Here is a 53,018-nt window from a genome sequence, read left to right as displayed (position 1 = left end):
CCGGGGGGGGGGGGCGGCGGGGGGGGGGGGGGGGGGGGGGGGGGGGGGGGGCGCGTACCGGGGGGGGGGGGCGGCTCCTCTCCCCGGCCCCCCCCCCCCACGGGGGTCGTACTCGTTGATCAGACCGCCGGAGCGGGGAAGGTCGGGAACTCCACGCCGGAGACGTACTGGACGACCCGGATGACCTGGCAGGAGTAGCCGAACTCGTTGTCGTACCACAGGTAGAGGATCGCGTTGTCGCCCTCGACCTTGGTGGCGCCGGCGTCGACGATCGAGGCGTGACGCGAGCCGATGAAGTCGTTCGACACCGCGTCGGGCGCGGTGGTGAAGTCGATCTGGCGCTTCAGCGACGAGGTCAGCGACACCTCGCGGAGGTACTCCAGGACCTCCTCGCGGCTGGTCTCGCGCGCCAGCTGCAGGTTGAGGATCGCGATCGAGACGTCCGGCACCGGCACGCGGATCGAGCTGCCGGTGATCTTCGCCTTGAGGTCCGGCAGCGCCTTGGCGACGGCGGAGGCGGCACCGGTCTCGGTGATCACCATGTTCAGCGGCGCCGAGCGGCCGCGGCGGTCGGCCTTGTGGTAGTTGTCCAGCAGGTTCTGGTCGTTGGTGAACGAGTGGACCGTCTCCACGTGGCCGCGCAGCACGCCGTACTCGTCGTCCATCGCCTTCAGCGGCGGCACGATCGCGTTGGTGGTGCAGGACGCGCAGGAGATGATCTGCTCGTCCGGCTTGACCGTGTCGTGGTTCACGCCGTGCACGATGTTGGGCACGTCGCCCTTGCCCGGGGCGGTCAGCACGACCTTGTCGATGCCGGGGCGGAGGTGCTTCGACAGGCCCTCGCGGTCGCGCCACTTGCCGGTGTTGTCGATCAGGATCGCGTCGTTGATCCCGTACGCCGTGTAGTCGACCTGGGACGGGTCGTCGGCGTAGATCACCTTGATCGCGTTGCCGTTGGCGACGATCGTGTCGTTCGCCTCGTCGACGGTGATGGTGCCCTGGAACTGGCCGTGGATCGAGTCGCGCCGCAGCAGCGAGGCGCGCTTCACGATGTCCTGGTCACCGCCCCGGCGGACGACGATCGCCTTCAGCCGCAGGCCGTTGCCGGAGGCCTTCTCGATCAGCAGGCGCGCCACCAGGCGGCCGATGCGGCCGAAGCCGTAGAGCACGACGTCGCGCGAGCCGAAGCGCTCGATCTTGTTGTCGCCGGTGGCACCGGCGACCGCCTCCGCGGTGAACTGCTCCACCGAGAGGCCGCGGCCGTCGGCGCGGTGGGTGGCGGCGAGCATACCGATGTCGATCTGGGAGGGGCCGAGATCGAGCGCGGTGAGCGCCTGGAGGAAGGGCAGCGTCTCGGTGACCGAGAGCTCCTCGCCGGCTATCTGGCGGGCGAACCGGTGGGTCTTGAGGATGCTGACCACCGACTTGTTCACCAGGGAGCGGCTGTGCAGCAGGACTGTGACGTCCCGCTCCCGGTGCAGTCGGCCGATGATCGGAATCATCGACTCCGCGATCTCCTCGCGGTTTTTCCAGTCCGTGAACACGTCGTCGTTGACAGTCACAAGTCCATCTTTCGAGCTAGGAGGGTGTTCACATGCTAGCTCCGGCCCCGCCCGGTCAACGAAACGGGCCCCGGGGCGCCCTTCCGCCCCACCCTCCCCACCCGCCCCCGGAGCCCCCCGAAACCCACCCGCGGCACCGGCCGCAACACCCGCGGCGCCACCCCCGGGAGCGACTTCCGGGCACCGTCCGGGCGCCTCCCGGAGCGCACCTCCGGAGCCGCCCCCGGCGGTCGACCGGACTAGCCGGACGGCACAATCGCTGTCATGCAGCACATCTTCGTCATCGGCATCGGTGCGGGCGACCCCGACCACCTGACCCTCCAGGCCGCCAAGGCCCTGGCCCGCACCGACGTCTTCTTCATCCTCGACAAGAACGAGGAACGGCAGGACATGATCCGGCTGCGCCGGCAGATCCTCGCCGAGCACGGCCGGCCCGGCCACCGCGTGGTCGGCGTCTCGGACGCGGAGCGGGACCGCACCACCCCCGCGTACGCGGCGGCCGTGGAGGACTGGCGCAGCCGCCGGGCCGACCTGGTCGAGCGGCTGGTCGCCGAGCACCTCGGCCCGGACGAGACCGGCGCGTTCCTGGTCTGGGGCGATCCGAGCCTCTACGACAGCGTCATCGCCGTGATCGACGAGGTCCTCGCCCGCGGCGGCGCGGCGTTCGGCTACGAGGTGGTCCCGGGGATCAGCAGCGTCTCGGCACTCGCCGCCCGGCACCGCACCACGCTGACCCGGGTCGGCCGACCGGTGCAGATCACCACCGGCCGCCGGCTCGCCGAGGGCTTCCCGGAGGGCGTGGACGACGTGGTGGTGATGCTCGACGGGCGCGCCGCCTTCGCCGCGATCGACCCCGAGGGGCTGGAGGTCTTCTACGGCGCCTACCTCGGCACGCCCGACGAGATCCTCGCCGCCGGTCCGCTCGCGGAGACCGCCCCGCGGATCAGCGAGCTGCGCGAGGAGGCCCGGGCGCGCAAGGGATGGATCATGGACACCTACCTGCTCCGCCGCTCGGAGGGCTGACGCCCGGGAGAGCTGACGTTCGGTCATGCGCCGTCCCCGCCAAGGCGGGGGCGGCGCATTCGTGTGTGCGAAGGATCCTTCGGCACGGGTCGGACGGGAAACTCTTGACGTTTGTTGACCGCGAGTAGGTAAGGTTAGCCTCACTTCATAGACAGCGTCCAACAGGAGCTGCAGATGGCCCACCGACCATGCCGTCCGGGCCTCCCTGTCCAGCCCTGTCCGGACCAGGCCCACCCCCGTCGTGCCGGCCCGGACGGTCCCGGCCCCCACCGCAGCGGCTCAGCCCGTCGCGGTGGCACCACCCGTCACGGCCGCGAGGCCCGTCGCTGCGGAACCACCCGTCGCGACGGCACAGCGCGGACCGGTCCCGCCCCCGGGCGGCACGGTCCGGCTCGGGCGGGTGTGGGCGGCACCCGCCACCGCCGCCGCCACCCTCCCGGAGGGACCGCTCCCTTGACGATCCCGCAGACAGCCCCGCACGCCGCACCGGTCGGACGCACCGCGCCGACCCCGACGCGCACCGGGCCACGCACCTCCGCCCCGACCCCGACGCGGGACTCCTCGCCGACCGCACCGCCCGCCACCGCCGGAAGCGCGCGGCGATGACCCGGACCGCCCAACGGCTGCTCCGTCTCATCACCGGCCCCACGCCGCCGCCGTTCGCCCTGGTGCACCGCCCCGCAACCACCGGCCCGGGCATCCTCGACGTGCTGACCGGCACGGTGAGCCGCCCGGCCCGGATCGGCGACCTGCCGGTGCCGGACGCCGACGCGCCCGGCCGCCACCAGGTCCTCGCGCTCCTCCCCCACCGGCTTCCCGCCGGCCCCGGCGGGACGGCCTCCGACGACGGCGACGCCCTGACCGCGCTCCGCGTCACCGAGCAGGCCCTCGCACCGGTCGCCGAGGTGCTCGGACTGCTGCCCGGCACGCCGGTCGGCCTCACCGGAGCGGGCGCCGAGCCCGACGACGAGGACCCGGCGACCCTGCGACGGACCGACGCCGGGCGATCCTTCTCGGTCACCGTCACCGACTGGTCGCCCTCCACCGCGCTCGCCCTCTTCCGGCGCCTGCTCGGTCAACAGCCCGGCGCGTACTGGACGTTCGTCCTGCACACCGGCGACCGCGTCCTCCTCGGCGCCTCGCCCCGGCGCCATGTCGGCCTCGACCGCGGCACCATCGCGCTGAACCCGGCCGGCGGTACCTACCGCTACCCGCCCGGCGGGCCGACCACCGAAGGCGTCGTCGCCTTCCTGACCGGCGCGAAGGAGGCCGCCCGGCTCTACCGCGCGGTCGACGAGGGTCTCGGAACGGCGGGCCGGCTCTGTGCGGCCGGCGGCCGGATCACCGGCCCCCGGCTGCGGACCATGCCCCACCTCGCCCACACCGAGTACCAGGTCGAGGGCCGGACCACCCGCGACGTGCGGACGATCCTGCACGAGACCCGGCCGCCCGCGCCCGCCGTCCGCACCTTCCCGGACGACGCGGGCGGCCCGAGCGGACCGGGCGGGCTCGGCGGCCCGGGCCACCACCCCGGCGTGATCGCGCTGATCGGCCGGGACGGACGCGGCCGCCAGGCCCTGGACTCCGCCGTCCTCGCCCGGACCGCCGAGGTCGACGCGACCGGGCGGCTGCGGATCCGCGTCGATCCGGCCCCGGTCCGCGGGTCGGCCCCGGCAGCGGCGTCCGCCTGGACGCGGATCGAGGCCGCCGACCTGCTCTCGGCCCTGCGGACCGTCGCGCCCGCTCCGGGGGCGCGCGCTCCGGAACCCTCCGACCTCGGCTCGCAAACGGCGGTCCGCCGGGCCCTCGCCGCCCGGCACGAACCGGTCGCCGCGTTCTGGCAGGCGGAACCGGAGGAACGGGCGCAGCCGATGCCCGCGCTCGAAGGGCGCCGGGTCCTCGTCCTGGACCCCGGGGACACCTTCACCGCCCTGGGCCGGCAGATGCTCACGGCCCTCGGCGCCACCGTCGAGGTCAGCCGGTTCGGCGATCCGCACGGCTCCGACGCACACCCCCGCCACCCGTTCCGCCCCGACGGGCCCCGCCTGCCCGGACCCGGTCTCCCGGGCCGCGGGCCGGAAGGGCTCGGGCCCCAGGAGCACGGACCGCAGGAGCACGCGGCGAGGAGGCACCACCCGGAGCGGCACCAGCCGGACCGGTTCGGGCTGCCCGGGTCCGGCTTCGACGGGTACGACCTGGTCATGATCGGCCCGGGCCCCGGCGACCCCCGGCAGAGCAGCAACCCCGGGATCGCCCACCTCCGCGGCGCCGTCGCCATGCTCCTCTCGAACGGCACCCCGTTCCTGGCGGTCGGGCTCGGCCACCAGGTGCTCTGCACCCTGCTCGGCCTGGCGGTCGTCCGCAGACCCGCGCCGCAGCGGGGCGTGCGGCGCACCATCGACCTGTTCGGCCGGACCAGGACGGTGGGTTTCCACAACACCTTCGCCGCCCGCTGCGACAACGAGGACTTCCCCTCCATCTGGCGGCCCGGCACCGTCCTGGTCTCCCGCGACGACGTCGACGGCGAGGTCCACGCCCTGCGCGGACCGGACTTCGCCTCCGTGCAGTTCCACCCGGCGTCCGTCCTCACCCGCAACGGCCCCGCGCTCCTCGGCGGCCTCCTCGCCGATCTGCTGACGGCTCCGGTCGGGACGTCCTGAGGCGGGCCGGGAGGCGACCGGCGGCGGCCGAAGCGTGTCCCCCGGACCGGTCGCGGTCCACCTTCCGCAGCGGTCACGGTCCGCCTGCCGGGACGGCCCGGCAGGCACCCGCGGCGCTCCCCCGGGCGCGCCCACGGCCCGTGGTGGACCGGGCCGGGGAACCGCCCCGGAGACCGAGAACGCCAGGTCGCGGGGGCGCGGCGGGCGGTGCGGCGAGCCCCCGCGCGCACCGTGCGACCACTCGCCAGACTCTCCGGGGCTGAACTAGGGTCGCCGTATGATCCGGTCCCCCCGCAGACGCTCCCGCATGGCCGAGGGCCTCCCGCCCATCACCGCGGAGAAGATCGTCGCCGCGGCTCTGGAGCTGACCAGGGCGCACGGGCTGGACACCTGGTCGATCCGCCGGCTGTCGGGGGCCCTCGACGTCTGGCCGGGCGTGATCTACCACCACGTCGGCGACCGGGACGCCGTGGTGGCGGAGGTCACCGGCGCCGTGGTCGCCGCCCTGCCCGTCCCGGACCCGAGCCTCCCCTGGCGGCAGTGGTTCACCGAGCTCCTGCTCGACGGACGGACGGTGATGCGGCAGTATCCGGGCGTCGCCCGACGGATGTGCCTCGTCGGCCCGACCGTGCCGGCCGCCCTGCCCGTCGTCGAGACCGGCGTGCAGATCCTGGAGCGCGCCGGGTTCGGCGCGGACGCCGCCCTGGTCTACCGCTACCTGTTCAACAGCGCCTTCCTGCTGGTCGCCGCCGAGGACGACCGCGCCGCGGCCCCCGCCGCCCGGGACGCCCCCGCCGCCCGGGAACGCGCGCCCCACCAGCAGACTTCCGACGAGGCCGCGACCGCGTTCTACGTGTTCACGGTCGCCCGGGCCCTCGACGGCGCCGAGGCCCTCCTCGGCCGCGGCACGCACCGGACGCGCTGAACGCTCCGAACACACCGAACGCGCCGAACGCACCGGGGGCCGATCCGGGCCCCTCGACAAGCCGCCCGGTAAGCCGAGTCGCCGCCCCGGACCGGTTCGCGCCGACGCTCAGTCCAGACCGCCCGGCCCCTGCGCCGCCGAGGTGTCGGCGACCGGATGGCGAACGTCCTCGACGTACTGCCGCGCCCGCGCCCGGACGCCCTCGGGAAGCTGCCCCCGGGCCAGGTCCTCCAGCGTGACGTGCTCCAGGACCTGCCGCAGGCTGACCCGCACCGCCCGCCAGACGTCCGGCAGTTGAGCCGCCGCGCCCGGGTAGTCGAGGCCCGTGAGGCTGAGGTCCCGGACATTGGCGAGCGAGCCGTCCACGGCCCTGATGACGTCCGCGAGGGTGATCTCCGCGGCGGGTCGGGCCAGGGCGTAGCCGCCCTCGGGGCCCCGCACGCTGCGCACCAGCCGGTGCTGACGCAGCTCGCGCAGGATCGAGAGGAGGAACCGCAGCGGAATGTCCTGGGCACCCGACAGGTACTCCGCCTTCGTCGGGCCGGCGGGCCGGAGGGCCAGCTCCGCCATGGCCCGTACCGCGTAGTCCGCCCTGGCCGAGATCCGCATGGGTCCAATCTCTCACGCCGCCCCCTCGGTCACACCACCGCTCCGGGCACGATCCGATCACCACGCGACCCACACACCTCGGACACCTGATCAGACGTCCCCGTCACTCCACTTCCATATAGTGCATCGAGTTAGTGGACAACATCGCTCGCTGGAGAAACCGATGTCCCTGCCGACACACCAGTCCCACCCGACCCGGCACACCGTGGCGGTCGTCGGGGCCGGCGCCGCCGGCGCGCTCGTGGCGATCCACCTGTGCGAGGCCGCCCTCCGCCGGAACACCCCCTTAACCCTCCTCCTCGTCGACCCCGCCCTCGCTCCCGGCTCGGGCTCGGCCCCGGGAGCGGGCACCGCGTACGCCACCCGGGACCGCCGACACCGGCTGAACGTCCCTGCGGGGGGAATGAGTTGCTACCCCGAGGACGACACCCACTTCGTCCGCTGGCTGGTCCGCCACGCGGACGCCCGCACCACCGCCGCCGACTTCGTCCCCCGCGGGCTCTTCGGCTCCTACCTCGCCGACGCCCTGACCGACGCCTCGGCCCGGGCCCGCGCCCTGGTCACGGTGCACCGGGTCGCGGCCACCGTGACCGGCCTCGCCCGGCAGCGCGGCCGGACGGCGCTCACCTTCGCCGACGGCGCCGAACTCACGGCCGACAGCTGCGTCCTGGCCACCGGTCCGCTCCGCTCGCGGCAGTCCTGGGCACCGCCCGGGCTCCGCGACTCCGCCCGGTTCGTCCCGGATCCCTGGGCGCCGGACGCCCTCGCCGGGCCGCTCGCGTCCGACGGCGACGTCCTGCTCGTCGGCACCGGGCTGACCGCCGTCGACGTGGCGCTCACCCTCGACCGTCCGGGCCGCACCCTCCACGCCGTGTCCCGCGGCGGCGACCTGCCCAGCCCGCACGCCGTGGCCCCCCTCGCCGCCGTCCCGCCTGCCGTGCCGCTGGACGGGCTCGCCCTCGCCGACCTGCGGCGTGCCGTCCAGCGGCACGTCCGCCGCACCGTCCGCACGCACGGGGACTGGCGGCCGGCCCTCGACGGTCTGCGCCCGCTGACCGCGCGGCTCTGGTCGGCCCTTTCCGTCGAGGAGCGCGCCGAGTTCCTCGCCCGCGACCGCTCCCGGTGGAACACCCGCCGGCACCGGATGGCACCCGCGACCGCAGAGGCCCTCGCCCGGCTCCGGGAGGCCGGCCGGTTCCGGCCCGCCGCCGGGCAGGTGGCAGCCGTCCGGGAGGACGAGCCCGGGGGCACCGGGCTCGTCGTCACCCTGGTCGACGGCCGCACCCTGCGGGTCCGCTGGGTGGTGGACTGTACCGGGCCGGCGACCGATCCGGCCCGCTCCCCCGACCCCCTGCACACCGGCCTCCTGGACGCCGGCCTCGCCCGCACCGGCCCACTGGGCATGGGGTACGCGACGGACCCGGACGGACGGCTCCTCGGCGCCGACGCCTCGGCGCCCGCGCCCCTGTGGACGCTCGGCGCCCACCGCCGCGGCGAACTCTGGGAGACCACGGCGGTACCCGAGATCCGGGCGCAGGCCGCGCGCATCGCGGACGTCCTGCTGACCCGGGCCGCCGCTCCCCGGACCCGCCCCGCAGGCGTCCGGCCCACGGACCCGATGGGGCTTCCGCTCAGCACCGACCCGGCGGCGGCCGAGGCCTACCGCACGGCCCTGGACCTCCTCATGGCGGTCCGGGCCGGCGCCGACGAGGCACTGCACCGGGCCCTCGAACTCGACCCGGGCTTCGCCCTCGCGCACGCCGCGCTGGCCGCGCTCGGCCATGAGGGCGGTGCCACCGCGGACGTCCCCCGCGCGCTCGCCGACGCCCGCAGCGCGGTCCGCGAGCGCGGCGACGAACGGGAACGCTCACTGGTCGAGGTCGTGGCCCACCGGGTCCGCGGCACCGGCGGGGACGCCGCGCTGCTGCGCCACCTCGCCGACCACCCCCGGGACGTGCTCGCACTCGGCATGGCCGTCCCCACCATCGCGTTCTCGGGCGTGACGGACCTTCAGGACTACGCGTACCGGCTGGTCGGGCGCATCGCTCCGGAGCACGACGGCCACTGGTTCCACACCTCGCTGCTCGCCTTCATCCGGCAGGAGCAGGGCGACTTCGCGGCCGCCGAACAGCTCGCCGACCGGGCCCTCGGCGTCGAACCGGCCGCCGGCCACGCCGTGCACGCCCTCACCCACGTCCACTACGAACGCGGGAACCACGAGGAGGGGCGCCGCTGGCTCGACGCGTGGATCGACCGCCACGGCCTGGGCACCGCGCACCACGCCCACTTCTCCTGGCACGCGGGCCTGCACGAACTGGCCCTCGACGACGCGTCCGCCGTCCGGGAGCGCTGGTACTCCCAGCTGTCGCCGTCCCGGGTGAACGGCGTCCGGGCTCTCGTCGACTCCGCCTCGTTCCTGTGGCGGGCCCGACTGGCCGACCGGTGGCACGGCGCGACGCCCGTCACCGCGGTGCTGGACTCGATCGGCCGCGAGTCCCTGGAACGGCCCGCGACGGCCTTCGTCGCCCTGCACAGCGCGATGGCTCTCGCGTCCGCGGGCGACCTGGTCGGGCTGCACCGCCTCCGGCGGCACGCGGCGTGGCACACCGACCCCGTGCAGCACGAGGTCATCGCGCCGCTCTGCGACGCCATGACGGCCGTCGTCGAGGAGCGCTGGGGCGACGCCGCGGACACGCTGACCGCCCTGCGGCCGACGCTGCGCCGGGCCGGCGGGAGCGCCGCCCAGCGCGAGGTGGTCGAGGAGACGCTGATCCACGCGCTGACCGCCGCCGGCCGCTACGCCGACGCGGAGCGGCTGCTGCGGACCCGACTTGACCGCCGCCCCTCCCCGCTCGACCGGCGCCGGGTCCGGTCGCTGCCCCGGCACCTCCCGACGGCCTGACCGCCGCGGGCCCGACCAGGGCCACCGGCCACCGGCCAGCGCCGATCGCCACCGGCCACCGGCCACCGGCCACCGCCGGCCTGTCCCCCGTGCCGACCTCACGCGCCCGGGGACAGGCCGGCGGTGGTCGTCAACCGGCCTCGGGTGCGGGGGATTTCACGGAACCCGGGCCGGTGTCGTCGCGGCACTTCCGGTGGCGTTTCCCCCACCGCGAACGGCATTCCGTGGGCGCCTCCGCACGACGGGACCGCGGTCCCCCCAATTCACCGCCGGTGAACGGGCGTCAGTAATTCCGCTCATCATCGTCACCCCCCGTGATCGCAATTCGGGTCGGCCTCCGACCGCGTCAAGAAGGGGCGTTCGGCGCCGAACCGGCTCGGAGCCTATGCGGCCGACCGCAAGATCGTCAACGGCCTTTCCGGGAGCCCGAATCCCGCGAATCGGACCAATGGGTGGAACCTTCGCAAGAGCGTGGACAGCGGGACAGCTTCCCAGGTCAGGAGGGCTGGGATAGGGTGCGGCCGACGGGCCGGTCCAGGGGGGCCGGAGCCCGTCGGGCCGCTGCGCCCAGGGGGTTCCGGGCCGCGCCACGTCTCCGCGCCACGCCTGATCCGACGTCATCCGGTCCGGTGCGGACCGGGATCGCCGATGCGCACCGACTGTCACTCCAGTCACATTCCGCAGGCCAGCGCTCTATGCCGTGTACCTGACATGCTTATACTGGCGCTGCCTCACCAAGGGACTGCTTCCACGCGCCCCGAGGTCCACCACCGCCGCCGCGGCATCCGGCCCGCGAGGCGGCAGCGCGCTCCCCCCACCCGTGTGCGGGGGACACCGACCGGTGGCCGTCCTCCGCACGGCCGCCCGGAGAATCTGCACGTCCGTTTCGTCGTGACGAAGTTTGGAGAAATCACCATGACCTCACGTCAGGAGATCACGGATTCCGTGGTACTTCGTCTTCGCCAGACCCTCCCCGCCCTCGGCGAGGACGGCGTGAACGAGGACAAGGACCTGCGCGACTACCCGGAGTTCGACTCGCTCGGAATTCTGGAGGTTCTGGTCTGGCTGGAGGGCGAATTCGCCGTCTCCATTCCCGACGAGGAACTGAGCGTGGACAACTTCAACACCATCGGGAAGATCGTCGACTACGTCGTCGCCCAGGGCTAGGGCTCTCGTCACCGGAGTCGGACGATGGAGATCTTCACCCTGCCGGACCTGCTCACGGTCCGCGCGGCGACCCATGGCGCCAACCCGGCCGTGAGCCGGCACGGCGACGTGCTGAGCTACCGCGAACTGCTGTCCCTGGCCGAGGGGTTCGCCGACGCCCTGGCCGCGAACGCGGTCGGGCCGGGCGACCGGGTCGCCGTCCTCCTGCCCAACTCGGTGCAGTGCCTCGGGTGGTTCTTCGGGGCACTGCGGCTGGGCGCGGTCGCGGTGGTCGTCAACGAGTCGCTGAAGCCGCAGCAGGCCGAGCACATCGTCCGGCACAGCGGTGCGGCCGTGGTGGTGACCGACCGGCGGCACCGCCCGCTGGTGGGCGACCTCGGCGTGCCCGTGCTCGACGCGGCGGACGCCGCCCCGCGCGGCGGCACCGGCGACCCGGCCAGGACACCCGGCACCGCCGCGGGGACCGTCGGCACGGGGACAGCCGGCGCGGGGACAGCCGGCGCGGGGGCGGGCCGCACGGGGCCGATCAGCGGGGACCTCGCCGCCCTGATCTACACCTCCGGCTCCACCGGCCGGCCCAAGGGCGTCATGGTCACCCACGCCAACCTGGTCGCGGGGGCCCGGATCGTCGCGACGTACCTGCGCCTCACGGAGGCGGACCGCACCCTCTCCCTCCTGCCGTGGAGCTTCGACGCCGGCCTCAACCAGGTGCTGGCGACGTTCTGGGCCGGTGGCACGCTGGTCATCGGCGGCCCGGCCTTCGCACCCAGGGTCTGCCGGGAGCTGGCCGCCGAGCGGATCACCGGCCTCGCCGGGGTTCCGCCGCTCTGGGAGCTGCTGGTCAACCGGCCGTCACCGTTCCTCGGCCTCGACCTGCCCGAACTGCGCTACGTCACCAACACCGGCGGCGCGCTGCGGGCCGACACCGTCGCCCGGATCAGGGACGCCCACCCCGGCACCGAGGTCTACCTGATGTACGGGCTCACCGAGGCGTTCCGCTCCACCTACCTGCCGCCCGACCTGGTCGACAGCCGCCCGGGGTCGATGGGCCGGGCGATCCCGGACACCGAGATCCTGGTGCTCGACGAGCACGGGCGCCGCTGCGCGCCCGGCCAGGTGGGCGAACTCGTCCACCGGGGGCCGACCGTCGCCGCGGGCTACTGGCGCGACCCGGACGCGACCGCGCGGGTGTTCCGGCCGTACCCGTTCGCCCCGGGCGGGGCGGTCGCGGAGCGGGTGGTCCACTCGGGCGACTACGTCCGCTGCGACGAGCAGGGGTTCCTCAGCTACCTCGGGCGGCGCGACGAGCAGTTCAAGTCCCGTGGCTTCCGGGTCAATCCGACCGAGATCGAGGCCGGACTGCTCGCCTCCGGCCTGCTCACGGAGGCGGTCGTCTTCGCGGACCGCCCCGGCCTGTCCGCCGACCCGGCCGACGGGACGGACGCCGATCCCGTCGTCGTCGCCGTCGTGGTGCCCGCCGACCCGGCCGGCTTCGCCCTCGACCTGCTGGAGGAGCACATCGCCGCACACCTGCCGCTCTACCAGCGGCCCGGTCGCCTCCGGGTGCTGCCGACGCTGCCCCGCACCTCCTCGGGCAAGGCGGACCGTGCCCGGGTCAAGGCCGAGTACGGCGCCCGGCCCGCCGCCGAGGCGCCGCAGGAGGCCGCCCGTGCGACCCGCTGACACCACGGCGTCGACCGGCGCCACGGCACCCACCGAGCCGACCGAGCCGATCGGCGTCACGGCACCCGCCGGGCCCGTCGGCGTCACGGGGCCCGCCGACGAGGAGGCCCGGCTCGCCGCTCCGCTGGAGCGGTTCGCCGCCCTGCACGCGGCGACGCTGCGCGGATCACGCGGCGGTGTCGTCGACCTCTCCTACCCCAACCCCCTGGTCCACCGCGACCCGCGCGGATTCGACCTGCTGCGCACGCTGACCGCCTCGGTCGGGCAGAGCGAGCTCCAGTACACGCCGTTCGGCGGCGGCACGCTCGCCCGGCGCCGAACGGCCGCCGCGCTCTCGCGACGGCTGGGCCTGCGGCTGGGTCACCGCGACCTCCTGCTGACCCCGGGCGCGACCGCCGCGCTGAATACCGCCCTGGCCGCCCTCTTCGAACCCGGGGAGGAGGTACTGGTCGTCACGCCGTGCTGGATGGACTACTTCCTCTACGCGCACCGGCTGGGCCTGCGGGCCCGCCCGGTGCCCTCGGGCGCCGGCAAGCGGCTGGACCTGACGGCGCTCGCCGCGGCGATCGGTCCCGACACTGCGGGCGTGATCATCAGTCAGCCGGTCTGCCCGACCGGGGTGCTGCACGAGGCGGACGAGCTGACCGGACTGGCGGGCACCCTGCGCGCCGCCGCCACCCGTTTCGGCCGCGCGCCCGTGCTGATCAGCGACGAGGTGCACCGCGACCAGAACTGGGGCGGGGCACCCTTCACCAGCCCGATGCAGGTGTACCCGGACACGGTCAGCGTGTACTCGTACGGCAAGGCGTGGTCCCTCCAGGGGCAGCGCACCGGCTACCTCGCCCTCGGGCCGGGCCTGCGCCGGCGGGAGGAGACGAGGGTGCGCGCCGAGCGGGCCCTGCGCTCGATGGGCCACTGCGCCCCGACCGCCCTGATGCAGCGGCTCGTGCTGGAGCTGGCCGATCTCGACCCCGACTGCGGGGACCTGCGCGCCGACCAGGTGCGGCTGCGCGCGCTGATGACCGACCTCGGCTACCGCGTGGTCGGCGGCGGGGCCACCGGCTTCCTGTACGCCGAGTGCCCGTACGGGCTGGGCGGCTGGGAGTTCGTGGAACTGCTCGCCGCGCACGGCCTGATCGCCATGCCGTCGGAGCTCTTCCACGAGGAGGGCCACTTCCGGGTGGCCCTCAACACGGGGCCGGACCGGTTCGAGGACATCGGGCGGCGGTTGCGCACGGCCTTCGAGGAGGCTCGCGAGCGGGGCCGGCCGCACACGAATTCCAGCTGAGCAGAAGGGTGGAGACCATGGAGAACACCATGTCCGGCATTTCGGCCGGCGGTGTCGCGGACATCACGGAAATCACGGGGACCGCGGCGATCGCGGAAATCCTGGAGCGTTTCGTCCGGACCGAGGGGCGGGTCGACGACGGTGACCCGGAATTCACCCGGCAGATCGACCTCTTCGATTCCGGATACCTGGATTCGCTGGGGACCCTGCACCTCATCCAGCACATCGAGGAGCGGTTCCGATTCGAGCTCGGCGACGACGCCCTCGGTGACCCGTCGTTCGGCAGCATCGACGGGATCAGCTCGATCGTCGCCGCCGCGCTGGCGGCGGCCGGCTCGCGGGAGCGCTGAGCGGTGGACCTCGGCCTCTTCTACTTCGCGGACGACGCCGCCGCCCCGGACACCGCGGCCCCGAACGCCGCCGCCCCGGACGGCACCGCCCCCCGCGGCGGCGTCACGGACCGCTACCGCCTGCTCCTGGAGGGCGCCCGGTTCGCGGACCGCGCCGGTTTCGCCGCCGTCTGGACGCCCGAACGGCACTTCCACCGCTTCGGCGGCCTCTACCCCAACCCCGCGGTCACCGGCGCCGCCATCGCCGCGTGCACCGAGCGGATCGCGATCCGCGCGGGCAGTGTCGTCGCCCCGCTGCACCACGTGCTGCGCATCGCCGAGGAGTGGGCGGTGGTGGACGGCCTGTCCGGCGGACGGGCCGGCCTCTCGCTGGCCTCCGGCTGGAACCCGGCCGACTTCGTCCTGCGCCCCGAGGGGTTCGAGGGGCGCGACCGCGCAGCGGTCGAGGCCGTCGAGACGCTGCGCCGGCTCTGGCGCGGCGAGCCGCTGCCGGCCGCCACCGCCGACGGGCCCGAGGGCCCGCGGATCTTCCCCCTGCCCGTCAACGGCCCGCTGCCGATGTGGCTGACCAGCGCGGGGAACCCCGGGACCTTCCGGGCCGCCGGACGCACGGGCGTCGGTGTGCTGACCCACCTGGCCAACCAGGACCTCGCCGAGCTCGCCCTGCGGACGGCCGAGTACCGGCACGAGTACGCCGCCGCCGGGCACCCGGGGCGGGGCAGGGTGGTGTTGATGGTCCACACCCTCCTGGGCGAGGACCAGGCCGAGGTCGAGGCGCGGGCCCGCGGGCCGCTGGAGGAGTACCTGGTCAGCGCCATGACCCTGTTCGGCCCCCAGGAGAGCGCCGGGTGGAGCCCGGCCCGCACCCGGGCCGTCGTCCGGCCCGCCCTGAGGCGCTACCTGCACCAGGGGTGCGGTCTGTTCGGGACGGTCGCCCGGGCCGAGGAGCTGGTCGAGGAGTACCGGCGGGCCGGTGTCGACGAGCTCGCCTGCCTGGTCGACTTCGGGGTGCCCGCGGCGGAGGTGCTGGACGGCCTGGAGCACCTCGCCGAGCTCGGCCGCCGGGTGGCCCGCCCGGCTCCCGGACGGGGCGCCACGGTCCCGGACGCCGGGCCGCGCCCCGCTCCGGGAGCGGTACCGGCGCATTCTTCGAGCCCGCCCCCGGAAAAGGCTGTTCAGAGCCCCTGATCTCTTGTACCGTACATGATCAACGGCATTGCGCCGACCCTTCTCGTGAATGCGCGAATTCTCCGGCCGGCGCCATCCACCCGGCCCCGCGGGATTGCGGCCGACAACCACGGGCGAAGACCTTCCTGACCACATCATCACGCCGGGGGAAAACGTGGGAACCGATTCTGCGCGCTATCCGCTGTGGGAGCTCCTGGAGCGCCCCAGCACATTCGGGAGGGCGTCCCACACGGCGGTCCGCGCCGAGGGCACCCGGGTGCTCTTCGCCGACGGGCAGTGGCGCCAGTGCGCCACCAGCGGCCTGTGGAACGTCAACCTCGGCTACGGCAACCCCCGGATCGCCGACGCCGTCCGGACCGCGTTGATCGAGACGTCGTACTTCTCGCTGTTCCGCGCCGGGCACGAGCCCGCCGTCGCCGCCTCCCGGGCCCTGCTCGACGTCTGCGGCCCCGAGCACTTCGGCCGGGTGCTCCACTCCACCTCGGGCAGCGCCGCCAACGACCTGACCATGAAGCTGGCGCGCCAGTACTGGTCGCTGCACCGGCAGTTCCGCCGCCGGGTCGTCGTCGGCCTCAAGGGCAGCTACCACGGCCTCACCTACGGCAGTCACGCCCTGACCGGCATGTCGCTCGGCCAGAGCTACTACAGCGTCGACCAGCGGCTCATCCGGCACGTCAGCCACGAGGACCCGGCCGAGCTGGAGGAGCTGCTTCGCACGGAGGGCGACAGCATCGCCGCCGTCGTGGTCGAGCCGGTCCTCGGCACCGGCGCGCTCCCGCTGCCCGACACCATGCTCGCCGCCCTCGCCCGGCTGCGCCGCGAGTACGGCTTCCTGCTGGTGGCCGACGAGGTCGCCACCGGGTTCGGCCGCACCGGCTCCTACTTCGCCTCGCAGAACTGGCCCGAGCCGCCCGACGTCCTGCTCGCCTCCAAGGGCCTCACCAACGGCACCTGCGCCGCCGCCGCGGTCGTCGTCTCGCACGCGATCTGCGACGTCTTCGACCGGGCCGACTCCGCCCTCACCCACGCCGAGACGCAGGCCGGGGCTCCCCCGACCTGCGCCGCGATGCTGGCGACCATCGACGAGATGGCACGCCTCGACGCGGTCGGCCGGGCCGGCCGGGTCTCCGCGAAGCTCGACGGCCTCCTCGCCGAACTGACCGCGCACCCGCTCGTCGCCGACGACAACGGCCTCGGCTGCTTCCGGGCCCTGCGGCTGAGTGCCGACGGCGCCGACCTGTCCGAGTCGGTCCTCGGCCGGGTCGTCGACGAGATCCGGCAGGCCGGCGCGCTGGTGTCGGCCGGCCCGAGCCGGATCCAGCTGGCCCCGGCCCTGGTGTACCGGGACGAGGACGTGGAGTCGCTGGCCGCGGCCCTGCGCACCGGTCTCGACCGGGCCGCCGAGTGGCTGCTCGCCCCGGCGGCGGGCCGCCCGTGACCGCCGAGACGATCGACGCCGCCACCGCCGTCGGCTGGTCCTTCCCCGTACCGCGCAGCGACCCCCGCGACCCGCCGGCCGCGTACCGCACCGCCGAGGGCGAGCCGGTCCGGCGGGTGCCGCTCAGCTACGGCGGCGAGGCCTGGCTGGTGACCGACTTCCGGACGGCCCGCGCCGTCCTCGCCGACCACCGGGGCTTCAGCTCGGACTCCACCCTGCCCGGCTACCCGGCCTTCCCGCTCTCCTCCAAGCGGCCGATCCCCGGCCACTTCCTGTCCATGGACCCGCCGCAGCACACCCGGCTGCGGCAGCTGGTCGCGGCGGAGTTCAGCGGCTCCCGGGTCAGGGCGATGCGCCCCGCCCTGACCGCCTCCGCCGACGAGCTGATCGACCGGATGGTCGCGGCCGGCGGCCCGCAGGACCTCGTCACCTCGCTCGCCGTCCCGCTGCCCGCCCTCAGCGCCTCGCAGATGCTGGGCACCCCGCTCGCCGACCGGGACTTCTTCCTGGACTGCACCCGGGACCTGCAGACGCACGACGCCACGGCGGTGCAGCGCGTCCTGGCGGCCGGGAGGATGAACCAGTACCTGGAGCGGCTCTTCACCGCCAAGCGGACCGGCTCCGACGACGACCTGTTCAGCCGTCTCGCGCGGAGCCTCGACGACGGCGACCTGACCATGACCGAGCTGGTCAACCTGGCCAACCTGATCGTCGTCGCGGGCCTGGAGACCACCGCCGGGCTGTTCTCGCTGACCATGCTGTCGCTTCTCGGCGACCCCCGCCAGGCCGAGCTGGTCCGGGCGGACCCGGAACGCCGGGCCGGACACGCGGTCGCCGAGGCGCTGCGCTACTGGACCCTCGTGCAGCACGGCGTCGCCCGGGTCGCCCTGCGCGACACCGAACTCGGCGGGCGCACGGTCCGCGCCGGGGACGGCGTGGTGGTCCACCTGGCCACCGCCAACCGGGACCCCGCCGTGTTCGAGGAGCCCGACCGCTTCGACCTGACCCGTACGGTGCGCAGCCAGCTGGCCTTCGGGCACGGCATCCACCGCTGCCTCGGGAGCGCGCTCGCCCAGACCCAGACCGAGCTGGCCGTGGCCGCCCTGCTGCGCCGCCTGCCCGGTCTGCGGCTCGCCGAACCGCAGGCCGAGCCGCCGTTCCTGGCGGAGATGCTCATCTACGGTCTGCGGTCGCTGCACGTCACCTGGTGACCCGTCACCGGAAGTCACCATCGCTAGGAGGGGGAGGCCCGATGCCCGGCACACCGACCACACCGACCGCACCACCGGCACCGACCGCACCACCGGCACCGGCACCGGCACCGAACGCACCCGTCGCACCCGTCGCACCCGTCGCGCCGGACGCGCCGGACGCGCCCGCCGCGCAGTCCGCGCCCGGCGAGGGCGGCGACGGCACCACCCTGCTGCACGGCTACGTGCCCGTCATCGACCTGGGGCTCGACGCGCCGCCGGACGCGCGACGCCGGGCCGGCGTGGCCGAGGCCGTCCGCAAGGCGTGCGAGACCAGCGGCTTCCTCGTCGTGGTCGGCCACGGGGTGCCCGAAGCGACCGTCGCCGCGCTGTACGAGGCGGCCGGCGCGTTCTTCCGCGGGCCCGCCGAGGTGCGCGACGGCGCCGCCAACGACCCCGACGACCCGCTCCAGCACGGCTACGGCGCCAACGACCGGCTGCACCTGTTCGGCGGGAGCCTGCTCGGCGAGCGGACCGGGAACCGCTTCCCCGGGCTGGACAGCCCCAACCGCTGGCCCGACCAGCCGGGCTTCCGGGACGCGTTCCTGGAGTACTACCGCGCCGCGACCGTCCTGTCGGCGGAGCTGATGCGGCTGTTCGCCCTCGGGCTGGGCCTTCCCGAGACCTGGTTCGACGACAAGTTCGAGCGGCACATGACCCCGATGATGGTCAACTACTACCCGCCCCGCACCGGCGTCGCCCACGACAAGCTGCGCAACAGCCCGCACACCGACTTCGGCAGTCTCACCGTCCTCTACCAGGACGAGGCGCCCGGCGGCCTCCAGGTGCGCGACCAGGAGGGCCGGTGGCTGGACGTACCGCCGCTGCCCGGCTCCTTCGTCGTCAACCTCGGCCGGCTGATGACCCGGTGGACCAACGACCGCTGGGCGAGCACCGTGCACCGGGTGGTCAACCCGCCGAAGGAGCAGGAGCACCTCGACCGGATCTCCATCGCCTTCTTCTACCAGGCGGACCCGGAGACCGAGATCGCCTGCATCCCCACCTGCACCACGCCCGACGACCCGCCGCACCACCCGCCGGTCCGCTCCGGCGACTACTTCCTGTCGAAGTCCCGGCGGGCGTACGTCCTGCGCAGCATGGGCCGGCTGGACGCGGCGCCGTGACCTACGGGATCAGCGCCGTCGACTACGCGCTCGGTGAACCCTGCGACGTCGCCGAGCAGGCACCCCGCTACACCCGCGACCTCAAGCGGGTGGAGGACTGGGGCTACCGCCGGTTCCACCGCGCGCCGGACGGCGTCGGGCTGACCGACCTGGCCGCGCAGGCGGGCCGACGGGCGCTCGACCGCGCCGGGATCGCGGCGGACGAGGTCGACCTGGTGGTGCTGGCGATGGCGGACATCCCCGAGTACCTCTACTGGGACCCGGCCGCGGCGACCCAGGCCAAACTGGGCACCCGCCGCGCGGAGGCCCTGCTGGTCAACCAGGCGTGCAGCAGCGGCGTCAGCGGATTCGACGCCGCCGCGGGCAAGTTCGCCACCCACCCCGGTTACCGGACCGCCCTGCTGATCACCGTCAACCGGGTCTGCGAGGCGTACTGGAACCGGATGGAGTCCAGCACGGCGATCACCTCGGACGGCGCGGTGGCGGCGGTGCTGCGGCGCGACGAGGAGCGGTGCCGCTGGCTGGCGACCGAGATCATCACCGACGGGACGTTCGCCGACGTCGCGTACCTGCCCGGCGGCGGTGCGGCCCGGCCGGTCACCGCCGAATCCCCGGACCCCGGCGCCGTCGGCAACCCGGTGACGCTGATGGAGGAGTTCCTCGGCCACGACCTGCGGGCGAAGATCCGCTTCATGCGGCGGACGAGGACCAACGGCCTGGCCGTCCTGGAGGCCGCCTGCCGCCGGGTGCCCGTCCCGGTGGGGGAGGTCCGGCACGTCCTGCACATGAACGGCACCGCGGACGGCCTGGCGGAGGCGGCGCGCGACTACGGCGTGCCGCTGGAGAACACCAACGCGGCCATCGCCCTCGACCACGGCCACTTCGGCTGCGCCGACCAACTGCTCGCGCTCGGCAAGAAGCTGGAGGCCGGCGAGCTCCCGCGGGGCGGGATCGTCGCCCTCACCAGCACCGGGAACGGCATGCACTGGGCCTGCACGCTGCTGCGGGTCTGACGAGCGGCCGGCGTCCGGCGGACACGCGTCCGCCGGCCGTCCGACGACCGTCCGACGAACCTCCGCCGAGCCATCCGGGCCCGACAAGCAAGAAGGAGAACAACCCCCGTGCGAATACTCGGACTCGGAGGGTCCCACCACGACTTCGGCGCCTGCCTGGTCGAGGACGGTCGCGTCGTCTCCGCCGTCGAGGAGGAACGCCTCGTCCGGAAGAAGATCGCGTTCGGCCTCGGACCGCGCCTGCAGCAGTGCCGGGCCGGCGACTACGTCCTCGCCGAGGGCGGCCTCGGTCCGCAGGACGTGGACCTGATCGTCGCCAACGACTTCGTCAACCCGGTCTACACGCTGCGCCACCGCGACCGGATCGAATGGATCGGCCACCACCTCTCCCACGCCGCCAGCACCTTCTACACCTCGCCCTTCCAGGAGGCGGCGGTCCTGGTGATGGACGGCCGCGGCTCCACCGTCGAGCGCGACGGCGAGCAGCACGGCGAGACCGTCACCTTCTACCGGGGCGACGCCGACGGACTCACCCCCGTACGCAGCCTGACCGGCCGGGTCGCGGCCGCCGAGCACCGGCTCGACGACACGTACGAGAACTCCATCGGCTGGATGTACGAGGCCGTGTCCAAGGAGATCGGCTTCCGCACCGTCGGCGGCATGGGCGCGCCCGGCAAGACCATGGGCCTCGCCCCGTACGGCACCCCGCGCCACGTCGAGGCGCTCGCCGCGCTGTACGACCTGCACGACGGGACCTTCCGCCAGTCGCTGGCCCAGCAGGACGCGGTGCGCGCCCTCGTCGCCGGCGAGCTGGCGAAGGCCGCCGACGAGGAGGCCGCGGACGCGGTCCGCGCGGACTTCGCGTACGCCGTGCAGGCCAACACCGAGCGGATCGTCGTCGAACTCGCCCGCTGGCTGCACCGGGAGACCGGCGCCACGGACCTCTGCCTGGCCGGCGGGGTCGCCCTCAACAGCGTCGCCAACTACCTGATCCTGCGGGACACCCCGTTCGAGCGGCTGCACATCGTGCCGGCCGCGGGCGACGGCGGCACCGCGATCGGCGCGGCCCTGTACGGGCACCACGTGCTCGGCGGGCACCCGTGGGCCCCCTCCCCCGAGCTGTTCTCCCCCTACCTGGGCCGGCTGCACACCGAGGCCGAGATCGAGGCGGCCGTCGCCGCCCAGGGCGGGCGGCTGCGGGTGGAGCGCCCCGACGACCTGTACGCGACGGTGGCCCGCGAACTGGCGGACGGCGCCGTCGTCGGCTGGTTCCAGGGCCGCTCCGAGATCGGGCCGCGCGCGCTGGGCAACCGCAGCATCCTCGCCGACCCGCGCGACCCCGGCATGAAGGACCGCATCAACGCCAAGGTCAAGCACCGGGAGGCGTTCCGGCCGTTCGCCCCGGTGGTCCTGGAGAACCGGCAGACCGAGTACTTCGACACCGCCGTCCCCGCCCACTACATGCTGCTCGTCCCGCAGGTGCGGGAGGACCGGCGGGCGGACATCCCCTCGGTCACGCACGTCGACGGCTCGGCGCGGCTGCAGACCGCGACGCCCGCGCTCAACCCCGAACTGTGCGCGCTGATCACCGCCTTCGACCGGATCACCGGGGTGCCGGTGCTGCTCAACACGTCCTTCAACGACAACGAGGAGCCCATCGTGGAGTCGCCCGAGGACGCGGTGCGCTGCTTCCTCACCACCGAGCTGGACGTGCTGGTCCTGCACGGCCTGGTCGTCCGCAAGGCGGACGGCACGTGACCGGGCGCCCCACCGTCGTCCTGCTCTGCGGCGGCCTCGGCCTGCGCCAGCGCAGCGACGGCGACGACCTCGCCAAGCCGCTGCGCCCGCTCCCGGACGGCCGGGCGCTGATCCTCCACGTGCTCGACTACTACCGCTCGTTCGGCCTGGACGACTTCGTGCTGTGCACCGGCTACGGCGCGCGGGCGATGGAGCGGCTGCTGCTCGACGCGTTCCCGGTCTCCCCGGCGGACGTCGAGACCGGCCCCGGCCTGGTCCGCTTCTCCGCCGGCGGCACCCGGATCACCCTCGTCGACAACGGCCCGTCCGCCGAGAAGTCCGTCCGCCTGCTGGCGGCGGCCCCGCTGCTGCGGCCCGGCACGTTCCTGCTCGGCTACGGCGACGTGCTCTCCGACTTCGACCTGCACCGGCTCCTCGCGCACCACCGGGAGAGCGGCAGCGCCGTCACCATGACCGCCACCCGGGTGCGCTCCCGGTACGGCGAGATCGTGGTCGGCGCCGGCATGTCGGTCACCGCGTTCGTCGAGAAGCCGCTGCAGCCCGCGCTGATCTCGGCCGGCTACTTCGCCTGCTCGCCCCGCCTGCTCACCACCCTCTCGCCCGAACTCGGCCTGGAGGAGGACGTGTTGCCGATGCTGGCCGAGGCCGGCGAGGTCGACGCGGTGGTGCACGACGGGCGGTGGCTGCCGTTCGACACCTACAAGGACTTCGTCGACGCCGAGGCGCTGGCGCAGGAGGAGGGACTCCCATGGCCGACCCCGGTCCGGGCCTGAACCGGACCGCGCCGCACTGGCGCGGCCGGCAGGTCCTCGTCACCGGCCACAGCGGCTTCGTCGGCTCGTGGCTCACCACCGCCCTGCTCCGGCTCGGCGCCGACGTCACCGGCTTCGCGGCCGACGGCGACGAGCGGACGAGGGCCCGCAGCACCGGCCTCGCCGGGCTCGGCGCACGCACCGTCGTCGGCGACGTCCGCGACCTCGACGCCGTGCACCGCACCATGGCCGCGCGGCCGTTCGACGTGGTGTTCCACCTGGCGGCCCAGCCGCTCGTGAGCGCCGGCCTCGCCGACCCGCACACCACCCTCGGCACGAACATCACCGGCTCCCTCAACGTGCTGGAGGCCGTCCGCCGGTGCGCGCCCGGGGTGCTCGTCCACGTCACCTCGGACAAGTGCTACCGCAACCGGAACTGGCCGTGGCCCTACCGGGAGATCGACGAACTCGGCGGCGGCTGCCCGTACAGCGTCTCCAAGGCCGGCGCGGAGCTGGTCTTCGAGGCGTACGCGACGCTGCTGCGCGACACCGGCGCACCCACCCGGGGCGCCTCCGTCCGCTTCGGGAACATCATCGGCGGCGGCGACTTCGCCGTCGACCGCCTGGTGCCCGACCTGCTGGCCGCGCTCGACGCGGGCCGCCCGGTACGGCTGCGCCGCCCCGGTGCCGTCCGCCCCTGGCAGCACGTGCTGGACGTCGTCCGCGGGCTGCTCCTGCTCGCCGACCGGCTGGCCGACGGCACGGTCGCCACCGGCGAGGTCCTCAACTTCGCGCCGCCCGGCGACGGTGCGACCGTCCTCGACCTCGCCCGCGCCCTCGACGCGGCCTGGGTGGCCACCGGCGGCCGGCCCGCCGAGCTGTCCGCCGACCCCGGGACCCGCTTCACGGAGGACGAACTCCTGCGCCTGGACGGCCGCAAGGCCGCCGAGCTGCTCGGCTGGCGCCACCGCTACGACCTCGGGGCCTCGGCCGCCGCCGTCGTCGCCTGGCACCGGGCCGTCCGCGCGGGCACCCCACCCGCCGAGGAGACCGCGGCCCAGGTCGAGGACTTCCTGCGCGACTCCTCCGACACCCACCAGCAGACCGACGGACAGGCAGGCGAGCAGCAGTGAGCAGCGCACGACGGGCAGTCGTCTTCTCCCGGGAGTACCCGCCGACCACCGTCGGCGGCACCAGCACCGTCGCCCGCAACCTCGCCGTCGGCCTGGTCGCGGAGGGCTGGCAGGTCTCCGTCGTCACCTCCCGCCCCGGCGCCGTCGACGACCTGCGCGAGCAGGTCGACGGCGTGAGCGTCCACCGCGTCGGCACCGACGTGGTCTACAACTCCGGCAGCGGGCTCGCCGACGACAGCCTGCGCGTCCACCGGCGCTTCCACACCGCCGCGCAGCGGCTCGCCGAGGAGGACGGGGCTCCCGAACTGGTCGCCCTGCCCGACCTGTTCTGCTACCCGGAGGCGGCGATGTTCGCCCGCAGGCACGGCGTGCCGCTGGTCAACGTCCTGCTCCAGGACTTCCGTGCCATCACCCCGTACGACCGGGACAAGCACCGTGTCACCAGCGGGGTCACCGCCGACCGGGCGCACCTGGTGGAGCTGGAACGCAAGTCCGTCCTCGGCAGCGACCACACCGTCTTCATCAGCCGGGCGCTGTCCGACGCGGTGACGGGCTACTACCCGGAGAACACCGCACCGCACTCGGTGATCCACCTCGGTGTCGACCCCGACGAGATCCGGGCGGTCGAAGAGGACCCGCAGTGGCGGCGGCGGCGCGACGCCCTGGCCATCGGCGCCGAGCCGCTGCTGGTCGCCTGCGGCCGGCTCGTCCCGGTCAAGGGCTTCGCCCAGCTGCTCACCGCGCTCGACCTGCTCGGCGCGGTCCGGCGGCCGGACGGCACCGCCGTCCGGCCGCACCTCGCGCTGGTCGGTGTCGGCCCGGAGGAGCAGCCGCTGCGCGAACTCGCCGGCCGGCTGGGCCTCACGGACCGGGTGACGTTCCTCGGCGACGTCCCCCGGCAGGAGGCGCTCGGCTGGATGTCCGTCGCCGACGTCGCCGTGGTGCCCAGCCTCTGGGAGTCGTTCTGCTACGTCTGCGCGGAGATGATGGCGTTCGGCCGCCCGGTCGTCGCCACCGCCGTGGACTCGCTGCGCGAGCTCGTGCCCGGCCCGGAGTTCGGCTACCCCGTCCCGGTCGAAGGCCCCTCGGGCGCCCGGGTCCTCGACCCCGCGGTCCTCGCCGACGCCCTGCGCCGGGCCTTCGCGGACCCGGAAGAGGCCGCCCGGCGCGGCGCCGCGGCCCGCGCCCGCGTCGACGAGCACTTCACCAACCGGCGCTTCGCCCGGCGGGTCTCCGACCTCGGACGCGAGCTGGCGGAACGGCGGGCCGATGGCTGACGGCGGGCCGACGGCCGGGCCCTCCGTCGCCACCGGGGCCGGGCGCGGGGCCTCCGCCGCCGGGGCCGACCGCGAGCGGATCGACGCCCTCTGCGCCTCCGTCACCGCCCCCGACCGCCACAGCGCCCGGCTCGCGCAGGTCCGCCAGCTCGCCCTCGCCCGCCCGTCCGGCAGCCTGGGCCGGCTCGACACCCTCGTCCAGCGGGTCGCCGGCATCCGCCGTACGGCCTCGCCCGGCCCGCTGGACACCGTCGTCAGCGTGCTGGCCGGTGACCACGGCGTGGCCGCACACGGCACCTCCCGCTTCCGACCCGGCGTCACCGGCCGGGTGCTGCGCCTCATCGACAGCGGGCAGGCGCCCGTCAACATCCTGGCCGACCGCCTTCCCGCCCGCGTGGAGACGGCCGACTTCGGCCTGGTCGACCCGGTCGGCGACCAGCGTTACAAGATCGCTCCCGGCACGGCCGACATCTCCGTCCGGGACGCCATGACCGCGGATCTGGCCGTCCGCGCGATCGCGGCCGGAGCCCGCTTCGCCGAGGAACGTCTCGGCGGAGCGGGCCTGGTCGCGATCGGTGAGATCGGCGTGGGGAACACCACCGCCGCCACCGCCCTCGCCGCCCGGCTGCTCGGCCGGACCGCCACCGAACTGACCGGCCTCGGCTCGGGCGTCCCGCAGGACACCGTCCGGCAGAAGGCCGCCCTCGTCGGCCTGGCGCTCGACCGGACCGCCCACCTGCCGGACGACCCGCTCACGGTGCTCGCCGCGCTCGGCGGCTACGAGATCGCCGGCAACACCGGCATCGTCCTCGCGGCGGCGGCCCGCCGGCAGGTCGTCCTCGTCGACGGCGCCATCACGGCGGTCGCGGCCCTGCTCGCCGTCCGCCTCTGCCCGGCGGTGGCGGGGTACCTGATCGCCGCCCACGAATCCACCGAGCCCTCGCACCGGCACGTCCTGGAGGCGCTCGGCCAGCCCCCGCTCCTCCGCCTGGAGATGCGCCTCGGCATGGCCTCCGGCGCCGCTCTCGCGGCCGGCCTGGTCAACGCCGCCCTCGCCGTCGCCGAGCTCACGCCCGGCGCCGCCGTCGCCGGCCTGGCGGAGGCCCAGTGACCGGCCCCACCGCGCCGCCCGCCCAGCCGGCCCCCACCCGCGCGGCCCCGGCACGGCGCGTACGCGGGGTGGTCTTCGACCTCGACGGGACACTGGCCGACTCCTGGTCCCTGCACCTGCGCTGCCTGCGGCGGAGCGCGGCCGCGGTCGGGTCCGACCGACCGAGCGGCGCGCGGCTCGCCGCCGCCCAGCGGCCGACGGACCTGGAGACGCTCGCGGCGCTGGTGCCCGCGGAGCTGCTGGCCGGGGCCGCCCGGGCGTACGACCTCGCGCTGCGGGAGGAGTTGGCGGGCGCCGCGTCGCCCGTACCGCCGATGCCCGGCGCGCGGGAGCTGGTCGGCCTGCTGCGCGCGGAGGGGCTGGTGCTGGGGATCTGCACGGGCCGCTCCCGCGCTCACGCCCGGCTGCTGCTCGACGCGTGCGGCCTTGCGCTCGACCTGACCGTGGCCCGGGAGGACGCGGCCCGCCCCAAACCGGCCGCGGACGGCCTGCTGCTCGCCCTGCGGCGGCTCGGCCTGGCACCCGAGGAAGCGGTGTACGTCGGCGACAGCCCCGCCGACGCCCGGCAGGGGGCGGCGGCCGGGGTCGCCGCGACCTTCGTCCTGGGCCCGCCCGGTCCCGGCCGGATCGCCGCACTGAACGATCTCCCCGCAGCACTCCGAGAGGCCCGGTCATGACCAGCATCGTCCACGCGGTTCGCGACAACGGCGCACCGCCCGACGCCACCGCCCTGGTCGCGAACGGCCGGGCGTGGACCTACCGCGAGCTGCTGGCCGCCGCCGAACGGGTCGCCGCCGCCCTCGCCCGCCGGGACGTCCCCGGGGAGGGCGTGGTGGCGCAGCTGTCGGACCCGGCGGCGACGGCCGCCCTGGTGCTGGGCTGCGACCTGGCCGGGGTGCCGCTGGTGCACCGGGACGCCGCGACTCCCGGCAGCGTCGCAGGCCCGGTCGCCCGGGACACCGAGGCCGGCCCCGACGGCGGCACCGTCCTGTGCGGGGAACCCCCGCTGCGCCTCACCGGGGAGGGCCGCTCGGACCTGCCGGACGGTGTGCCGGCGGGCGCCCACGTCTTCCTGACCTCCGGCTCCACCGGCGCACCGACCGGGATCGTCCGCACGGCCGCCGCCGTACTGGCGGACGCGCGCCGGGTCGGCTGCTTCCTCGGCTACGGGCCGGACGCCCCCGTGGCGGTGGCGGCGCCGCTCTTCCACGCGTACGGGTTCAACTACGGGCTGGTCGCGCCGCTGGTGCTGGGCGCCCCCGTCCGGTTCTGCCCCGTCAGGTCGGTCCCCTCGCGGCTGCTGGCGGCGGTGCGGGACCACGGCGCGCGGACGCTCGTCGCCCTGCCCTTCCACTACGCGCTGCTGGCGCAGGCCGCCGCCGCGTCCGACGACACGGCCACGCCCCCCGGCCTGGAGGTCGCGGTGTCGGCGGGCGCGCCCCTGGGACCGGGAGTGGCCGCCGCCGTCGCCGAACGGTTCACCTTCCGGCTGCACAACTGCTACGGCTCCTCGGAGGCGGGCGCGGTCACGCTCGCCCCGGTCTCCGGCGGCGAGGCCGAGGGCTGGATCGGTGCGCCGCTGCCGGGGGTGGCGGCCGAGGTCGTACCGCCTGACGACGACCAGGGTCGGGGCGAACTCCTGCTGGCAACAAGCTCGTTGGCCTTCGGCCGGATCGGCCCGGCGGGCCTGGTCCCGCTCGATGTCGACGGGCGGGGCCGCTACCGCACCGGCGACCTCGCCCTCCCGCCGGCCCCGGACGGCGCCCTCCGGCTGGCCGGCCGCATCGGAAGCCTGATCAACGTGGCGGGCAAGAAGGTCGCCCCCGCCGAGATCGAACGGGTCCTGGCCGGGCACCCGGCGGTGGCCGACGTCCAGGTGTCGGCCGCCCCGGACCGCGCGCACGGACAGGTGCCGGTGGCCGAGGTCGTCCTGCGCGCCCCGGCGCCCGACCTGGTGCCGTGGTGCCGCGAGCGGTTGGCGCCCCACCAGGTGCCCCGGCGGATCACCGAGGTCCGGTCGATCCCCCGCTCGGCCACCGGAAAGCCGATCCGCCGCGAGGTCGCCCCGTGAACCCCTCCGCCTCCGTGGCCGACCCGCACGCCTCCCCGCGGGCATCCCCGCACGCCGCCCCGCACGCCTCTGCGCCGGAGCCGGGACGGCTCGGCCTGGTCGGCCGGCTGATCCTCGCGTGCGACGGCACGGTCACGCCCCTGGTCGAGCAGGTCGTGGGAGAGCGCATCGTGACCGCCGGGCTGGCCCACGCGCCGGAGCCGGCGGACGAGGAGGCCGCACGCCTGCTGGCGGTGCCGGTCGGGCTGACGCTGCTGTCGCGCACCACCGAGCTGGTCGGCGCCCGGTCCGGGCTGGTGCACGTGAGGGCCCGGACCCTCATGGTGGTGGAGGCGCTGCCCGCGCCGCTGCGGGCGGACCTGCTGGGCGGGGACGAACCGATCGGGCGGCTGCTGCGCCGGCACCGGGTGGAGTCGTTCCGCGAGATCGTCTCCTCGACGGCGCCCGCGGCCCAGGGGGGCGGCGCCCGGCGGTACCGGGTGGTGACGGGAGGGACCCCGGCGATGCTGATCGACGAGGTCTTCTCCGCACGGTGCCTCGGCGAACCGGTCTGACCGGCCTGACCGGCCTGACCGACCTGACCGGCCTGATCGGCGGCACGACGGGCCCGTGCCCACCGACCGGACGGCGGGGGCGGTTGGGGGTGTCAGCCCGACCCGCCGCCGCCCGTCCGTCCGGACCGGTGCCGCTCAGTCCTGCCAGTCGACCATCCGGCTGGAGCTCGACGCGCGCTCGCCCCGGTGGGTGATCATCGCGATGTCCTGCGGGGCCGGTGCGCCCTCGACCGCCCAGTAGATCCGGCGCGGGGAGCGGTGCGCCGGCCACGCCCGGGAGTCGACGATGCGCCACCGGGCGAGCGTGCGCAGGAAGAACGGGTCGGCGGCCGTCCAGCGCCCGTCCACCTCGACCTCGACCCACATGTGCTGGAGGGGGAAGGGCGCGGACATGATCAGGCCGCTGGCCCCGCGGACCCGCACGCCGGTGCCGCCCGCCTCGTCCAGCAGGACGTGGCCGGCGAGGCGGCAGTCGGCCAGGCCGGTCTCCCGGGCGAAGCCGACGTCGGTCGACAGGGCGTGCGGGAGCAGGTGGAAGAACAGCCGGTCGACCGACGCGAACAGCGGGAGCACGGAGTCGTCGAACCAGTACTCCTCGTCCGGCAGCGTGATCTGCCGGACGAAGGAGGCGGGACCGTCCCAGGTCACCTCGCCGGAGCCGGTGGCGGCGTCGAGCATGCTGCCCGGCGCGAAGTCGCACGCGCCGGAGTGGCCCGGTTCGGGACAGCGGCCGGTGGTGCGGAAGCGGTACTCGTTGCGGCTGCGGCCGAGTCCGCCGTCGAAGGCCCGGCCGAGGGTCCTCATCAGCATCCAGCTGGGGCTGTTGAGCTCCAGCTCGACGGTGACGTTCTCCAGGTCGAACACGTCGAACCGTCTCTCGTCACCGCTGCCGCGGTGCGGCAGGCCCGCGTCGAGGAGGAGCTCCAACAGCTCCCCCGGGACGCCGTAGACCTTCTGGAGCGCGGCCTGCGGGGTGGTGAAACCCCGGTAGCCGTCCGGAACGCGGAGGATCCGCTCGACCACCTCCTCGACCGCCGTCCCGGACTCCGGCCGGACGTCCGCCTGCTGGTCCATCAGTTCTCCACTCTGCTGTCGGCCGGCGCGTCGGCCGGTCGGATCGACGGTGCGCTCGGCGGCACGACGGGGTCGCGGTGACGGGCCGCGACGGCGTCGGCGTGCTCCCCGAGCAGGTGCTCGCGCAGGGCCGCGAGGGTCGGGTGGGCGAACACCACGAACGGGTCCAGCTCGATGCCGTAGATCCCGCCCACCTGGCCGGCGAGTTGCAGCAGCGAGATGGAGTCGAAGCCGAGGTCCATCAGGTCGGCGTCGGTGTCGACCGCGTCCGGCTCGACCAGGAGGAAGCCGCAGGACTCCTGGCGGAGGTCACGGTCGACGGCCTCGCCGATGCCCTCCACCGGGGCCGGAGCCGGAGCCGGGGCCTGGGCCTGCGCCGGGGCCGAGACCGGGGCCGGGGCGTCCGTGCTGTCGCCCGGCACGTCCCGACCACCGCCGACCGCCGGTGCGGCGTCCACCCAGAAGCGCCTCCGCTCGAACGGGTAGGGCGGCAGCCCGACCCGCGCCGGGCGCGGGAGCGGCCAGAGACGGCTCCAGTCGATCGGCACGCCCTCCGTCCAGAGCGCCGCGAGCCGGTCCAGTCGCCGCTTCGCCGTCAGGGCCTCGACGTAGGCCCGCCCGTCCTCGTCGTCCAGCAGACCCCCGCGCGAGCCGTCCGCGCGGGCGGTCCCGGTCCGCAGACCCTCGGCGGGGCGACCGGCGACGAACGCCTCCAGCGCCGCCCGCAGGTCCGCGGCGCTCCGGGCGGTGACGGCGAGGCGCTCGCCCAGTTCCCTGCGCCCGAGCTGGCTGCTGCTCGCGAGGTGCGCCAGGTCCGGCGACCGGCCGGTGCCGTCCGCCGGGTCGGCCAGGGTACGGGCGAGGGCGGCGGCGAGGGCGCCCAGCTGCCCCCCGGTCCGGGCGGAGAGCAGCACCACGTGCTCCTCCCCCGGCCGCCCGCCGTCCGCGGACCGCTCGTCCGCGGACCGGTCCACCGCGCCCCGACCGGCCGCGTCCCGACCGGCCGCGCGTCCGGGCAGGTACTCCTCGACGATCAGGTGCGCGTTGGCGCCGCCCGCACCGAAGCCGCTCACCCCCGCGCGGCGCGGGACGCCCGGCGGGGTGCGCCACTCCTCCTCCGCCCGGGGGAAGCGGATCACCGGCGCGTCGATCCTGGGGTTGACCCGGTCCAGCGAGACGCACGGCGCGATCCGGCCGTACTTGAGCTGCAGCAGCACCTTGGTGAGGCCCGCGACTCCGGCCGCGCCCTCCAGGTGTCCGATGTTCGCCTTGACCGAGCCGACCGCGCACGGCTCACCGGCGTCGCGCCCGGGTGCCAGGGCGCGGGCGAGTCCGGCGATCTCCAGCGGGTCGCCGAGGGCGGTGCCGGTGCCGTGCGCCTCGACGTACGACAGGGTGTGCGGCTCCACGCCGGCCCGGGCGGCCGCCAGGCCGACGAGGTCGGACTGCCGGGCGGGATCGGGCACGGTGTAGCCGGACGTCCGGCCGGCGGTGTTGAGTGCGCTGCCCTTGATGACGCCCCAGACGTGGTCGCCGTCGGCGACCGCCGCCGCCAGCGGCTTCAGCAGGACGGCGCCGACGCCCTCGCCGGGCACGAAGCCGTCCGCGGCCTCGTCGAAGACCTTGCACGCCTCGTCGGAGGAGAGCATGCCCGAACCGGAGAGCCCGACGAGGTGCGCGGGGTGCAGGAGGAGGTTGACGCCGCCCGCGACGGCGGTACGGCACTCGCCCCGGCGCAGGCTCTCGCAGGCCAGGTGGATCGCGGTGAGCGAGGACGAGCAGGCCGAATCGACCGCGAAACTCGGACCGTTGAGGTCGAAGAAGTAGGAGACCCGGTTGGCGACGGACCACGGCGCCGAGTTGGCCCCGGTGAGCCGGCCCGACGGCCAGCCGGTGGCACCGATCTTCCCGTAGGTGTGGTTCATCGTCCCGACGAACACCCCGGTGGACGGCTCGTGCGTGGTGGGGCCGAGCATCCCGGCCTGCTCGAACAGGTGCCAGCAGGTCTGGAGGAAGAGCCGCTCCTGCGGGTCGGTGTGGACCGCGTCCAGGGGCAGCACGTGGAAGAGCTCGGCGTCGAACTCGGCCACGCCGTCGATGAATCCGCCCCAGCGGCCGTACGAGCGGTCGGGCCGGCCCCGGCGCGGGTCGAAGTGGGTCCGCCAGTCCCAGCGGTCCGCGGGGACTTCGGTGATGCTGCGCACGCCGTCCCGCAGGTTGCGCCAGAGGGTCTCGACGTCCGGGGCGCCGGGGTAGCGCCCGGTCACCGCGATCACCGCGATGTCGGAGTCGGCGGCGACGACGGACGCCACCGGGGCCGGCACCGGGTCCCGGACCGCGACCGGCCCGGCGGCGCGCTCCCCGACGGCGGCGGACTCGGTGTCGGAGCACTCGGTGTCGGAGGACTCGGTGTGCTCCTGGCCCAGCAGGGCGCACAGCTCGGGTCCGCGGGTCCGGCGCAGGTGCTCCGCGATGTCCGCCACCGTCGGGTACTCGAACGTCAGGGTCGGCGGGATGTCGCCGAGGTCCTGGTCGAACCGGACGGTGATGTTCATCCGGGTCAGCGAGTCGAGGCGGAGATCCCGCAGGGCGTCCGGGCCGTGCAGGTCGGCGGCCCCGACCCCGGCGGCCTCCGCCACCACCTCGCGGACATAGGAGTGCACGGCCTCGAACGACGGCACCCGGCCGCCTGCTTCCGGCAGGCCGGTGGTCCCTGAATAGGGCGACATGGCGGTCCTTTCGTCTCGAAACGGCCGGAGCCGGGGCATGTTCGGGGAGCCCCGGTCGGGGGCGGGAGTCCGGGTGGTCGGCCCGATCGGCCGGGTACCGGCCGGGCCCGGCCTCGGGCCCGACCGGCCTCGGGCCCGGCCTTCCCGTCGGGTCGGTCAGATCGATCCGGCCAGGACCCGGGTGGGGAAGGAGAGCGGCGTCTCCGCCCCGTCGTGGGTGGCGAGCACGAACTCGTGGTCCGCCAGCCGCCAGGCGCCCTCGCCGATCGAACGGTGCGCCGGCCACTCCGCGGCCGGGAGGAGGCCCCACCCGGTGAGCAGCTTCAGCAGGTGCGGGTCGAAGGAGACCCAGCGGCCGTCCAGCCGCACGTCCAGCCAGGAGTGCGCGATCGAGTACGGCGCCGACAGGAAGAGGCCGAACGAGCGGCGCGCCGTCAGCCCCAGCCTCGACGCCTCCCCGGCGAGGTGCGTGGCCACGAGACCGCAGTCGCCGAGCCGGGCGTCCCGCAGGAAGCCCACGTCGTTCCGGAGCCCGGCCGGGAGGTAGTGGAAGTGCACGTCCGCGACCAGGCCGGTGAGTTCGGCCAGCTCGGGGTGGACCTGCGCCGGCTGCGCCCGCACCTGCCGGGTGAGCGTGAACGGGCCGCCCGCCGGGCCGGTGAACCCCGGCTGCGCGCGCAGTTCGGCCGAGGCCAGGGAACGGCAGCCGTGCTCGCCCGCGCCTGCCGGGCAGGCCGGCAGCACGTCCACCGCGTAGGTGGCCGCTCCGTGCGCGCCCGCCGCCGTGCGCAGGGCCGCCGACCAGCCCCGCATGGCCATGAACCGGGCGGAGGGCAGCGTCAGCGAGAGCGAGGCGTTGGCCAGGTCCAGCTGGTCGTACCGGACGCCCCCGGAACCGTCGGAACCACCCGACACTCCTGCCCCACCTGCTCCACTTGCCCCACCTGCCCCACCGCAGGGCAGGCCCTCGTCGGTGAGCGCGGTGAGCAGCCCCTCGTCGATGCCGAAGTGCCGGGCTGCGTCGGCCGCGGTGGACGTGAACGAGCGGAACCGGTCGGGCACCCGCACGATCCGGTCCACGACCGCACGCAGGGTCGCACCGTCGGGAACCGGCCGCGGCCTGCGGGCGGGCGGGGCCATCAGCGCGCCTCCGCCGGGACGGCGCGCGCGCCCTCGCGGTAGGAGGAGGCCTGGATCTCGTACAGCTCGCTGTACTGGCCGCCGCGCGCCATCAGCTCCGCGTGCGAGCCGTACTCGACGACGCGGGAGCCGTCGACGACCACGATGAGGTCGGCCATCCGGACGGTGGAGAAGCGGTGCGAGACCAGGACGGTGATCCGGCCGGACTCGTCGTCGGCGGCGCTGCGGGCGGCCTCGGCGTAGCGCTCGAACAGCGCGTGCTCCACCTCGGCGTCGAGCGCGGACGTCGGCTCGTCGAGGACCAGCAACAGCGGGTCGTCCCGCATGAAGCCCCGGGCGAGCGCGACCTTCTGCCACTGACCGTGCGAGAGGTCGACACCGTTCTCCCAGGACGGGCCGAGCTGCGTGGCGAGGCCGTCGGGCAGGCCCGCGACCAGTTCCTCGGCGCCGGCCCGGGCGACGCCGCCCCGCACGGCGGCCGGGTCGTCGACCCGCGCGAGGTCGCCGACGCCGACGGCCTGCTGCACCGGGTACTCGAACTTGAAGAAGTCCTGGAAGGCGCCGCTGATCCGCGCGCGCCACTCGGCGGGGGCGATCCTGCCGAGGTCGGCGCCGTCCACCGCGATCGTGCCCGAGGTCGGGGCGTAGAACCGGCAGAGCAGCTTGACCAGGGTCGTCTTGCCGGCGCCGTTCTCGCCGACCACCGCGATCACCCTGCCGGCCGGCAGGTGCAGGGTCACGTCCTCCAGGACGGACCGCTCGCCCCCGGGGTAGCGGAACGAGACGTTCTCCAGGCGGATGCCGTCGCGCAGCCGGGCGGGCACGCGCTGGTCGGCGCCCACCGTCTCGGCGGCGGCGAGGTCCTCCAGCCAGGTGAGCCGGCGTGACACGTCGAGCCAGATGGTCCGGTAGAACTGCACGTGGCTGACGGTCTGCCCGACGTACTGGGCCAGCCGGCTACCGGCGGTGAGGAGCAGCAGCGTGTCGGCCGCACCCGCGCCGGAGTCCCGGGCGGCGAGCACCACGACGAGCACGAAGGACCCGACGAAGACGGACTGGGCCGCCGCCTGCCAGAGCGTGGAGACCCAGCGGGTGCGGGCCAGCGGCTCGTAGCGGCGGTGCCAGGCGTCCCGCCGGGCCTCGTACAGCCAGCGCTGCACCCCGGCCACCCGGATCTCCTTGCCCGCGGCGGCCGACGTCGCCAGGGTGAAGAGGTGGCGGGCCCGCCGCTCGTGCTGGGCGCCGGCCTCCTCGACCTTCTTGTCGATGCCCGACCGCCAGCCGGAGACCAGCACGCCCGGGACGGCCGCAGCGCCGAGCAGCCCGTACCAGGGGTCGACCGACATGAGCAGGGCCAGTGTGATGACCAGGCGGATGACGGCGCCGACCGTCCCGAACAGCTCCTGGTAGAGGTAGCTCAGCGCGCCGGCGTGGTTGCGCAGCACCGAGATGCGGTCGGCGTGCTCGGCCCGCTCGTGGTGCTCCAGCGTGGAGACGGTCGACTGCAGCCGGGCGACGTGCGACTCGACGAACACCGCCGCGCGGTCGGCGAAGCGGCGGTTGGCCCGGTCGCTGACGATGCCCAGCAGCCACCCGCCGGTGGCGAGGGCTCCCAGGAACAGCGCGGCGGCCGTGATGCCGCCGCCGTCCTGGTCGATCACCGCGTGGATGAGCGCGGCGAGGCCGACGGCGAACAGCGCGTCCGGCGCCGCCGCGGCGATCGCGGTCGCGCAGGCCACCACGATCAGCAGCGGGCTCGCCCGGTAGCCGAGGCTCAGCGAACGCACCAGCGACCTGGCGGACGAGGGCAGCCCGTCAGAGGACGATGCCATCGGATTCCTCCTCGGAGTCGAAACGGGACGCCTGCAGGTCGAACATCTCCCGGTAGCGCCCTCGGGCGGCCATCAGCTCGTCGTGGGTGCCGAGCTCGGCCACCCGGCCGTCCTCCAGGACGCAGATCCGGTCGGCGTGCCGGACGGTCGAGAAGCGGTGGGAGATGAGGACGGTGGTGCAGCCCTCGGTGGCCTTCAGGATGCGGTCGAAGATCTCGGCCTCGCCCCGGACGTCGAGCTGCGCGGTGGGCTCGTCGAGGACGACGACCTCGGCGCCCTGGCGGACGGCGCACAGGGCGCGGGCCACGGCGACGCGCTGCCACTGGCCGCCGGAGAGGTCCCGGCCGCCCTCGTAGCCGGCGGCGAGCACCGTGTCGAGGTCGGCGAGGTCGGCGGCTCCGGCGTCGGCCAACGCGGCCCCGACCACCTCGTCGGGGGCGCCGAGCGGCGCGACGTTGGCGCGCAGCGGCAGCTCGTAGCGGTTGAAGTCCTGGAAGACGGCGGTGACCCGGCGGCGCCAGGCGGTGAGGTCGAGCCGGTGCAGCCCGGTGCCGTCCACCTCGATGGTGCCGTGGGTCGGCTCGTAGAGGCCGCAGAGCAGCTTGACCAGGGTGGTCTTGCCCGCGCCGTTGAGGCCGACGATCGCGAGCGAGCGGCCGGCCTCGACAGTGAGGTCGAGCCCGGAGAGCACCGGCCGGGAGTCGGTCGGGTAGTGGAAGCCGACGCCCCGGAAGCGGACCTCCGCACCGACCGCCGCCTTCACGCCGACCGCCGTTTCCGCACCGACCGCCGTTTCCACACCGTGCTCCGTCGTCGGGCGCGGGGCCGGCTCCGTGCCGGGTGCCGCTTTCGCGCCGCGGTCCCCGCCGGCGAGCCCGCCGGTCTCCGCCATCGCGGGCCCGAGGGCCAGCACGGCGGCGACCGAGCCGGCGGCGGGCGGCAGCGCCCAGTTCAGACCGCCGAAGGCGATCGCGCTCGCGCCCACCACGGCCTGTGCGAAGACGACCACCTCGCCGGTCCCGACCGCGCCGGAGACGGCGTCCCGGGCGAGCGACCAGAGCACCAGGCCGTTGGCGGCGACCAGCAGCAGGATCGTCCAGCGCAGCGGGCGCTGCTTCAGCCGCGTCGTCTCCCAGCGCAGCTCGACCAGGCGGCGGCGGTTGGCGGTGAACTGGTCGACGACCCAGCCGCCCAGGCCGAAGATCCGCAGCTCCTTCGCGGCGGCGGCCTCGACGGCCAGCTTGTACGTGTAGTCGGAGCGCCGCTGCGCCTCCAGCACCTCGCCGGAGTTGCGGTCCCAGAAACTGCTCTCGCGCAGCAGCCAGTGCGTCGCGGTCCAGGCGCCGCCGACCAGCAGCGGAGCCCACCAGGTGTACGCGGCGAGCACGACGAGCTGGCCGATGCCGACGGCGGCCTCGACCAGGCCACCGGCGATCAGGCCGACCGAGATGGCCATCGGCGGTCCGACGGTCCCCTGGTCGAAGTCGCGGGCGCCGGCCAGCTTGTCGGCCAGCTCCCGTGACTCCAGGTGGGCGATGCCGTCGGGGGCGGTGGTGCTCTCCACCAGCAGGTCGTGCAGCAGGCAGGAGAGCCGTTCGCCGAGCGCCGTGCCGACCAGGGAGTGGAAGGGCACCAGCAGCCGGAAGAGCACGAACACGACGCCGGCTGCACAGAGCGGGCCGGTCGGGGAGGTGTTGTCGTCGATGGCGTCCACCAGCAGGCCCACCGTAACGGCGAACAGCGCCGGGAGCGCACCGCGCAGGACGATCAGCGTCCACCAGGCGACGGCCAGCCCCCGGTGTGCACGCGGCAGGACGGCGAAGAACGTCCACTCGTCGCGCGCACGGAGCCGGGCGATCCACGATCCGGGGCCGACGGCTCCCCCGGCCTCGGTGGCCGCCGCGCCCACCGTTCCTTCCGCGTCTTCCGCGCCTTCCGTTCCTTCGGTGGCCGCCGCGGTCGCGGGGGCCGTCACGGGTGGATCGCCGTCTTGCTGGGTGGGCACGGAATGACACTTCCTCGGTGCGGTGGAACTGTTCGATGACGGTGGGCCGGTTGCGGCCGACCGCGGTGCGGACGCGCGTCAGGTCCGGGTGGCGGAGACCAGGTAGCCGGTGGTGCCGCCGAGGTAGTGACCCTCCGCGTGCATCTGCTCCAACCGCCCCTTCCATGACACGACCTGACGCGCCGTCAGGACGCGGTCCTTCACGAGCTGGGCCAGCGGCCGGCGCATCGTGAACAGGAAGAACGCGTAGTCGTTGAAGACCAGGTGCGGCTCGACCGTGATGTCGGTGAAGCCCGCCTCCCGGTAGAGCCGGGGAAGCTGCCGCCCGATCCAGCCCTGCAGGGCGGCGTCGGCGACGTAGTCGAGGACCGTCCGGGTGGTCGCCCGGTCGGGGTGGTCGAGGACGGTCGAACCGAGGTCGAACTCGAAGGCCACCGCCCGGCCGCCGGGCCGCAGGACCCGCGCGATCTCGGCGATCGCCCGCGGCGCGTCGGGCACGTGCTGCAGCAGCGTCTGCGCCCGGCAGCGGTCGAACTCGCCGTCGGCGAAGGGGAGGTCCAGCGCGCTGCCGCAGACGAAGGACACGTCCGCGCCCGCCTCGGCCGCCCGGCGACCCGCCTCGGCGACCATGGTGCGGCTGACGTCGATCCCCGTGACGCGCGCGCCCGGCGCCACCTCGGCCGCCGTCCCGATGGCGTCCGAACCGAGGCCGCAGCCCACGTCCAGCACCGCCCGGGCGCCGTCCAGCCGCAGGGCGGCCATGATGGCGGCCTCGGCGCTGCGCATGCCCGGGTAGGACTTGCCGACGTCCAGCGCACGGATCAGCGGGACCGGGTCCTCCGCGTCGTCGACGGCCGCGAACGCGCGCAGGTCGGCTCCGATCACCCCTGCCTGCATACGGACTCCCCCTCTGATGGCGTGAGCGGGCATGACGGCGGGACCGGCCGTGAGGGGCTCGCGTCGAGCACTCGAACGGCCGCGGTCCCGGCGCCCGCGGGCCATCGCGGCCGGTGTCCCGGCGGCGGCAACCCGGCATCCCCGTCAGCGCCGGCTGATTGATCTTCGCCAGACTCTAACCGCATGACATGTACGCCGTCGAGCGTGATGATCACCGCACCCCCGGCCACCCCCACCGTGACGCGCATCACATTGCTGATGTGAACATGCAACGTGTTAGCGTCACCGCCTAATGGATCAAGGAAGGGGGTGGAATCCATGGCTACGCGTCCCGCTCCGACCAACGAGGAGCTCGCGCAGTTCGAGGCTTGGGTCACCGAGCTCGACATCGCACTCGCCAAGAAGCCCTGACGGTCGACCGACACCGTCGCACGGCGGCCGGTCCACAGCCGCCGCCGATTCAGGGGAACGGGGGTGAAAGACATGGCTACGCGTCCCGCTCCGACCAACGAGGAGCTCGCGCAGTTCGAGGCCCGGGTCACCGAGCTCGACATCGTGCTCAGCAAGAAGGCCTGACCCTCGACAACGTCTCCGACGTTGCCTCGCGGCCCCTCCACAGCGGCCGCCTCACCAGGGAACGGGGGTGAAAGACATGACCACGCGTCCCGCTCCGACCAACGAGGAGCTCGCACAGTTCGAGGCCCGGGTCACCGAGCTCGACATCGTGCTCAGCAAGAAGGCCTGATCGCCGGCCCGCAAACGGGGGCACCCGTCCTGACCGGCGCCCCCACGAAGGCGGCGCGCCGCCCGGCACCGACCGCGTGACGCGGTCCCGTCCGGCACCGCACGCCACCGGCCCAGGTGGCTTCCGGGGCGAAAACCCCACCCCGGAAGCCACCTTCGCCCGCTCATTCGCCCGCCCTGTCGAGCCCCGACTCCACCGGACTGCGAGACACTCGACGACTCCTCCCGCGACGCCGTCCGGAGGTCCTTCCAGGCTCCGTTGACGCGAGCTCAGTGGCGGATTCCGGGAACTTCCTCCGGACCGCACGGAGCCCTGCCCACTCCTCACGACCGACGACCCGCTCCAACGAACCCCCAATCTGCCATCCGTGTAACCTTTGTGACTCTCCATCACGTCCTATCAGTGCAGTGACTGAACTGTCGGGCGATTTGACGGAGGCACGGTGCGGACTACTCGCGGTGTGACCTGGGTGCTGGCGGCGGGGGTCGCGTCGGCGCTCGTCCTGAGCACGGGATGTCCCACGTCCAGGAGCAGACCCACCGCCACCGGCAGCCTGCCCGAGAGCCCCACGCCCTCGGCCCCCGCCGAGACCCCGGCCCCGGCCCCCACGCCCTCGCCGACCTGGGACGGCCAGGTCAAGCTGCTCGGTGACGGCTCCACCTCCGACACCGGCCCGCAGCCCAAGCAGCCCGAACCCGAGCGGCTGAAGCCCGGGGAGAAGCCGCCGCAGTTCGTGGTCTTCTCCTGGGACGGCGCCCTGGAGGGCGACGACCGCCTCTTCTCCCGCTTCCGGAAACTGGGCGCCGAGAACAAGGCCCAGATGACGTTCTTCCTCTCCGGTCTCTACCTCCTTCCCAAGTCCAAACGCACGCTCTACCGCCCCCCGAAGCACGACGCGGGCGCGGCGTCGATCGACTTCGCCACCAACGCCCACATCAAGGACACCCTGGAGCAGCTCCGCCTGGCCTGGCTGGACGGCAACGAGATCGGCACCCACTTCAACGGGCACTTCTGCGGCCCGCAGCCCGGCGGGGGCGGCGACTGGTCCAACGAGGAGTGGACGTCCGAACTCGACCAGGCGATATCCTTCGTCACCAACTGGCGTACCAACACCGGCTACAAGGACCTCCCACCGCTCCCCTTCGACTACACCAAGGAGCTGGTGGGCGGCCGCGCCCCCTGCCTGGAGGGCCAGAAGAACCTGCTGCCCGTCGAGAAGGCCAAGGGCTTCCGCTACGACGCCAGTTCGCCCGGCGAGTTCCAGGTGTGGCCGGTGAAGAAGGAAGGCGTCTGGAACTTCCCGCTGCAGTTGTTGCCGAACCCCGGCACGACCTCCCAGAACCTCTCGATGGACTTCAACTACCTGGCCGGCCAGTCCGGCAACACCACGAACGGCGACCCGAAGAAGTTCGACACCTGGGAGAAGGCGACCCGGGAGAGCTACCTGGCCGGCTTCGAGCGGGTCTACAACGGCAGCCGGGCCCCGCTGTTCATCGGCAACCACTTCGAGGACTGGAACGGCGGCATCTACATGCAGGCGGTCGAGGACGTGATCAAGAGCGTCTGCAAGCGTGAGGAGGTCCGCTGCGCCTCGTTCCGCCAGGTCGCCGACTGGCTGGACGCCCAGGACCCGCAGGTGCTGGACCAACTGCGCCGACTGGACCCGGGACAGCCGGCGGACTGGTCGCGGCTGGTGAAGTGACGACCGCCGGGCGGCTGCGGGACCGCCGCCGCCCGGTCCTCCTACCGCCCGCCCGCCGCCTTCACGTACGTGCTCCAGATCCGGCCGGGCAGCGTCGAGTCCAGGGTGTCCGGGGCGGCACCGCCCAGTCCTTCGAGGGACAGCAGCTTCATGTCCCGCAGGTCGGCCCGGAAGACCGTGACCGCCGTGGCGAGCTGCCCGCTGTAGCCGACCGCCCACCCCGCCGTGCGGTCCGGGGTGGTGCCGGGCTTCGCTGCCGGATCGGACCCCGCTTCGGCCGCCCAGCCGGCGCTGCCGCCGCGGACCGCGCCCTTGAGGGCCGCGTCGACCTCGGCGGCGACGGCCGGTGACAGCGCCTGGACGGCGGTGGGCAGGCGCAGCGTGAGCGGCTCGCCGTTGCGGGTGACGCGGAGAACGGAGTACGGGTCGGTGCGGCTGCCGCCGGCGGCGAAGGCGGTGTAGGCGTCGGCGGTGCGGATGGCGCTGGGGGTGGAGTTGCCGACCGCGAAGCCGGGGCTGAGTTCGCCCATGGCGCTGGGGAGGAGGCCGAGGGCGGCGGCGGTCTTCTGTACCCGTTCGAGGCCGATGTCCAGGCCGAGTTGCATGATCGGCCCGTTGACGGACTGCTCGACGGCTCCGCGCAGGGTGACCTGGCCCCAGTCACGCTTGCCGTCGTTGGCGGTCTTGGCGATCTTTCCGTCGCGTCCCCAGTACGGGCCTTCCGGGGTCATCACGTTCACCCCGTTGTCCCCGTTGTAGGTGGTGCCGGGGGTGACCGGGGTACGGGTGGCGCCCCGCGCGCGTTGCACGCCCTGGTCGAGCCCGGCGGCGTAGACCAGCGGGGTGAAGGCCGAACCGAGCGGCACTGTGGAGGTGTTGGCGTTGTTGAAGCCCTGCTTGAGGTAGTCGGGGCCGCCGTAGAGGGCGACGATCCGCCCGTCGGGGGCGACGGAGGCGGCGCCGACCTTGAGGAGCTTGTCGGTGTCCCGGGCGCCGGGGTCGATGTCCTTCGTGGCTTCCTGGACGGCGGCGGCGAGGGCGGTGACCCTGGGCTTCTCGAAGGTGGTGTGGATCTGGTGGCCGCCGAGGTCGAACTCGGCGGGGGTGATGTCGGTGTGGCTCTCCATGTAGGATTTGGCCAGGTCGACCAGGTAGCCGACCTGGCCGCTGAGGCCGGCGGACTTCGGCTGCGGCTTGGGTTCGGGGAAGACGGTGTACCGGGCACGGTCGGCGCGGGAGAGCTTTCCGGTCTCGACCATCCGGTCCAGGGTCCAGGCCCACCGCTCCTCGGCCCGTTCGCGGTTGGCCGCGCCCAGTGCCGGGTCGTACCGCCCGGCGCCCTTGAGCAGGGCGGCGAGGAAGGCGCCCTCGCTGACGTCGAGCTGGGAGACGTCCTTGCCGTAGTAGGCCGCGGCGGCGCGCTGGATGCCGTAGCTGCCGCGGCCGAACCAGCTGCTGTTGAGGTAGCCCGCGAGGATGTCGTCCTTGCTCATCCGGTCGTCGAGCTTGACGGCTATGACGGCCTCGCTGAGCTTGCGGGAGAAGTCCTGGCGCTGGTTGAGGTAGATGTTCTTGACGTACTGCTGGGTGATGGTGGAGCCGCCCTGGGTCTCGCCGCCGGAGACCAGCTGCCAGAGCGCGCGGCCGATGCCCTTGGCGGAGATCCCCGGGTCCGAGTAGAAGGTCTCGTTCTCGGCGGCGAGTACGGCCCACCGCACCGGTTCGGGGACTCCGTCGAGCGGCACCTCCTGCCGGTTGGTCTCGCCGATGCGGGCCATCTCGGTGCCGTCCGCCCAGTAGTAGACGTTGTTCTGCTGGGTGGCGAAGGCGTTGAGGTCCACCGGCACCTGCGTGACGGTGTAGAACCAGGCCAGCCACCCGGTCGGGCCGAGGACGCCCAGCACCACCGCCAGGAGCAGTTGCCGCCAGGAGGGCAGCCAGCGCCGGACTCCGCGCCGCCCCCTGCGCGGGTAGTCGACCCACCGTAGGCGCCGCCGCGGCGGCGGCTTCCGCCGTCGGCGTCCGGGCTTCTCCGTCTCGACCCCGCCGCCTCGCTGTGCACGCACAGTCCGTTCTCCGCTTCGTCCGTGGGTACAGAACCCCTTCGAACGGATAGATGCGGTGAGGGTCGGACCACGGCAGCAGCGGTCGGTGTGATCATGCTCACAGAAGCATGTCGGCGGTGGTCACGAGGGCTGTAGGGAAAGGACTTTGATGCCCGGTCAGCCCTTTCGGGCAGTGCCCGCCGGAACCGACGGCCCGCCCCGCCCCGGCGCCCGGTCCCGGAGGTGGCGGTAGGTCCCGACCAGGCGCGGGCCGACGGGGTGGCGCAGTCCAGGAGCCGGGTACGACGCCGAGGGGGGCGGGCCCGTGTCCGTCGGTCCGGGGCGGGCGGTCCGGGGCGGGCGATCCGACAGGCGACGGTCGCGCGATCCCACCACCGCGAACTGCTGCGCCTGCGCGGCGCCCTGCGGCAGAAGACCTCGCGACCCGACGTCAGCCCCCGTGAACCACCTCCTGCTCCCAGCCCGCGCGCGGCTGGGTGTGCAACCGCCAGTAGTGCTCCGCGATGTCGTCCGGGTCGAAGGCGGTGCCGGGGGCGACCGCACCGGCCACCGTCACACTGGCCACGTGCACACCCGCCGCGCCGTAGGTCTGGTCCAGCAGCGTGACGAGCGTGCGCACGCCCGCCTTGCCCAGGGACAGGCTGACGTACTCCGGCCTCGGCTCGGGCATGCCGCCGGTCACCAGGACGGTGCCCCGCCCGCGCTCCGCCATCCCGGGTGCGACGTGCGCGGCGGCGGTCAGCGCGCCCACCACGTTGACCGCCCAGGCGTCCAGTTGCTCGCGGGCGGACCACTCACCGACGGCGTCCGGCCGGATCAGTGCCGCGTTGTAGACCAGTACGTCCGGTTGCCCCAGCTCCTCCGCCAGCCCGTCGAGCGCGGCCCGCAGCGCCTGCTCGTCCGTGCTGTCGGCGGTGCGCACCGCGACCTTGCCGCCGATCCGCCGCACGGCCCCGGCCACCGCCTCGGCCGTCGCCCCGCTCCGCGCGACCAGGCCGACCGGCAGGCCCTCCCGCGCGAACCGCAGCGCCACCGCCTGCCCGATCCCCGGCCCCGCTCCGACAATCACTGCTCCGGCCATGCCGTCCTCCCCGTCCGTACGATCCCTGACACCGCCAACACGCGGGAGCCACCGGCACATTCCCCCGCGGCGGTCTCGCGGACACGTCGGAGGAGGCAGCACCACCGGCTTCCTCCACGCGGTGGCGTACCGGAACGGCCGGTACGACGTCACGGTCACCGCCAGGGACGGGGCGGACGCCCCGGCCGATCTCCCCCGGCCGGCCCTCCCCCGGCCGGCCCAGGACGTCCCAGGGACGGGAAACCCCTGGTGGGACGGGTGGCGCGGCGCCGAGCATGGGCCGTGTCCGAGTCACGGACCGCAGACCCGGGGGAGTTTCCCGCCGGGGTGGCCCGTGACCGCTTCCGAGATGGGGGAACCTTCCATGATCAAGCACGTGTTCCGGCGCGGAGCCGTCACCCTCGGCGCGGCGGCCGTCGCCGTCACCGCGCTCGCCGGCGTCGCCCACGCCGACCGGGGCGTCCCGTACGTCAAGCCCGGCCAGCGCGGCGACGGGGTCGCCTGCGTGCAGCAGGGGCTGCGCAACGCGGGGTACTCCATCGCGGTCGACGGCCAGTACGGCAACGCGACCTACGCGGCACTGACCGACTTCCAGCACAACCGCGGCCTCGGGGCGGACGGCATCGTCGGTCCGAAGACCGGCGACGCCCTGTACTACGGCTACCTCAAGCCCTCGGGCAACCTGGTCCAGATCGAGTTCTGCCCCACGGTCATCCCCACCAGCGGCTGACCCGCCGCCCGGACGACCCACCCGCCGGACGACCCGCCGTCCGGACGACCCGACCGCCGGATCCGGGCGGAGCACCGCTGCCCTCGTGCCGTCAGCAGGCACGGGGCAGCGGTGCTCCGCCGCACCCCCGGACCTCCCCCTCCTCCTCCGAAGGACCAGGTAGCCCTCGACATGACCACCGACCCGATCCCCTCCCACCCCGGGCGCCGCTCGGTGCTCGCCGGCGCCTTCGCGCTCGGCACCGGCGCGCTGGTCTCCGCCACGCTCCCCGCCGGGGCGGCACGCGCCGCCACCGGCCCGGCGATCGCCTCCACGGCCGTCTGGGGCGCCCGGCCCGCGTCCGGCCCGCTCGGCATCCTGCCCGGCGCGCCGGACAAGGTGATCGTGCACCACACCGCGACCGCCAACGTCACCAACTACTCGCAGGCCGCCGCGTTCTCGCTCGCCAGGTCGATGCAGACCTACCAGATGGACAGCGAGGGCTGGATCGACACCGGTCAGCACTTCACCGTCAGCCGCGGCGCGTACATCACGGAAGGCCGGCACAACAGCCTGTCCACGCTGGCCGGCGGCACCCAGCACGTGGAGTCCGCCCACTGCACGGGGCAGAACACGGTGGCGATCGGCATCGAGAACGAGGGCACCTACAGCACCGTCGACCCCCGCAGCGAGCAGTACGCAGCGCTGGTCGCCCTCATCACCCACATCTGCCGCCAGTACGGGCTGCGGGCCTACCAGATCTACGGGCACCGCGACTTCAACGCCACCGAGTGCCCCGGCGACCGCCTGTACGCGCTGGTCCCGCAGCTGCGCCGCGACGTGGCCGCCCAGATCGGCGGGGACCCGACCGGCCCGGTGTGGCCGGTGCTGAGCAGCGGCGCCTCGGGCGAGCGGGTGAAGACCCTGCAGTACCTGCTGGTGCAGCGGGGCGCCTCCCTGACCGTGGACGGCTCGTTCGGTCCCGCCACCCGCAGCGCCGTCACGGCCTTCCAGAACACGGTGCACGCCTCGGCGGACGGCGTCGCGGGCAACCAGACGTGGAGCCAGGCGGTCGCGCCGCTCGCACGCGGGGCCTCGGGCAGCGCGGTGACCGCCGTGCAGAGCCAGCTGGTCGCGCACGGCGTCACGGTGGCGGTCGACGGCGCCTTCGGCCCCGGGACGCAGTCCGGGGTGGCGACCTTCCAGAGCGCGGCGTCGCTGCCCGCCGACGGCGTGGTCGACGCCCGGACGTGGAGCCGGCTGCTCGCCTGACGCCCGATGCCGTACGGCTCCGGCGCCGCCCGCGGACCAGGTCACCGCGGGCGGCGCCGCGTCCGTCGCACCGGGCCGGCCTCCGCCGTCGCGGGACGTCCCCGGGACGCCAAGGACCGTGGTGGGACGCCGGGGCCCGGGCAGAGAGTGAGCGGCACCGCCTGATCGACCGACAGGCGCACCGGAAGGGATGTCCGTGAAACACATCGCAGCCCTGCGCGGCCTCGCCGTGGCCGTGCTCGCACTCGTCGCCTTCGCCCTGCTGCCCGCACAGGCGCAGGCCGTCGACTCGACCACCTGGATCCAGCGCAACCTGGTCGGGATCGGCTACCTGGCGAGCGGCGGCGTCGACGGCGACTACGGCCCGGCCACCACCGCCGCCGTCCGCGGCTTCCAGCGCGACAACGGGCTCGACGAGGACGGCGTGTACGGCCCCAGGACCGAGCTCGCCCTCCACAACAAGGTCGCCGAGGTCCAGCGCGCGGCCGGCTCCGGCGCCGACGGGGCCTACGGCGCGGGGACGACCTCCTCCGTCGCCGCCTGGCAGCGGGCGCACGGGCTCGGCGCCGACGGCATCGCCGGGCCCGCGACCATGAACGCGCTGGGGATCGCCCGGACGGTGCGGATCACCGCGCAGTGGAAGTTCCCCGCCCTCGGCTGGAGCGTGAGCGGGCAGTTCGGCTGCCTGGAGCAGATCTACACCCACGAGAGCGGCTGGAAGGTCTACGCGACCAACCCCTCGTCCGGCGCGTACGGGATACCGCAGGCCCTGCCCGCCACCAAGATGGCGTCCGCCGGATCCGACTGGCAGACCAACCCGGCCACCCAGCTCAGCTGGGGCCTGAACTACATCAAGTCGCGCTACGGCGACCCGTGCTCGGCGTGGAGCTTCTGGCAGTCCCACAACTGGTACTGAGCCGCACGCGGGCAGGGCCCCACCCCGGGCGGGGTGGGGCCCTGCCCGCGTCGTCCCTACACGCCGCCGCCGGGAAGGGCGCCGCGCCGCAGCTCCCGCCCCTGGGCGACGGACCGCGCCAGACCCGCCGTCAGGGCCAGTGCCAGCACGGTCAGCGACCACAGGGCCATCTGCCGGCGGTCCTGCGAGGCGGCGTCCCCCTCGCCGGGCGCCCCGGAGCCCCCGGTGGCGCCCCGTGCGGCAGCCGGTGCGGCGGCCGCTGTGCGGCAGGCCTCCGCCAGGGTCCACAGCTCCAGCAGGCGCCGTTCGTCGGCCTGGCAGACGGCGGCGATCCGCTCGACGGCGTCACGCGGCGGGAACTGCTTGCCGTTCACCCACCGCTCCCACGAGGACTTCGCGTAGTGGGTGCGCTCACTGATCCGGGCGTAGGTCAGGCCGGACGAGGACTTCAGTGACTGCAGCTCCTCGGAGAGCCGGTCGGCAGGGCCCTTCGGCGTGCCGCCGGACAGAAGAACGTGGTCCATCGTTTGTACCCCCCAGGTCGTTCCGGTGCGATCGAGGACGCGCGACGGGGCCGGGTGCCGGGCCGCACTCCCACCGGCCGGTCCCCACGGCCGTACCGGTCTCCCGGCGGCCGGGCCCCCGCCCCCCGCGGTGCGCCCTCCCGCAGCACGACCCACCCCGGGTCACGTGCTACGGCTTGATCCACTGTGTGACATCCCGGGGCCGGGGATCCACGATCTTCCGGGATCTGGGACGGGTACGACGTATGCCACCGCCCTGAGCTGCGGTTTGGGACACCGGCACGGCACAGGTTGGGACGCCGCGGGCCTCGGACCGGCGTCGTGGGACGCCGTCGCCGCCCGCGGTACGGGGCCGGCGCGCAGCGCGCCCGACCAGGCGCGGCGGCTCCGCCTCCGTCCCCGTCCGGCGCGCCCGTGAGGGAGGGCGTCCCAGGGACGCGAAACGATCGCGGGACGTCCTCGGGGCTTCCTAGTGTCGGCACCCGGCGGTCGTTGCGGCCGCCCTCACCCACGACTCCCAGGAGCCCCGCCATGCCCATGTTCCCGGTCATCAAGCGCGCCGCCGTCGTGACGGCCACCGCCGCCCTCTCGGTCACCGTCCTGGCAGGCACGGCCGGCGCGCGGCCCTCGGTCGGCGAGATCGCCTACGGCGACCGGGGGACCGGCGTCAAGTGCGTGCAGCTCGCGCTGAACGCCTCCCTGCACTCCGGCCTCCAGACCGACGGCATCTGGGGCGCCCGGACCGAGACCGCCGTGCGCCAGTTCCAGCAGGCCAAGCACCTCGACGTGGACGGGATCGTCGGCGTCCAGACCGGCTCCCAGCTGCTGGAGGTGATCGTCCACAACGAGCACGCCTGGGGCACCACCTGCTGGGAGAACCTGCCGACCTGGTAGCCCGGCCGGTTCCCGGGGCCGTCCGCCGACGGCTCCTCCTCTCCCCCTCGTCCCCCTCAGCAGAAGTGAGGAACTTCCGTGAAGCGCTTCCCGGCCGCAGTGGCCGCGGTCTTCGCCGCCCTCCTGGCGGCGGTGCTGTCCGTCCCCGCCGCCCACGCCGCGAGCTGGTCCGTCGTCCGCAGCGGTGACCAGGGCGCCAAGGTGTCCACCGTCCAGTACCTGCTGAACGCCCGCGGTTACGCGACCGGCGCCGACGGCGCGTTCGGCCCCGCGACCGAGGCCAAGGTCAGGAGCTTCCAGAGCGCCAACGGCCTGAGCCCGGTGGACGGCGTCGTCGGCGGCGCCACCTGGCCGAAGCTGATCGTCACCGTCCGCCAGGGCGACACCGGCGACGCCGTCAAGGCGCTCCAGGTCCAGCTGAACGCCCGCGGCGCCAACCTCGCCGTGGACGGCGCCTTCGGAGCCGGCACCGACTCCTCGGTGCGCGGCTTCCAGCAGTCCGCGAACCTGAGCCCGGTGGACGGCATCGTCGGCCCCGCCACCTGGTCCGCCCTGCTCTCCGGCGGGGGCGGCGGCACCGGCGGCGGCAGCGGCGACCTGCTCAGCCAGTCCCAGGCCGCCTCGCTGCTCTCCTCCGCGGGCATCACCTGGTCCTCCTCGGGCAACTGCTCCAACCGCAACAGCAGCAACTGCACCTCCTTCGACGGCCTGCGCCGCGCCTCGGCGGACGGCGCCGTCGCGCTCAAGCACGCCGTGGGCGGCTGCGGCCTGACCATCACCGGAGGCACCGAGACCGGCCACGCCGCCGGCACCTACAGCCACGCCAACGGCTACAAGCTGGACTTCGCGATGGCGAGCTGCCTCACCAACCACATCACCGGCAACTTCGCCTACAGCGGCGTACGCGGCGACGGCGCCACCCTCTACACCGCCCCCTCGGGCAACGTCTACGCCAACGAGGGCAACCACTGGGACGTGACCTTCACGGGCTGACGGCCACCCGGCACGACCACACCCCGAGGGGCACCGGACGCATCCGGTGCCCCTCGGGGCCGTCCGTTTCACGGCCACGGGGAATCGGGCGGACGCCCGGCTCCTCGCGCAGATCAAGGTCGACTACCCACCGACTACGCCGCGTGATCTTCCAGGCGACGTGTCGCCTTGAGCATGTCCTCTCCGACTGGTTCTGACGTGCCTCGCGTCCCTTCCCGCGCGCTCTGCCGACTCACCGGGCCGGGCAGCGACCTTGGACTCAAGCTCACCGAGTACAGGAAGGAGAAGCTCGTGGGACAGCGTGGGCAGCGTGGCCGGGTGTACCGGCGGTGTGGTTGTTCGGACGGTAACCGGAAGCAGCTGGGTCCGTGGTGCCCCCTGCTGGCCGGGGATCCGAGGCACAGGACGTGGACGTATGCGATGGATCTGGCGAAGGAGGAGGGCCGGCGTCGGATCCGCCGCCGGGGCGGTTTCGCCGGCCATGCGGAGGCGTTGCGGGAGATGCGGGCGGTGTTGGACGGTGAGCTGCGCGGGGTGTACGAGAACCGCCGAACCAAGGTGGCGAGCTACCCGCGCGAGTGGCTGGTCACGAGGCGGGCGCACCTGTCGCCGAGCACCTACGCCGGCTACGTGGCGTGGGTCAAGCGCGACCTGATCCCGGCGTTCGGCCACATCCGGCTGCTCGACCTTCGTCCCCATCACGTTGACGAGTGGATCGCCGCCCAGCTGGGGGCTGGGCGCGGCCGCGTCCACGCTGCGCGACGCGCTGAACGACGCCGTCGCCTCCTGGCGGCTGCGCTACAACCCGGTCAAGCACTCCGTCTCACCAAGGCCCCGCGCCGCCGAGCGTACCTGCTGGACTCCGGAAGAGGCCGCGAGCTTCCTGCGGCACAACGCCGAGCAGTACGCCGACCAGCTCACCGACCTGTTCGAGGTCGTCCTTGGTACCGGCTAGCGCCGCGGCGAGGTCCTCGCCCTGCACTGGTCGGACGTCCACCTCATGGACCGCCGGCTCTTCGTCCGCCGGACGCTCGCCGCCGTCAACAACAACGGCCTGGCCTTCGGCCGGCCCAAGACCGAGGCCAGCCGCGCCTGGATCAGCCTCTCCCCCAGGAACGGGAATTTCGGGGCCACGCCGCCCGACAGCCTATTATCGCTTCCTGGGCCTGCGGACCTGATCTCCCCGGCTCACCAGGTACGGAGAGGCGTCACCCGGCCTGCTGCCGATGCGTACCCGAGGAAACACATGAGCACCGTACAGTCGATCCCCGTCCCGCAGGTCCTTCATGAGGCCGGCCGCCGGCGGACCTTCGCCGTGATCAGCCATCCGGACGCGGGCAAGTCCACGCTCACCGAGGCGCTGGCGCTGCACGCGCGGGCGATCACTTCTGCCGGTGCGGTGCACGCCAAGGGTGATCGACGCGGCGTGACCAGCGACTGGATGGAATTGGAACGCGAGCGCGGTATCTCGGTGACCTCGGCCGCATTGCAGTTCGGCTATCGCGGCCACGTGATGAACCTGGTCGACACCCCCGGCCACGCCGACTTCTCCGAGGACACCTACCGGGTGCTGGCCGCCGTCGACTGCGCGATCATGCTGGTCGACGCGGCCAAGGGCCTGGAGGAGCAGACCCGCAAGCTTTTCGCGGTCTGCCGCCATCGCGGCGTCCCCGTGATCACCTTCATCAACAAGTGGGACCGGCGCGGCCAGGACGCACTCACCCTGCTCGAGGACATCGAGACGCACCTCGGGATCACCCCCGTCCCGGTCGTCTGGCCGGTGGGCAGCGCGGGCAACCTGCGCGGCCTGGTCGAAGCGGGGAACACCGAGCAGATGCTGCGCTACACCAAGGTGCCGGCCGGCACGCACGCCGCCCTCGAGGAGCAGCTCACCTCCGAGAAGGCCGCCGAGCAGGAGGGCGAAGCCTGGACGACCGCGCTGGAGGAGCTGGAGCTGGTGCTCTCGTCCGGCCCCGGCTACGACCAGGAGGCCTTCGAGGCCGGCAAGATCAGCCCGGTCTTCTTCGGCGCCGCGCTGACCAACATAGGTGTGAAGCTCCTGCTGGACGCCGTGGTCGACCTCGCTCCGGCTCCCGGGCCCCGCCGGCTGGCCAAGGGCGGCAGCCGCGAGGTCGGCGAGGAGTTCTCCGGCCTGGTGTTCAAGATCCAGGCGAACATGGACCCGGCCCATCGCGACCGGATCGCCTTCGTCCGCGTATGCTCCGGCGTCTTCGAGCGCGGCATGCACGTCACCCGGGCGGCCAGCGGCCGCTCGTTCGCAACCAAGTACGCGCACACCGTCTTCGGAGCCGAGCGCACCGTGGTCGACACCGCGTACCCCGGCGATGTGGTCGGCCTGATCAACGCGAGCGCGCTGCGGGTCGGCGACACCCTCTTCACCGGCAAGAAGACCGAGTTTCCCCCGCTGCCCGCCTTCGCCCCCGAGTACTTCGCGGTGGCACGGCCCAAGGACATCAGCCGGTCCAAGCAGTTCCGCAAGGGCGTCGCCCAACTCGACGAGGAAGGCGTGATCCAGGTGCTGGTCTCCGACCGGCGTGGCGACCAGGCGCCGGTCATGGCTGCGGTCGGCCCGATGCAGTTCGATGTGATCCTGCACCGGATGGAGCACGAGTTCTCTTCCCCAATCGCCCTCGACCAGCTCTCCTACCGCTTGGCCCGGATCACTGACGCCAACGGCGCCGCTGCCCTGGCCAAAGCCCGCCTGATCAGCGGCGAGGTGCTCACCCGCCGCTCGGATGACGTGCTGCTGGCCCTGTTCGCCGACAAATGGCAGCTGAACGCCTTCCAGCGCGCCCACCCCGACATCCTGCTCCAGCCGCTGATCGCCACGGCGGACTGATCGCCGACCTCTCGGCCCGGCGGCCGCCGTCGACAAGCTGCTGCGCGGCCTGCTCGGTCATTTGGCCGACCGGCAGCAGTCGATCGGCGAGCCGGGCCGCGCGCTCACCACGGCAACCGAAGGCCGACCGCTACCCGGCTGGGCCACCGACGCCGGCCGGACCGAGGACGTCGGGTGGCGCCAGGCCCGCACCGCGCTGCTCAAGGCCGTCGCACGCCAACCACCACGCTCACCTGCTCGCCGCCATCGTCGGGCTCGGCGGTGAGCTGGAGCTCCCGGCTACCCGCAACGGGCGCTTCAGGGGTGCGGTCGTCCCGGAGGGCTGCGCGGTCAGCGCCGGCCGCCGCCGATGCGGCGGTCGTCGGCCAACGCGGTCAGCGGGCCGTACTCGCAGGCAAGCTCGTTCCACGTCAGAACCTCGCCGCAGCGGGCCGGGAAATCCTTCGGGTTGAACTCGGGCATGGTCCAGGTGCCGGTGCCCCGGTCCCGCAGCCACAGGTCCCCGTCACCGTCGACCACACTCGGCGGGACCGGTACGGGCTCGGCCTGATCGGTGGGCTCCCAGGTGACCCGGCCCGGGTGGGAGGCGCGGCGCAGCTCGGTGGTGGCCAGCCGCGCGGCCAAGTCACGGGTGGACTCCTCGGCGTCCTTGACCGACGCGAGTCGGAATGCGTCGTCGAGTACGGGCAGGGCTGGATTCTTGCTGCGCTTTGAACTCATACGCTGACTTACCTCCGGTGG

At 74.2% G+C, this 53,018-nt stretch carries 41 protein-coding genes and 1 pseudogene; 30 read left to right on the top strand and 12 right to left on the bottom strand.

Annotation, left to right across the window (positions count from 1 at the left end):
• Positions 1-119 precede the first annotated feature (119 nt).
• Complete coding sequence (locus ACFWIC_RS20430; protein ID WP_329878405.1) at positions 120-1,562, bottom strand: glyceraldehyde-3-phosphate dehydrogenase; 1,443 nt, start codon at positions 1,560-1,562, stop codon at positions 120-122.
• Between the two features lie 264 nt (positions 1,563-1,826).
• Between ACFWIC_RS20430 and cobF the strand changes: the two genes are divergently transcribed.
• The 3 genes from cobF (at position 1,827) to ACFWIC_RS20415 (ending at position 6,170) form a co-directional block, all read left to right on the top strand.
• A complete protein-coding gene (gene cobF, locus ACFWIC_RS20425; protein ID WP_380519641.1) occupies positions 1,827-2,585 on the top strand; it encodes a precorrin-6A synthase (deacetylating) in 759 nt (252 codons plus the stop codon).
• A gap of 602 nt (positions 2,586-3,187) precedes the next feature.
• Entirely contained in the window at positions 3,188-5,245 is a 2,058-nt protein-coding gene (locus tag ACFWIC_RS20420) for an aminodeoxychorismate/anthranilate synthase component II (RefSeq protein ID WP_380519640.1), read from the top strand.
• Positions 5,246-5,522: 277 nt separating this feature from the next.
• Entirely contained in the window at positions 5,523-6,170 is a 648-nt protein-coding gene (locus tag ACFWIC_RS20415) for a TetR/AcrR family transcriptional regulator (RefSeq protein ID WP_380519639.1), read from the top strand.
• A 108-nt stretch (positions 6,171-6,278) separates the two neighbouring features.
• Here the strand turns inward: ACFWIC_RS20415 and ACFWIC_RS20410 are convergent, their stop codons facing one another.
• Positions 6,279-6,779, bottom strand: a complete 501-nt coding sequence (locus tag ACFWIC_RS20410; protein WP_355406147.1) for an Rrf2 family transcriptional regulator — start codon at positions 6,777-6,779, stop codon at positions 6,279-6,281.
• A gap of 163 nt (positions 6,780-6,942) precedes the next feature.
• Between ACFWIC_RS20410 and ACFWIC_RS20405 the strand changes: the two genes are divergently transcribed.
• The 18 genes from ACFWIC_RS20405 (at position 6,943) to ACFWIC_RS20320 (ending at position 28,838) form a co-directional block, all read left to right on the top strand.
• Positions 6,943-9,681 (top strand): FAD/NAD(P)-binding protein, encoded by a 2,739-nt coding sequence (locus ACFWIC_RS20405; protein WP_380519638.1) that lies wholly within the window; start codon positions 6,943-6,945, stop codon positions 9,679-9,681.
• Between the two features lie 915 nt (positions 9,682-10,596).
• Complete coding sequence (locus ACFWIC_RS20400) at positions 10,597-10,848, top strand: acyl carrier protein (protein WP_329878415.1); 252 nt, start codon at positions 10,597-10,599, stop codon at positions 10,846-10,848.
• 24 nt (positions 10,849-10,872) lie between these two features.
• Positions 10,873-12,531 carry an AMP-binding protein gene (locus tag ACFWIC_RS20395; protein ID WP_380519637.1) on the top strand — a complete coding sequence of 553 codons (1,659 nt, stop codon included), beginning with the start codon at positions 10,873-10,875 and terminating at the stop codon, positions 12,529-12,531.
• Entirely contained in the window at positions 12,518-13,819 is a 1,302-nt protein-coding gene (locus ACFWIC_RS20390) for an aminotransferase class I/II-fold pyridoxal phosphate-dependent enzyme (RefSeq protein ID WP_380519636.1), read from the top strand. Before ACFWIC_RS20395 ends, ACFWIC_RS20390 begins: the two co-directional genes overlap by 14 nt.
• 8 nt (positions 13,820-13,827) lie before the next feature.
• Complete coding sequence (locus ACFWIC_RS20385) at positions 13,828-14,169, top strand: phosphopantetheine-binding protein (RefSeq protein WP_380355223.1); 342 nt, start codon at positions 13,828-13,830, stop codon at positions 14,167-14,169.
• Positions 14,170-14,172: 3 nt separating this feature from the next.
• Positions 14,173-15,357 (top strand): MupA/Atu3671 family FMN-dependent luciferase-like monooxygenase, encoded by a 1,185-nt coding sequence (locus tag ACFWIC_RS20380; RefSeq protein WP_380519635.1) that lies wholly within the window; start codon positions 14,173-14,175, stop codon positions 15,355-15,357.
• A 154-nt stretch (positions 15,358-15,511) separates the two neighbouring features.
• Complete coding sequence (gene mpaD, locus ACFWIC_RS20375) at positions 15,512-16,795, top strand: daptide-type RiPP biosynthesis aminotransferase (protein WP_329950943.1); 1,284 nt, start codon at positions 15,512-15,514, stop codon at positions 16,793-16,795.
• The gene (locus tag ACFWIC_RS20370) at positions 16,792-18,006 is read left to right on the top strand and encodes a cytochrome P450 (RefSeq protein WP_380355228.1); all 1,215 of its coding nucleotides are present in this window, start codon (positions 16,792-16,794) and stop codon (positions 18,004-18,006) included. Before mpaD ends, ACFWIC_RS20370 begins: the two co-directional genes overlap by 4 nt.
• A 41-nt stretch (positions 18,007-18,047) precedes the next feature.
• Positions 18,048-19,169, top strand: coding sequence for an isopenicillin N synthase family dioxygenase (locus ACFWIC_RS20365; protein ID WP_380519634.1), 1,122 nt, complete (start codon positions 18,048-18,050; stop codon positions 19,167-19,169).
• Positions 19,166-20,182 (top strand): 3-oxoacyl-ACP synthase III family protein, encoded by a 1,017-nt coding sequence (locus ACFWIC_RS20360; RefSeq protein ID WP_380355234.1) that lies wholly within the window; start codon positions 19,166-19,168, stop codon positions 20,180-20,182. Before ACFWIC_RS20365 ends, ACFWIC_RS20360 begins: the two co-directional genes overlap by 4 nt.
• 108 nt (positions 20,183-20,290) lie before the next feature.
• Positions 20,291-21,940: a carbamoyltransferase gene (locus tag ACFWIC_RS20355; protein ID WP_380519633.1), complete on the top strand. Its 1,650-nt coding sequence runs from the start codon at positions 20,291-20,293 to the stop codon at positions 21,938-21,940.
• Entirely contained in the window at positions 21,937-22,713 is a 777-nt protein-coding gene (locus tag ACFWIC_RS20350) for a sugar phosphate nucleotidyltransferase (protein WP_329950948.1), read from the top strand. Before ACFWIC_RS20355 ends, ACFWIC_RS20350 begins: the two co-directional genes overlap by 4 nt.
• Positions 22,689-23,825 (top strand): CDP-glucose 4,6-dehydratase, encoded by a 1,137-nt coding sequence (gene rfbG / locus ACFWIC_RS20345; RefSeq protein WP_329878438.1) that lies wholly within the window; start codon positions 22,689-22,691, stop codon positions 23,823-23,825. The genes ACFWIC_RS20350 and rfbG overlap by 25 nt, the downstream gene beginning before the upstream one ends.
• A complete protein-coding gene (locus tag ACFWIC_RS20340; protein ID WP_380355244.1) occupies positions 23,822-25,102 on the top strand; it encodes a glycosyltransferase family 4 protein in 1,281 nt (426 codons plus the stop codon). The genes rfbG and ACFWIC_RS20340 overlap by 4 nt, the downstream gene beginning before the upstream one ends.
• Positions 25,095-26,213: a nicotinate-nucleotide--dimethylbenzimidazole phosphoribosyltransferase gene (locus tag ACFWIC_RS20335; protein WP_380519632.1), complete on the top strand. Its 1,119-nt coding sequence runs from the start codon at positions 25,095-25,097 to the stop codon at positions 26,211-26,213. The genes ACFWIC_RS20340 and ACFWIC_RS20335 overlap by 8 nt, the downstream gene beginning before the upstream one ends.
• On the top strand, positions 26,210-26,890 hold the full coding sequence (locus ACFWIC_RS20330) for an HAD family hydrolase (RefSeq protein WP_380519631.1): 681 nt from the start codon (positions 26,210-26,212) through the stop codon (positions 26,888-26,890). The genes ACFWIC_RS20335 and ACFWIC_RS20330 overlap by 4 nt, the downstream gene beginning before the upstream one ends.
• Positions 26,887-28,284 carry a class I adenylate-forming enzyme family protein gene (locus tag ACFWIC_RS20325; RefSeq protein ID WP_380519630.1) on the top strand — a complete coding sequence of 466 codons (1,398 nt, stop codon included), beginning with the start codon at positions 26,887-26,889 and terminating at the stop codon, positions 28,282-28,284. The genes ACFWIC_RS20330 and ACFWIC_RS20325 overlap by 4 nt, the downstream gene beginning before the upstream one ends.
• The gene (locus ACFWIC_RS20320; RefSeq protein ID WP_380519629.1) at positions 28,281-28,838 is read left to right on the top strand and encodes a chorismate--pyruvate lyase family protein; all 558 of its coding nucleotides are present in this window, start codon (positions 28,281-28,283) and stop codon (positions 28,836-28,838) included. The genes ACFWIC_RS20325 and ACFWIC_RS20320 overlap by 4 nt, the downstream gene beginning before the upstream one ends.
• Positions 28,839-28,973: 135 nt before the next feature.
• Here ACFWIC_RS20320 and ACFWIC_RS20315 read toward each other — a convergent pair whose 3' ends face one another.
• From ACFWIC_RS20315 to ACFWIC_RS20290, 6 genes are all read right to left on the bottom strand, one after another.
• Positions 28,974-29,912 carry a hypothetical protein gene (locus tag ACFWIC_RS20315; protein ID WP_329950955.1) on the bottom strand — a complete coding sequence of 313 codons (939 nt, stop codon included), beginning with the start codon at positions 29,910-29,912 and terminating at the stop codon, positions 28,974-28,976.
• A complete protein-coding gene (locus ACFWIC_RS20310) occupies positions 29,912-32,641 on the bottom strand; it encodes a beta-ketoacyl synthase N-terminal-like domain-containing protein (RefSeq protein WP_380519628.1) in 2,730 nt (909 codons plus the stop codon). The genes ACFWIC_RS20315 and ACFWIC_RS20310 overlap by 1 nt, the downstream gene beginning before the upstream one ends.
• A 156-nt stretch (positions 32,642-32,797) precedes the next feature.
• Complete coding sequence (locus ACFWIC_RS20305) at positions 32,798-33,781, bottom strand: transglutaminase domain-containing protein (protein WP_380519627.1); 984 nt, start codon at positions 33,779-33,781, stop codon at positions 32,798-32,800.
• Positions 33,781-35,613 (bottom strand): ABC transporter ATP-binding protein, encoded by a 1,833-nt coding sequence (locus tag ACFWIC_RS20300; RefSeq protein WP_380519626.1) that lies wholly within the window; start codon positions 35,611-35,613, stop codon positions 33,781-33,783. Before ACFWIC_RS20300 ends, ACFWIC_RS20305 begins: the two co-directional genes overlap by 1 nt.
• Positions 35,597-37,618 (bottom strand): ABC transporter ATP-binding protein, encoded by a 2,022-nt coding sequence (locus ACFWIC_RS20295; protein WP_380519625.1) that lies wholly within the window; start codon positions 37,616-37,618, stop codon positions 35,597-35,599. Before ACFWIC_RS20295 ends, ACFWIC_RS20300 begins: the two co-directional genes overlap by 17 nt.
• Positions 37,619-37,696: 78 nt before the next feature.
• Complete coding sequence (locus ACFWIC_RS20290; RefSeq protein WP_380519624.1) at positions 37,697-38,515, bottom strand: methyltransferase domain-containing protein; 819 nt, start codon at positions 38,513-38,515, stop codon at positions 37,697-37,699.
• A gap of 1,187 nt (positions 38,516-39,702) precedes the next feature.
• Here ACFWIC_RS20290 and ACFWIC_RS20285 point away from each other — a divergent pair.
• Positions 39,703-40,962, top strand: coding sequence for a hypothetical protein (locus ACFWIC_RS20285; RefSeq protein WP_380519623.1), 1,260 nt, complete (start codon positions 39,703-39,705; stop codon positions 40,960-40,962).
• Positions 40,963-41,003: 41 nt separating this feature from the next.
• On the opposite strand, the gene ACFWIC_RS20280 is transcribed toward ACFWIC_RS20285, so the two are convergent.
• Positions 41,004-43,028, bottom strand: a complete 2,025-nt coding sequence (locus tag ACFWIC_RS20280) for a transglycosylase domain-containing protein (RefSeq protein ID WP_380519622.1) — start codon at positions 43,026-43,028, stop codon at positions 41,004-41,006.
• Between the two features lie 430 nt (positions 43,029-43,458).
• Positions 43,459-44,109: an SDR family NAD(P)-dependent oxidoreductase gene (locus ACFWIC_RS20275; RefSeq protein ID WP_380355274.1), complete on the bottom strand. Its 651-nt coding sequence runs from the start codon at positions 44,107-44,109 to the stop codon at positions 43,459-43,461.
• A 364-nt stretch (positions 44,110-44,473) separates the two neighbouring features.
• On the opposite strand from ACFWIC_RS20275, the gene ACFWIC_RS20270 reads away from it, so the two are divergent.
• The 3 genes from ACFWIC_RS20270 to ACFWIC_RS20260 all read left to right on the top strand — a co-directional run bounded on the left by ACFWIC_RS20270 (position 44,474) and on the right by ACFWIC_RS20260 (position 47,006).
• Positions 44,474-44,839: a peptidoglycan-binding domain-containing protein gene (locus ACFWIC_RS20270; RefSeq protein WP_329878468.1), complete on the top strand. Its 366-nt coding sequence runs from the start codon at positions 44,474-44,476 to the stop codon at positions 44,837-44,839.
• Positions 44,840-45,010: 171 nt separating this feature from the next.
• Positions 45,011-46,090, top strand: a complete 1,080-nt coding sequence (locus tag ACFWIC_RS20265; protein WP_380519621.1) for an N-acetylmuramoyl-L-alanine amidase — start codon at positions 45,011-45,013, stop codon at positions 46,088-46,090.
• 196 nt (positions 46,091-46,286) lie between these two features.
• Positions 46,287-47,006, top strand: coding sequence for a peptidoglycan-binding protein (locus ACFWIC_RS20260; protein WP_329950965.1), 720 nt, complete (start codon positions 46,287-46,289; stop codon positions 47,004-47,006).
• 56 nt (positions 47,007-47,062) lie between these two features.
• On the opposite strand, the gene ACFWIC_RS20255 is transcribed toward ACFWIC_RS20260, so the two are convergent.
• The gene (locus ACFWIC_RS20255) at positions 47,063-47,530 is read right to left on the bottom strand and encodes a helix-turn-helix transcriptional regulator (protein WP_329878474.1); all 468 of its coding nucleotides are present in this window, start codon (positions 47,528-47,530) and stop codon (positions 47,063-47,065) included.
• A 531-nt stretch (positions 47,531-48,061) separates the two neighbouring features.
• On the opposite strand from ACFWIC_RS20255, the gene ACFWIC_RS20250 reads away from it, so the two are divergent.
• From ACFWIC_RS20250 to ACFWIC_RS20230, 5 genes and pseudogenes are all read left to right on the top strand, one after another.
• On the top strand, positions 48,062-48,424 hold the full coding sequence (locus ACFWIC_RS20250; RefSeq protein WP_329950966.1) for a peptidoglycan-binding domain-containing protein: 363 nt from the start codon (positions 48,062-48,064) through the stop codon (positions 48,422-48,424).
• Between the two features lie 78 nt (positions 48,425-48,502).
• The gene (locus ACFWIC_RS20245; RefSeq protein WP_380519620.1) at positions 48,503-49,417 is read left to right on the top strand and encodes a peptidoglycan-binding protein; all 915 of its coding nucleotides are present in this window, start codon (positions 48,503-48,505) and stop codon (positions 49,415-49,417) included.
• Positions 49,418-49,591: 174 nt separating this feature from the next.
• Positions 49,592-50,074: pseudogene (locus ACFWIC_RS20240) on the top strand (hypothetical protein); the annotation flags it as partial.
• 46 nt (positions 50,075-50,120) lie between these two features.
• On the top strand, positions 50,121-50,372 hold the full coding sequence (locus tag ACFWIC_RS20235) for a hypothetical protein (RefSeq protein WP_380519670.1): 252 nt from the start codon (positions 50,121-50,123) through the stop codon (positions 50,370-50,372).
• 291 nt (positions 50,373-50,663) lie between these two features.
• On the top strand, positions 50,664-52,277 hold the full coding sequence (locus ACFWIC_RS20230) for a peptide chain release factor 3 (protein ID WP_380519619.1): 1,614 nt from the start codon (positions 50,664-50,666) through the stop codon (positions 52,275-52,277).
• Between the two features lie 330 nt (positions 52,278-52,607).
• Here the strand turns inward: ACFWIC_RS20230 and ACFWIC_RS20225 are convergent, their stop codons facing one another.
• Positions 52,608-52,997, bottom strand: a complete 390-nt coding sequence (locus ACFWIC_RS20225) for a hypothetical protein (RefSeq protein ID WP_355401995.1) — start codon at positions 52,995-52,997, stop codon at positions 52,608-52,610.
• Positions 52,998-53,018 lie beyond the last annotated feature (21 nt).

The sequence above is a fragment of the Kitasatospora sp. NPDC127035 genome (assembly GCF_042726075.1).
Classification (GTDB): domain Bacteria; phylum Actinomycetota; class Actinomycetes; order Streptomycetales; family Streptomycetaceae; genus Kitasatospora.
The sequence above is the reverse complement of the archived record's forward strand: the minus strand, read 5'-3'. Positions and strand labels throughout refer to the sequence as shown.

Bases quoted from the DNA above. Each gene is read 5' to 3' on its own strand.
- cobF (WP_380519641.1), top strand. From the start codon at position 1,827: ATGCAGCACATCTTCGTCATCGGCATCGGTGCGGGCGACCCCGACCAC.
- ACFWIC_RS20420 (WP_380519640.1), top strand. From the start codon at position 3,188: ATGACCCGGACCGCCCAACGGCTGCTCCGTCTCATCACCGGCCCCACG.
- ACFWIC_RS20415 (WP_380519639.1), top strand. From the start codon at position 5,523: ATGATCCGGTCCCCCCGCAGACGCTCCCGCATGGCCGAGGGCCTCCCG.
- ACFWIC_RS20410 (WP_355406147.1), bottom strand. From the start codon at position 6,779: ATGCGGATCTCGGCCAGGGCGGACTACGCGGTACGGGCCATGGCGGAG.
- ACFWIC_RS20405 (WP_380519638.1), top strand. From the start codon at position 6,943: ATGTCCCTGCCGACACACCAGTCCCACCCGACCCGGCACACCGTGGCG.
- ACFWIC_RS20400 (WP_329878415.1), top strand. From the start codon at position 10,597: ATGACCTCACGTCAGGAGATCACGGATTCCGTGGTACTTCGTCTTCGC.
- ACFWIC_RS20395 (WP_380519637.1), top strand. From the start codon at position 10,873: ATGGAGATCTTCACCCTGCCGGACCTGCTCACGGTCCGCGCGGCGACC.
- ACFWIC_RS20365 (WP_380519634.1), top strand. From the start codon at position 18,048: ATGCCCGGCACACCGACCACACCGACCGCACCACCGGCACCGACCGCA.
- rfbG (WP_329878438.1), top strand. From the start codon at position 22,689: ATGGCCGACCCCGGTCCGGGCCTGAACCGGACCGCGCCGCACTGGCGC.
- ACFWIC_RS20335 (WP_380519632.1), top strand. From the start codon at position 25,095: ATGGCTGACGGCGGGCCGACGGCCGGGCCCTCCGTCGCCACCGGGGCC.
- ACFWIC_RS20325 (WP_380519630.1), top strand. From the start codon at position 26,887: ATGACCAGCATCGTCCACGCGGTTCGCGACAACGGCGCACCGCCCGAC.
- ACFWIC_RS20315 (WP_329950955.1), bottom strand. From the start codon at position 29,912: ATGGACCAGCAGGCGGACGTCCGGCCGGAGTCCGGGACGGCGGTCGAG.
- ACFWIC_RS20310 (WP_380519628.1), bottom strand. From the start codon at position 32,641: ATGTCGCCCTATTCAGGGACCACCGGCCTGCCGGAAGCAGGCGGCCGG.
- ACFWIC_RS20305 (WP_380519627.1), bottom strand. From the start codon at position 33,781: ATGGCCCCGCCCGCCCGCAGGCCGCGGCCGGTTCCCGACGGTGCGACC.
- ACFWIC_RS20300 (WP_380519626.1), bottom strand. From the start codon at position 35,613: ATGGCATCGTCCTCTGACGGGCTGCCCTCGTCCGCCAGGTCGCTGGTG.
- ACFWIC_RS20290 (WP_380519624.1), bottom strand. From the start codon at position 38,515: ATGCAGGCAGGGGTGATCGGAGCCGACCTGCGCGCGTTCGCGGCCGTC.
- ACFWIC_RS20275 (WP_380355274.1), bottom strand. From the start codon at position 44,109: ATGGCCGGAGCAGTGATTGTCGGAGCGGGGCCGGGGATCGGGCAGGCG.
- ACFWIC_RS20270 (WP_329878468.1), top strand. From the start codon at position 44,474: ATGATCAAGCACGTGTTCCGGCGCGGAGCCGTCACCCTCGGCGCGGCG.
- ACFWIC_RS20265 (WP_380519621.1), top strand. From the start codon at position 45,011: ATGACCACCGACCCGATCCCCTCCCACCCCGGGCGCCGCTCGGTGCTC.
- ACFWIC_RS20255 (WP_329878474.1), bottom strand. From the start codon at position 47,530: ATGGACCACGTTCTTCTGTCCGGCGGCACGCCGAAGGGCCCTGCCGAC.
- ACFWIC_RS20250 (WP_329950966.1), top strand. From the start codon at position 48,062: ATGCCCATGTTCCCGGTCATCAAGCGCGCCGCCGTCGTGACGGCCACC.
- ACFWIC_RS20230 (WP_380519619.1), top strand. From the start codon at position 50,664: ATGAGCACCGTACAGTCGATCCCCGTCCCGCAGGTCCTTCATGAGGCC.
- ACFWIC_RS20225 (WP_355401995.1), bottom strand. From the start codon at position 52,997: ATGAGTTCAAAGCGCAGCAAGAATCCAGCCCTGCCCGTACTCGACGAC.